The following is a 57,671-nucleotide window of genomic DNA, read 5'->3' as shown; positions in this document are numbered from 1 at the left end:
GTGCCCGGATCGATCCACGTCTTCGTCGTATCGAAGGACAATCCCTGTTCGCCGGCCCCCACCGAGATCGTTACTTCGTCTTGACCCCGAGCGTCCTGGTACGTTCCGTGATTGGCGTCCTCGACGCTGGAGGGCCAGACAGGCGCTTCCTGGGCAGCCCCGGTTCCGCTCGCGCCGGCCGCGACACCTGCCGCCGCGGTGGTTCCGCCCGCCGTCCGAAGAAACGCCCGTCGGGAAACGTCCTCTGTACTCATGCTCGCCGATTGGTGACGCCCCATAGTGAATACTTTGGTTCACGTTCGATCGATGAAGGGGAAACCCTCCCGCTTGGATCCGGATCGGCGTGGTCAATTCGATCTCAACGGGGTTTCACAACCCTTTTTGGCAGTCTACGGGTGGGTTGGGTATGACCGACGTCGAATCCGAGCTTCGCGCACAGTTCACGGAGGCGTTCGAGGACGCCGAGTTTCCCGTCGAGACGCAAATGGATCTGCTGCCGGCGCTACCGAACGGCCCCTCGACCACGTTCGAGGCCGATGACGTGCGTTTTTCGGCGATGGAGCTGGCCACTAAACTCGGCGGCAATCAGGACTTCCCGTATGAGTCACTCGAGGAGCTCGTCGACGACGTCATCGAGGCGCTCGAGGAGAACGGGATGATCTAGGAGAGCGGGCGAACGAAGAGAACGACACGATCACCACGAGAACAGCACGATCACCGCGAGAACGACACGACCTCGACGAAGAGGCACGCTCGCCCCCGCGAGTTCCTCGATCGTGGTCGCTCCCGTCCTCCCCCGGCGAGGGGTTCTTGAGGATCCACGTCCAACGTCTCACGTGGTCGCAGACGTCCTTCGACTCCTTCCCGTCTGGTTGCTTGCCGGGAGCCTTCTGGGGCTCGTCGCGACGGCGTTCGTCGTGGCGGCGTTCTATCTGGGTGACCGGTTTCTTCCCGCGACCGGCGCGACTGCCGTCGGCGGTGATTCCGGCGTCTCGCGCCGGCACGAGGAGATCCGCGAATACCTCGCCGCCATCGACGAGCGATTTCTCGAAAACCACCCGCTTGCGGGATCCACGGTCGCTTTCTACCTCCCCGACCGGGAGGTAGCCATCACCTTCGATGCCCACCTCCACTTCCGACTCAAGAACGCCGGCACGCAGTCGGTTCTCTGTGAACACGAGATGCCGGGTCGGGGCCTCGGCAGACGTCTACCCTTCGACGTCCCCAGGCCCACGTTCGACACCCGTCCGAACGACGATCCGATCGCGGCGGCGTTTGACGAACTCGGACTTTCCCGAACGGCCGGCGAGGAGGCCGTCAAGAATGCCTATCGCGACCGAATCAAGGAGGTGCACCCGGACCACGGCGGCGACGAGGAATCGTTCCGGCGAGTTCGGGAGGCGTACACGACCGTTCAAGAACATCGCGAGTCGGATGGCCGATTCGACGGCGAGCCATCGACCGTTCGCGATCGCAAGGCTGCGTGAGCCGACTGCGAGACGGACGAGCCTATCACGCAGTCGGGACGACGGATCACGAGCACCGATACACCCTTGAGCATGCGGACGTTTCATCGTCGTATGCAGAGTCGGACGGTATCATTCCCCACGGAGGCGTGCGATCGTGACTGATCCGCTCGCGGAGGCGGACGTTCGACGCGTCCTCGATGCCGACGGACGGGTCCTGCCCGATGCGGAGCCTCCTGATCTCTCGGATGATCGCCTCGTCGCTATCTACCGGGACATGCGTATCACCCGTCACTTCGACGAGCGCGCGGTCAGCCTCCAGCGGCAGGGACGGATCGGAACCTACGCTCCCTGCGCCGGCCAAGAGGGCTCCGCAGTCGGATCGACGCACGCGCTCGACGAGCGTGATCTGATAAGCTACCAGTACCGCGAACACGGCTCGATCGTCACCCGGGACCTGCTTGCCGAGTATCTTCCCTACTGGCTGGGCCACGAGTCCGGTACGGCAGCCATCCTTGAGGGCAACGTCTTCCCGTTACAGATCGACGTGGCTGCACATCTCCCGCACGCAGTCGGCGCCGCATGGGCCTTCGACTATCGCGACGACGACCGGATCGTCGCCTGCCACTTCGGCGACGGGGCCACCTCGGAGGGGGACTTCCACGAGGCGCTCAACGTCGCCGGCGTCTTCGATCTGCCGACGCTGTTTTGCTGTCACAACAACGGCTGGGCGATCTCCGTCCCCCGTTCGCGCCAGACGGCGAGCGACACCTTCGCCGAGAAGGCACAAGCGTACGGGTTCGACGGGATCCGCGTCGATGGCATGGATCCCCTCGCGAGCTATGCCGCCACGCGCGAGGCCGCGACGCGCGCTCGCGATCCGGACGCCTCCCCGAGTCCGACGCTGATCGAGTTCGTGGAGTACCGCTACGGCGCACACACGACGGCCGACGATCCGACCGTCTACCGCGACGAGGACGAACTCGAACGCTGGCGATCGATCGATCCGATCGACCGCATGGAGACATTCCTCCGTGAGACGGGGCGGATCGACGCGGAGGGGATCGAGGCGATCGGCGCGGAGGCTGAGGACGTCGTCGCTGAGGCGATCGAGGCGACTGCGGACCTCCAGGTCGATCCGGGCGAGATGTTCGATCACGTCTACGCGGAACGCCCCTCGACCCTCGACCGCCAGCGTGAGGAGCTGTTGGAACTCATCGAGAAACACGGTGCAGACGCGTTCGAACAGGGAGAGTGATCGAACACGAGTCCACCGGAACTACCGAACTACGGGGCTACCCAAGCTCACTGGAACTACCGAATTACCGGAACTACGGGATGAGATTCGCCCAGCTATGCACCCGATCACCGATCATCCACCTGTCGGCACCTCAGAGGTGTTCACGGACGATCGTATTCGCCCGTCGACCGCTTTCGACTGCACCTTGCAGGGAAGACCACCGCGTGTAATCGCCGGCGAGCACGATCGGTCCGGCCGGATCGTCCGGGTTGGGAAGCTCCTTTCTGAATCCGGGTGGCTGGGCAAACTGGGCGAACGGCGTTCTATCGATCGCGATCGGCCGTAATCCGTTCACCGCTCGCTCGGGATACCACGAGGCGAGCGCCTCGCGGGTTTCCTGGGCCAGGGCGTCCGCCTCACGTTCGAGCGCCTCGTCGTCAACGAAGGTCGCGGCGAACAGCGTCCGGTCCTCGGGAGCGTAGCTGGGTGCGACCTCCCCGATCGGAATCACCGCGTTGGGGCGCTCGGATCCCGCGTTCAACAGGATCCGCGTTCCGACCTCGAAGCTCCTCTCGGCCGGGAGCGTGTACCACTGGGTGACACAACCGACGCCCTCCGTCGGGATCGCCTCGATGCCGGTGAGCCGTCGCGCCTCGGGCGGCGACGTCGCGACGACAGCGGCGCTGGCCGAGAGGGACGTTCCGTCAGCACACGTGATGCGAACTCCCTCCGACGTTTCCGGCTGGTCGTGTCGGTCCGTAACGTCACCACCGTCAACGTCGGACCCGACGAGATCGATCCGTTCAACTGCCGTTCCGGTCCGTATCTCGCCGCCGCCCGCCTCCGCTCGGTCGGCCAACTGGCGAGGTATCGATCCCATGCCGTCGGCCGGCACGGCGATCCGACCACGACTCATCGCTCGAAACGTGTATTCGAAGACGTGGCTGGAACTCGAAAGCGATCGATCGAGGGTGATCCCGCCGTAAAACGGTTCGACGAACCGATCGATGTACCTCGCAGAAAACCCCCGTTCGCGGAGAAACGTCCGGATCGTTTCGTCGGGGCCCGTGAACGAGTCCGACTCCGATCGTCGCGTCAATTCACGTCTGAGCAGGAGCGTTCGAAACTTGTCACGAAACGGGATCGTCGGATCGAGGATCGATCCGATCGCGGCCACCGGATCTCGAAACGGGTCGGCAAGCGTCGACCGCGATCCGGGACGACAGATGACCGCGCCGGGAGCGAAAGGGCGGAGATCAAGCGCGTCGAGATCGAGTTCCGCGCGAAGTGCCGGATAGGCTTCGAAGAGTACCTGGAACCCGCGATCGATCGTGAATCCGTCCACGTCCCTGCTTTTCACGCGTCCACCGACCGTTTCCTCGCGTTCGACCACCGTGACGTCGACGCCGGCCTCCGCGAGCGTTGCAGCCGTGGTGAGCCCTGCAACGCCGCCACCGATGACGACTACTCCCTCGTTCGAGTCCATGCCCGGCGTTCGCGGCCGAGCCACAAAAGCGTCCCCAGCGCACCACGCGTCGAACGCCGAGCCAGAATCCGATCACCGCTTCCGATTCGTTGGCTCTCGGGGGAGATCCAGCGCCGCGAGCAGGTCGTGCTCCTCGCCCGTCAATACGTATAACACGTCCTCCAAGACGATCACGAGTTCGGGGATCTGTCGCGCCACGAGATAGGTGATCCCGATGAGTGCGACGATCGCGAGCAGTTGGCTGAAGATCCGATCGGAGATCAAAAACGAGACGCGGTACGGATCGCTCGCCCCGAACATCGCCAACACGAGGTCGGGCTGCCAGTGCATGTACTGGTTGCCCGTGACGATCGTGATGAACGTCGTGCGAGCGATATTCAACACGTAGATGAGCGGGATGGAGACCGCGAGTCCCCGAATCTTTCGTTCGAACGGCGCGTCGACGGCTGTGATAAGCCCGGCGAATATCGCCATGCTACCAATACCCGTACATGCGAGGACGACTGACACCAGAACGACGTGTCCCTCCGGACCATGGACCCACTGGAAGGTCGAGAGGTATCCCTGTGAGTTCTCGATCAACGCTGGTGAGTAGCCCAGAAGCGACATTGCCGCCGCGGTCTGGGCGGCCACTATCTCGATGAGTATGCGTTTTGGTTCGGGGATCGTGACTCCGCCGATCGACATCGAGGGGATCGTCTCGAACGGAAGATAGATGATCAACATCGCCGCCACGGCCCGAGTGAGCACGAACAGCGACTCGCGACCTCGATACAGGAGGTATCCGACGTACACGCAGGCGGGGACCGCGACCAGCGAGAGGAGACTCTCGACGTAACTCAAATGCTCGAGTGCGAAATACGGCACCATCGTCAGCCAGAACGCTCCGAAGAGGATCCACGTTCCGGTCGCCATCAGCCGCCCTTCCTCGCGTTCGAACCGGTCAAGTATCGCGGCGACGACGAACAGGACCGCCACGATCCACGCGAATGTGAACGTGTCCGGCAGGGAGGCGAGTATCGAAAGCGTTGGAGGCGTCGACTCGCCGATCATGCCGACCATATCCGAAGAATGGGTGCGCGATGTAAAGCGTTTGTCGTTGTCGGTGAGCCTCCTGAATCGGGGCGGAGAGCCTCTATCGAGACCGTCCGCGATACAGCCCGATCACGAAGAGGACCAGTATGAGGACGGACAGGAGCGTTTCCGGATCGATCCCATCAGGGATCGCTCCCGTCCCGACCGAGAGTGGTCCCGCCGAATCGGAACCCGAGTTCGGCGTGGTGTCGGAAGCGGACGCCGAACCTGACTCCCCTCGATCGTCGAGAGAGGGAGCCGCCGTCGTCTCCGGGTCTACGCCGACGATCGTTCCGTGGACGCTGGGCCGGTCATCGGTGATCTGGGTGCGTTTCACGTGTACCCGATAGCGATCGCCGACCGATCCCGAAGAGAGGTCGACCGTAGCCGACCAGGATCCGTCAGGGGAAACGATCACGGTCTCCTCGATCGCTTCGAAGGTCGCTTTCCTCTCCGATACCGGTTGTATGTCGACTGTCAAGGGAGTCCCTGGAGCGATCGAAGTCGTCCCCTCGAACACCTGTCCGGTCGCGGCCGGGGCGTGGTAGGGGTCCTCGCGGAATCCGACATCGCGTTCGACGACGCTGAAGGTCGTCGTCGCCTCGTCATCGATCACGGGAGCGACGCTCGCGCCGCTTCCGATCGGTCCGGACGGCCGTTCGAACCGATCATCCCCGCGGAACGTCCCGAGCCCCTCGACCGGCGGGCCCGTCCCTGAGAACCTCTCGGTCTCGTCGCTCGATGTCAGCTCATCCGATATCTGAACGTCGAGTCGGAACGTCGCGGAGTCGGACGGATCGATCGTGGTTCCATCCTCGAACGCCAATCGGGCCGTATCCACGAGGAGGTACACCCGATCGCGGTCGCCGCCCGTGGCGACCGAAATCCCGTCCGATCCGATATCGATGGTCCGTCGGTCACTCCGAGTGCTCACGCTGTTCGAGGTCTCCGCGATGTCGAGATCAACCGCTGGGGCCGGGTCGGCGCCGCGAGAGTCCGCCCGTGATACGCTGCCGGACCATTCGGGATCGGTGACCGTTCGGAATCGTTCGGTCGCGTTCGTCGTCCCTCGGTCGCGTCCCGCAAGCAGCAACATCCCGGAGAGTCCGGTCGCCTCCAGTTCGAGGACGGCGACGTCCCCGTGGGCGATCTCGTCGCTTCGGGTGACCGTTCCATTCCGGGTGGCCGCGGTCATCAGGGCACCCGGATCGGACGCCTCCCGTATCGCGTTCGCCGTCGACCGCGCAGTCGTCCACGTCGTGATCGCGGTCGTCTCCCGCTGTTCGATCACGAGTGCGCCGACATCGGTCGGGTGCGTTGCGGCCGTCTTCGGATGGGGTGCAGTCGAGGCGACGATCGGATACTCGCCCGCTCCGATCCCTCCCGACCGCACCGTCTGGTCCGTCTCGGGATCGAAGGCGATGGACGCTCCCGCCTCGCGGGAGGACGCGTCGAGTTCGACGACCGGTCCGGCGGTCGTCCCCGCCGTGTAGGTGTTGAACAGAACGGTAATCGACTCCGCCTCGCCGAACGTCTCGACGTGTATCGTCGCTCGATAGTCCGCCGTGGATTCGTTCCCGATCAGTAACGCGCCGCCCTCCGCCACGCTTCCGGCATCGAGCGTGATCGGGACCACGTCGCCGCGCCCGGCCGTCAGGATCGGTTCTTCGAGAGTGACGGTGCCGTCACCGACATATCCACGAATCGGAGCCGACGTCGTTTCGGTCGGCGTCGATCCCACCCCCGATCCGCCCCCCGAACTCGATCCCGAACTGGACGTCGATTCCGATCCCGATTCCCCGCCGTCATCGGTGTCGGTTTCAGTTTCGGAATCGTCGGTTTCGTTCGTCTCGGACTCGTTCGTCGTGATCGAAAGCGAACCGCTCGCGTCGTTCCCGGTGAACGACTCGGTGACGACGATCGGGTGGGAGCCAGGATCGAGTTCCGAGAGAGATCCCTCCTCAAGATCGAACGCGAAGGTCGTGGATTCGCCCGCATTGAGCCCCGCACGATCCGGTTTGTCAGTCACGATCGAACCGTTCGCGACGTCAAGAACTAGATCATACGATTCCGTCGCGTTCGCCCCGCCCTCATTGGTTACGGTTCCCGCGATCGTCGGGGTTTCCGAACTACCGGATTCATAGGAACTCGTCTCCGTCTCCAGTTCCACGCGATTGTCCGGGGGCTCAACGATCTCGACCGTGTTGCTGACGGAGTCGTGATCGCCCCGGAGCACGACCGAAAGCTCATCTCCCGCCGTCTCGTTGTCCAGTTCGTAGGCAAGCGTCACCGACTCCGTCTCACCCGGCTCGATCGTCGCCGAGCGCGTGTCGACGACGGTGCCGTTGACGACGAGTTCGAGCGTATCCGTGTAGGTGTTTCCTCCGGTGTTCGTTAGAGTGTTATTTAATATGACAGTCTGATTGGATATTTGTGTTTCATTTGGAATCTCTTGTTTGATAGTGCTTCCTTGTGATTTAATTTCAGCAACAACTTCAGAACTCGAAATTTGAGAACCATCTGATAGACCAGCATCACCAGATGCTCCTACAGGGTATGTCCCGAGAGATGTGTCAATTGTGATGTCTTCATCTCTCACACCGACAGTAAATTCTGTCTTATTGTTTTCAATAGTATCATTTATTACAGATTGATCAACTGAACCATCATTATTTTGATCTATTCCTAAAGACACCTCTGTTGCTGATTCTCCCGTTTGTACACCTATTTTCGCAGTTTCTTTAGAGGTTAGATCGACATTATTTTCTTCTATTGATTTAACTGTTCGATCCCGAATGTAGAGATTATTTATAATATTATCTTTACTAGTAAGATTTGTTGATAATTGTTTAGAACCTGTTTGTAGGTGTGTTTGGACATCGTAAGTACCTTCATTGGGATGATTAGTGATTTTATTCCCTACTCTATCCCTGTCCTCAAAATCGCCTCCATCATTTAGATAGACCGTTAGATCTGCACCATCTTGTATTTCTAAAGGTTGGCTAAAGTTTAGGAGTATTTTATCATTTTTCACATCTATATTTTCAAAATCAGATTCATCCGAATATTTCACATATGTTGTAAATCCTCCATCTACAGTTATATTATCATAGTATACAGTTATATCATCTGCAGAAATCGATTTGTTTATTTTCGGAATCTCCGATCCAACTGAATAATCGATTGCAATATCTTCTAATTCTTTGGTGTTTGTCGAGTTATTAAACTGAATTGTGATTTCATGTTGAGATTCTACCCCAACATCATTTGAATGTGCAGTAATACTGCTGTTATCCGAATCAACAGCTATCGCTTGTTGAACTATCCCACCCGGAAACGCACATGCAACGATGACGATCGACACCACAACGATCGTTCGAATCGAATGTCGGACTGAAAGTTCGTCTTTTCTCATGTGTCTATGAACCCTACCAGAGAAGTAGCAATACGCGCACACGGATCGTGATCCACCGTTCCGAGACCACCGCGACGACGTATCCCACATCACCGACTGAGTTCGATCGACTGTCGCCGACGGATGATAATATATTTGTTCTATTATCCAACTTTTATCAGTATTGATGTTTGTTATTCGAATTGAATGTCAATATTGAATATAATCTCGCAAACGTATCCATATCTGCATTCTCAGATCCGGGTGTGGAATGCGAGCACGATGGCCGCCGGCCTCCCCTCGTTGACTCCATTACCGTCCTGAAGGGGCCTGCGGACACGTGCTGGCTCGATGGGTCCCTTGATCCGGTGGTGACTGCCGCGTAGCGAAACGACTTAGGGACCTCCCGGAAAGGACGGATGTCTCCCGTGACCCGTTTCCCGAATCCGATCCGACTCGGCATTCTCTGGATCGGGCTGGGACTCGCGCGTGCGGGCCTGATCGATCGCGAGCGGGCAATCCGGACGACGGATCTCGCCTGGCCTCGCGTCGTCACGGGGATCGCCCGAATGTCGAAGAACGCGGTCGACGTCGCCATGGTCGGGATCGCGATCGGATCGGCGGCGATCGCGGGCGTCGGATTCGCCGGACCATTCTGGGGAGTTGCCTTCTCGGTCGGTGGCGGAATCGCGGGCGGGACGATCGCACTCGTCTCACAGCGGTACGGTGCGGATGCACACGGTCAACTGGGACTCGCAGTCAGATCGAGCACGCTCCTCGTGCTAGGTATCAGCCTGCCACTCGTCGTGCTGTTCTGGTCGCGTCCAACCGAGTTGATCTCGCTTCTGTCGAGCAACGAGCGCGCCATCTCCTACGGGGCTGCGTATCTCAAAGTCGTCGGTCTCGGGGTTCCCTTCGCCGGGCTCAACCTCGTCGGCAGCCGGGTGCTGGTGGGTGCCGACGATGCCTATTCCGCGATGCAACTGCGTGCAGGCGGTGCGGTCGCCAACGTCATTCTCAACGCGGTGCTCATCTTCGGTCTCGATCTCGGCGTCGTCGGTGCGGCGCTCGGGACGGTCATCTCGAACGTCGTCGTCACCGCGGCGTTCGCGGTCGGGATCGCGCGTGGATCGCTGCCGGTGGTCGGGAATATTCCGGTCCAGATCGACCCTTACGGACCCTACCTCGATCGGGAGACGATCGTAGACCTGCTCGAGATCGGCATTCCCGTCGGCGCGCGCAACCTCGTGTGGATCTCCGCCGAGTTCCCGATGTTGGCCATTCTCGACATCTTCGGTCAGGAGGTCGTCGCCGCGTTCGTCATCACCCGACGCATCTGGGGACTCATGAACGCGCCCGGCTGGGGGTTCGGACTCGCGTCCTCGAGCCTCGTCGGGCAGGAACTCGGAACCGGAGAGGAGGACGAAGCCGAGCGATACGGTCGTGAGATCGTGCGTTTCGCGGTCGCGACCTACCTCGTTTCGGCCACGATCGTGTTCGTGTTTGCCGAACCGATCGTCGGACTGTTCGTCAACGACCCCACGGATCCGGCGATCCCGATCGCCGTGCGGTTCGTCCATGCAGCCTCCATCGCCATCGTGTTGAAGGGAGTCGCAGGCGGTGCTGCCGGGGTGTTGGACGCCAGCGGTGATACGACGATCCCCTTCCTCAGCCAGTTCCTCGGGATGTTCTGTGTCGCCATTCCGCTTGCCTACCTCGGTGCGACCACTCCGCTCGGATTATGGGGCGTCTACCTGGCCTTCTTCGCCGAGACGACGATCCCCGCCGCGATCAACTACTGGCGGTTCGCGAGCGGGACGTGGAAGTCGGTGAGCCGAGGATATCGTCCGGAGACACCAGGATCCGGATGACGTCGCGGGGCTCGTCGCTTACTTTCCGAGAAGATCGCGTAGATCCGTGCCATAGATCGCGAACGCGACCACCCACGTGACGATCGCTCCGAGTGGGACGAACGTCGTCGGCGAGGTCCCGATCCCGCCGTACCGTGTCGTGATGCCGAACGCAACCGAAACCGATGCGAGTCCAGCAAGAACCAGGAGTCCGCCCGTGACGCGTCGGTCCTCCCGGCCGATCGTCGCACCGCTCGTTGCGCTCGCGAGCGCGAGAACGTGGAACCCGAATCCGACCGGCCACGCTCGGATCGAAGCGGGCAACGCCTCGAATCCGATCGGATGGTTCGAGAGGTATGCCCAAATGGGATAGACGTGGACTCCGTCCCCGAGCCCGGTCCATCCAGGATCGAGAAGTCCCCACATCATCACGAACGCGTATCCGCCGTCACCGGCAGCGATCGCGACGGGAACGGCGAGCAGTCCAGCGACGGCTGCGACCGCGATCCAGCCTCGTTTCGTCCTTCCGCGCGCCGTGGGCTGATCAGGGTCGCTTACGCGATCGGATTCGCTCACGCGGTCGGTACGCATCATTTCGACGGCGTCACCTCCGAGTGAGGATCCGAAGGACGTCCTCGTCGGCGAGTTCGTGGTCCCGTCCGACCTGCTGTTCGTCGTGTTTCGCGCTGGGGCCGGACACGCGTGCGAACTTAAAGCGCTCCTCGAAGTCCCCGCCCAGCTTTCGGCAGGCATCGCCGACCGTCTCACCCGAAAAGAGGATCAGGGGCTCCTCGTAGTCGACCCCGCGGCTGGGTTTGTCCATGTAGACGCGAATGAGTCCGAGCTCCTCCCAGAGGCGTTCTTTGAGCCCGTCGAGTCCACGCTCCTCCTCCGCGGAGATGAACGTCACCTCGTCGGGATCGAGATCGTGGTCACGAAGTTCGTCGCGCACCGTCGGCAGGTACTCCTTGTCGATGAGATCCGCCTTGTTTACCGTCACGATCGATGGGAGGTACTCGCGATTGTCCATGATCCCGTCGATGAGTTCGTCGATCGTCAGGTCGTGGGGGATCGTCACCGAGGCGTTCACGTAGCCGTGCTCCCGAAGGACGCTTTTGACCGTCGCCTCGTCCAAATCGACGCCGTCGCCGGTCGTTACCCGGATCCCGTCTTTGTGGGTCTTCCGGATGGAGATGTTCGGCGCTTCGGTATCGAGCCGGATCTTGTTGTTGTACAACTCGCGCCGTAACCGCTCGTACTGGTCGATCTCGAAGACGGACAGCATGAAACAGACGAGATCTGCGGTCCGGACGACCGACAGGACCTCCTTCCCGCCGCCGCGACCGCCCGCCGCCCCCTCGATCAGTCCCGGCACGTCGAGGATCTGAATGTTTGCGCCGCGGTATTGCAACATCCCGGGGTTCACGTCGAGCGTGGTGAAATCGTAGGAGCCGGTCTCGCTCTCGGCATTCGTGAGGGCATTGATGAGCGTCGATTTGCCGACGCTCGGGAAGCCGACGAGTGCGACGGTCGCATCGCCGTGCTTCTCGACGGCGTATCCCTGGCCGCCACCGGCGGAGGATTGATTCTCGAGTTTGTCCTTTTTCTCCGCCAGCTTGGCCTTGAGACGACCGATATGTGCCTCGGTCGATTTGTTATATGGTGTTTCGGCGATCTCCTCTCGGAGATCCTCGATCTCCTCTTCCAGTCCCATCACTAGTTACTCCGCCGTTCAGTTCGTTAAACCTGTTCTTTCACCCCCGACGGAACGTCATGTGACAGCGATTCTCGCCGAACGGAACGCCACGCGGCGGCGATCCTCGGACTTCGATCGCATTCCGTCACGATTATACACCCCCTCATTCACCGTCTGAGTGTTGAATGCCGGATCCGGCCCGCCTCCGAGACAGCACGCAGATCGTCGTTCCGTGTCGAGTTCTCGATGGGATCCAGGACCGGATCGAGGCCGAGTACACGGTTACCGTCTTCGAGACCGACGGACGATGTCGGATCATCGGTAGTCCGGTCGAGATCAAAGACGTCAGCGACTTTTTGACCCGTCACGGGATTCCCATCGAGTGATCCTCACGGGAGTCCCGTCGCTGCACAGGCTGCACACAGGCTGTAGTGGTATGCACACAGGCCGTAGTGGTATGGCGTCCGCATACGCGCGCCGTCGTGACTCCGACCGACAAAATCGGTGTTGACGGATCGACAAAAGTTGTGTTGAAGACGTCGATCGACCGAAACGGTGTCGAAGATCGAGGGAGATCGAGCCGTTCGGCACGGCCGAATTGGCGTCAGCCGACGATTCCGACGACGAGCTGGATCGCGATCACGAGCATGAGAACCATCCCGAGCGCGACCGAACCTGCGGCGACGCCCTGCGCGTTGCCGAGCCCGCGATCGCGAGTGGCCGTGTATGCCCCGATGAATACGAATCCCCCGATCAACAGGCCGACGAGCGCAAAGACCGCGTTGAGGAGCGTTCCCGAAAGGCCCTCGGGGAGGCCGAAGCTCCCGACCGAAAGGATCACGAGCACGCCGAGGCCGACCGCAACGACGAGGAACGTGATCGTCCAGACCACGGGGGTCCGCACGAGCGATCCGAGCGTTGCCGCGAGTCGATCGTATCGGTCCCCCTCCTTCGAGGTGAGGGACGTTCGTTTCCGTGCGAGCCGTCCCACCGCGATGAACATGGCGAGTACGAGCAGGCCCATCAGTGCGGTGCTTAAAAGCGTTGGCGAGACCATGGCTGTCTTAGTGTTCCTCGTTACTCGATGGTCCGGACGTAAATACAAATAGCCTTCGTATGCCGCTCGCTCGTCGTGAGGGAACGCGACTTCGGTCGACGACGTGCGGCACTCCGACGACCACGCTACAAAAGAGATAAGTGCAGCATCACCAACTACCTCACAAGGATCGACACAAGACATGATAGCGTCAGTGTTTATACTAACATCAGTACTATTACAGCGATCCGGCAGCATCCGGGGCCAGGCGGAGATATTCGACGAGATATTTCTCGTCTTCCTCGGGCTCGGCACGCTCGTCGGCATCGTCGTCGTCTCGTATACGCTTTTGAATGCGTACAAATTCCGGGACGATGGAAGTGAACCGAAAGAGAGCTTCGACCCGCCGGTACTCGGCGAGTTGCCCACCGGAAAGGGAGGTCCGAAGGCGAAGAAACTCTTCCTGTCGTTCGGACTCAGCGCGATCATCGTCATCAGCCTCGTCGTGTATGCATACGGGCTCCTTCTCGTCGTCGAGGAGGGCCCCGACAGCGCGGATATCGAATCCGACATGGAAGTCGAGGTCGTTGGCTACCAGTTCGGCTGGGAGTTCCAGTACCCGAACGGCGTCACAACCCAGGACCAACTCTACGTCCCCCAGGACTCGGCGATCGAGTTACGGGTGACCTCGCGGGACGTCTGGCACAACTTCGGCGTCCCCGAGTTGCGCATCAAGACCGACTCGATCCCGGGGGACTACTCCGAGACGTGGTTTACGACCGATGAGGCCGACCTCTCGCCCGGAGAGGAGCGCACCTACCAGATCGAGTGCTTCGAGCTCTGTGGGTCAGGACACTCCTACATGAACGGCGAGATCGTGGTCATGCACGAGGAGGATTTCAACGACTGGTACGACACGCAGGCCGCCGAAAACGAGAACGATTCGGAGGAGTCTCAAAACGCCATGAACGCTAACGACGCTGTCCAGGAGGCTACCGCGTAATGTCCGAACTACCACCGAAAACGTCCGTCCGTCGCTGGCTCGTCACAACGAACCACAAGGACGTCGGAATTCTGTATACGATCACGGCGATGTTCTTCCTGATCTTCGGCGGAATGCTTGCGCTTCTCATCCGCCTTCAGTTGTGGGAACCCGGCGCCCAGATCCTCTCCGGGCTCGCTTACAACGAGGCCGTGACTACCCACGGACTGGTGATGGTCTTCTGGTTCCTCTCTCCGCTCGGATTCGGGTTCGCGAACTACTTGGTCCCCCTCCAGATCGGAGCTGACGACCTCGCGTTCCCACGGCTGAACGCGCTCTCCTACTGGATGTACCTGCTCTCGGGACTCCTGATGGGGGTGAGCTACTTCCAGGGCGGTACCTTGAGTACCGGCTGGACGATGTACGCCCCGCTCAACGTCCCAATGTATACGCCGAGTCTCGGATCGACCGGGGCGATCCTCGCCCTGGCGATGTTCGTGATCGGAATTACCGCCTCGACGGTCAACTTCCTGACGACGATCCACCACTCCCGTGCGGAAGGAATGGGACTGATGGATATGCCGCTTTTCACCTGGTCGATCCTCGCGACCGTCTACATGATGCTGTTCGCGTTCGCGGCACTGCTTGCGGTCGCGCTGATCTTGCTTTCCGATCGTATTCTCGGGAGCATCTACTTCTCGGCCACTGAGGGCGGAGCGCTACTTTGGGGACACCTCTTTTGGTTCTTCGGTCACCCGGAGGTGTACATCGTCTTCTTCCCGGCACTCGGCGTGATGCTCGAACTCTTCCAATCGTTCTCCGGAAACCGCCTCGTCGGTCGGAAATGGGTGATCATCGCCATCTGTCTCATCTCCATTCAGTCGTTCCTTGTGTGGACCCACCACATGTTCCTCACGACGATCAACCTGGAGGTCAAGACGCTGATGATGGCGACGACGATCGGCATCTCGCTACCGTTCGATCTCCTCGTCTTCTCGCTCATCTACACGCTGATTAAGGGTCGCATCAAGTTCACGACGCCGTTCCTCTTCGCGTTCGGGTCGCTGTTGCTGTTCATCCTCGGCGGGATCACGGGGGTCTTCCTCGGCGCGATCGTCCTCGATTATGAGTTCCGAGGAACGTACTGGGTCGTCGCCCACTTCCATTACGTGATGTTCGGTGGTGCGACCGCGCTGTTTGGCGGCGCGTACTACTGGTTCCCGAAGATGACCGGGAAGATGTACGACGAATTCCTTGGCAAGGTGCACTTCGTCGCATTCTTCATCGGCTTCAACGCGGTGTACTTCTCGATGTTCCTCGCCTGGGAGACGCCGAGACGGGTGTTCGATTACGATCCCGCCTACCAGAGTATGCACCAGTTCGGGACGATCGGCGCGTTCCTCCTCGGGCTGTCCTTCTTTATCATGTTCTACAACTTCGCGAAATCCTACGTCGCCGGCCCCGACGCGCCGGAGAATCCCTGGGAGTACACGCGGACCGCAGAATGGGCCGTCCCCTCCCCACCGCCGCTTGAGAACTGGGGCGGGCGTCCATCCTACGCATCCGGCAAACTGGAGTTCGTCTCGGAGGCACTCACGACGACCGAGGAGGGTCACGACGGGCCGGCAGCCGCGACCGACGGTGGCCACGGCGCGGGCCATGGCGACGACCATATCGAGAGCTACCCCTACTGGGATAAACACCCGAGTCACGCCAGTATCTGGCCGTTCGCGCTCTCGCTTTCGGTCGCAATCCTCTTTTTCGGACTCTCGGGAGTCACCTCCTCAATGAACATCTCCGCCGGCGACACCCTATTTGCGACGGCCATCTCGGTCAGCAATCCGATCTATCCGATCTTCACCGCCATCGGCGGAATCGGTCTCATCTGGACCGCCGTGAAGTGGGGACTGGAGGACTTCCATGCGCCACCGATGAAGATCGCCGAGCGGTGGCCCTTCGAGGGCGTCGAGAAGGTGAAACTCGGCATGTGGTTCTTCCTCGCCTCCGACGTCATCGTCTTCGGCGCATTCCTCTCCGCGGCCGTCTTCATCCGCGTCGCTGCGGGCTGGTATACCTGGGAGCCGTTGACCAACTCCCTACCGGGACTCATCAACACGTTCGTGCTGTTGACCTCCTCGTTCACGGTCATCCTCGCGCTCGTCTACGCCCGCCGACAGAGCCGCGGCGGACTGATCGCCAGCCTCGGTACGACGATGCTGCTCGGAGTCACCTTCCTGGCCATCAAGCTGTGGGAGTGGCACCACGAGATCTACGACGTCGGCGTCACGCTGAGCCAGAACCCACACGGTGACCCCGTTCAGGCGACGATCTACTACGTCACGACCGGGCTTCACGGCCTCCACGTGGTCATCGGGCTGTTGATCGCCGGCTTCCTGCTCGTGCGCGCCTGGAACGGCGCCTACCAGGAGGACTCCCGACCGGTCGAGTACTTCGGCCTCTACTGGCATTTCGTCGACATCGTCTGGGTCTTCCTCTTCCCGCTGTTCTACCTCTTCTAGACGACCGGCAAGCGTTCGGCGGACCGGTCCTCCCTTATCGATGCATCGTGATGGCGGGATATCGGATCGATCGATACACGGATATTTACGTCCCGATCGACGACGGATCACATGGTCACGGACCTCCTCACCGACCCGCGGATGTTGAGCGGGATCATCTGGGCGATCGTCGGCGTGGGGTTCTGGATCGCCGGACCGATCGTCGGCTACCTCCTGTGGAAACGATGGCGAGGGCCGGACGACGCGGATGGGTAAACCTATAAGGACGCACACCCAGATTTCGCGTGAACAATGGCGACGGATTCGATCAAGTTCTACGCACTCATTTACCTCGCGCTCGCGGGGTTGGCGACCTTGAACTTCATCCTGTTCGAGTTCGGGGAGTTCTTCACCTACGAGCAGGCGTTCGCCGGGACGATGGGCGCCTCGGTGTTGAAGTCCGCCCTCATCGTCGGCTACTTCCAGCACCTCAAGTGGGAGAACCGGTCTTTGAGCTACCTGATGGTGATCGCGCTCGGGTTCGCGCTGCTCTTGATGGCGGCCGCGACCTACTCAATCACGTAAGTCGCTCCGTCCGCGGGGAGAGTTATTTATAAGCGGGGTGTGAACACATCCCACATGGAGCTCCGAGAGGCAACCCCGGACGATCTGGAGGCGATACGGGCGGTCGCACGCGCGTCGCTTTCGGCCTCGTACGGACACGTCGTCTCCGAGGAGGCGATCGCTGAATTGGTCGATCGGTGGTACGATCCCTCGGAGATGACCGCCGACGTCGCTTCCAGCCGGACGGTGTGTCCGGTCGCGATCGAATCGGAGGCGGTCGTCGGGTTTGCGGAGAGTTACGTCGTCGACCGCGGCGAACGTGTCGGCGAGATCGACTGGCTCCACGTCCATCCCGACCACCGCGGCTCGGGATTCGGGGGTCGCCTGCTCGCATACGTCGAGGATCAGCTCCGCGATCGCGAAGTCGACCGCATCGAGGGACGGGTCCTCGCCACGAACGAATCGGGAACCCGGTTCTACGAGGAGGAGGGGTACGATCGCACGGATGCAGAGACGATCACGGTCGAACGCGAGACGTTCGAAGAGTTAGTTTACACGAAGCGGACCGCCGAGGACGGTTCCGCAACCGAATCGCGCGTCTACACTGATGAGTCGGGCGATCGCGTCCACGTCGACCTCGAGGAAAGCGAGCGGGGATCGAAGGGGCCGTTCTATCCCGCCTACGTGGACTCGGACCACGAGGAGCGCTACGGATACCTCTGTGGGAACTGCGAGAGCCTGGAGATCGTCGTCGACACGATGGAACGTCTCAAGTGCGTTTCCTGTGGGAACCGTCGAAAGCCCACCCGATGGGACGCCGCGTATCTGTGACCCCGTCTCGGCCGTCGAGGTGGCGTCCGACGGGCGATCCGAGGTTCACTCCGTCTGTCGTAACGCCTAAGAACGAAACGACCGTGGGTTTGGGCAATGAAACACGGAATTCGCGGTCGTCGCGTCTATCGAGTGAGGGGGTGGGGCCGTGGGCGTTGAGATCAAAGGGTCCCGCGTGTCCGAGGAGGCGTTCGACGAGATGCGGTCGTTCGTTCACGATTACCTCGCTGCGAGCGTCGAAAGCGAGGACGACGGGGGGCGGATGCGGTGGTATCCGTGGCATTCGGCCGATTATCGATTCAACCACATCCGGAACGTCGCCGATATCGCGACGCGGATCGCCCGCGAGGAGGGCGCCGATCGGGATGTGGTGCGAGTCGCTGCCCTGTTCCACGACGTCGCTAAACTCGAGGTCGACCAGGACGCCCACGCCGAAGCGGGTGCCCGGATCGCCCGCGAGTACCTCGAAACGCAAGGTGAGTATCCCGATTCATTCATCGCCCAGGTCACCCAGGCCATCGAGGCCCACTCCTATCAGGGCGATCTCTCGAACGTCGACCTCGAAACCCGGTGTCTGATCGAGGCGGACCTCCTCGATAAGGTCGGCGCGAACGGGACGGCTCTGATGTTGTTGCGGATGGGCTATGAGGCGCGAACCCACATGGACGCGGCGAAGATGGTCGATCGCGTGCTCGAACGCAGCCGCGACCACGTCGACCGTATCCACTCGAAGACTGCCGAGTCGATCGCTCACCAGCGGATCAAACGCGTTCGGTGGTTCCGCGAGTGGCTCGAGGCGGAGGTTGCCGAGATGGATCGCGAGGGAGTCACCGACCGATAGGGATGCGACGGCGATCGCGCTTCGCGGGGCGTCTTCGGTCGGTTTAAGTCCCACACGCCGGATTCTGGATCCGATGACCGACGACGATCAGGAACTCGGAATTACCGAGTCCAAATCACACGACACCGGCGAGTGGTACGCCGAGGTGGTCCGGAAGGCCGGGATCGCCAACTACGGTCCGGAGGGAATGAGCGGGTTCATCGTCACCCGTCCGCGCGGATACGCGCTGTGGGAGGCCGTCCAGAGCGCGCTCGATGCGAAGTTCAAGGCGACGGGCGTCCAGAACGCCTACTTCCCGATGTTCATTCCGGAGTCGTACCTCGAACGCGAGAAGGACATCGTCGAAGGGTTCGATCCGGAGGTCGCCTGGGTCACGAAGGGCGGCCACGAGGAACTCGAGGAGCGACTGGCGGTTCGACCCACCTCCGAGTCGATAATCGCCCCCTACATGTCGAAGTGGATCCGGAGCCACCGGGATCTCCCGCTTCGGGTGAACCAGTGGTGTTCGGTGGTTCGCTGGGAGGCGACCGAGACGAAACCGTTCTTCCGGACGAAGGAGTTCCTCTGGCAGGAAGGCCACACCGCCCACGAGACCGACGAGGAGGCCTGGGAGGAGACGATGACTCGACTCGATCAGTACGAGTCGATCTATGAGGACGTCCTCGCGATACCCGTCCTCCGCGGGCAGAAGCCGGACCACGACACGTTCCCGGGCGCGAAGGTAACCACGACCGTCGAGGCGTTGATGCCCGACGGCAAGTCCGTTCAGGGCGGGACCTCCCACCATCTGGGACAGTCCTTCGCGGAGGCGTTCGAGATCACCTTTTCGGACACCGACGAGAAGGAGCGGACCGCTTACACCACCTCCTGGGGGCTCTCCTGGCGGTGTCTCGGCGCGCTCATCATGACGCACTCCGACGAGCAGGGACTCGTCCTTCCGCCGACGGTCGCTCCCGAACAGGTCGTCGTGGTCCCGATCTGGCAGTCCGACACGAAAGCGGACGTACTCGAATATGCCGAGGGTGTCACCGCGGACCTCGAGGAGGCGGGAGTCCGCGTCGAACTCGACGACCGGGACGAGCACAATCCCGGGTTCAAGTTCAACGAACACGAACTCCACGGCATCCCCCTTCGGATCGAGATCGGTCCCAACGAGGTCGACGACGACGAGTTGACGCTCGTCCACCGCCCGGACGGCGAAAGCACTGTGGCGGACCGCACGGACGTCGCCGAGACCGTCCGTTCGCACCTCGATGAGATCTACGCGAAGCTGTATACGGCCGCCGAGGAGAACCTCGACGGCGAGGTTCGAGAGGCCGACGACCGTGCGGAGATCCTCGGCACGATCGGGCGCCACGGCGGGTACGTCGAGACCCCCTGGTGTGGCGAGCAAGCGTGTGAAGCCGAGATCAAAGAGCAAATCGCCGCCGAGATCGTGATGGTCCCCTTCGAGGACGATGACGAACTCGTCGGCGACGACCACGACGAGACCTGCGGCGTCTGCGGCGAGGAAGCGGTCCGGACGGCGTACTTCGCGAAGTCGTACTGATCCGTCCTCGATCGGCCTCGATCGTGGCCGTCCTTCGAGCTCGGACACTCCCGATCGGCCGCGAACGGATTACTCTCGATCGATCGTGTACGTTAACATACGTTTTTGGTTGGTGCACATTTTCAAAAGATTCTTTCGCTAATCTCTCCTAAAATAGATTTACGATCAAAACTATACAAAATATATTCCGATACCGAATCCATGCCATACAGTCACAGACTCTTAACAATAATGACCTTATATTCCCTAATGGGTGAGTAAGGCACCCTAACTGTATCAGGGTTAGCCCTTTACCTGTCTACCCACTTTTGGATGGTATGACCAAGCCACATAGTACCACCCGCGAGCCGACCGCCGGCTCTTCGGGTTCGGACGAGGGGGTCGCCGAGGGGTTGGCGGCGCTCGACGACGACCGATCGAACTGCGGGGTCGGCGCCGTCGTAGACCTCGATGGCGCACCGACCCACGACACCGTCGCCGACGCCGTCCGACTCCTGGAGAACCTCGAACACCGCGGGACGACCGGTGCCGAAGAGAACACCGGCGACGGCGCCGGGATCATGATTCAACGCCCCGACCCGTTCTTCCGTGCAGTCACCGATATCGATCTCCCCGAGGAGTACGCCGTAGGATCCCTTTTTCTCCCGCCCGAGGAGCGCGCACGTGATCAGCTCCTCAAAATCGTCGAGCGGACGCTCGCGGAATACGACCTCGAAGTGCTCGCCCGACGAAACGTTCCCACTGACAATTCCAACCTCGGCGCGACCGCACTCGAGTCGGAGCCGGATCACTGGCAGGTGTTCGTCGCCCCTACCGAGGATGCGGATCTCGCGGAACGGTTCGTCGACGAGGAGGCTGACGCCGACGCGGACCGCGATCCGGACCTGCTCGGGTTCGATCGGAGTCTCTACGTGGCGCGCAAGGCGATCGAGTCGGCCGTCGCCGATATGGACGGTGGCGAGCGATTCTACGTCGTCTCCCTCGATCGGCGCCGCGTCGTCTACAAGGGCCTGTTGAAGGGCCAACAGCTCGCCGACTACTTCCCGGACCTCGAGGACGATCGGTTCGCCTCGCGAGCGGCGCTCGTTCACGCACGCTTCTCGACGAACACCCTCGGGGCGTGGCATCTCGCGCATCCGTACCGCAACATCGTCCACAACGGCGAGTTCAACACCATTCAGGGAAACATCAACTGGATGCGCGCACGCGAGACGGACGTCTCTCACCCCGGATTCGGGGCCGATCTGGAGACGGTCAAACCCATCATTGACGACCCGAACCAGTCGGATACGGCCTCCGTCGACAACGCGCTCGAACTGCTCGTCCAGACGGGCCGTGAGCTCCCTCACGTTCTCCGGATGTTGATCCCCGAGGCCTTCCGCGATGACCACCTCATGGAGGAGGACCGTCAGGACTGGTACGACTACCACGCATCGCTGGTCGAGCCGTGGGACGGGCCCGCGCTCGTACTCGGATTCGACGGCGATCAGGTTGCCGGCGTCCTCGATCGCAACGGGCTACGGCCCTGCCGGTATGAGGTCACGAACGATAACCGGCTGATCGTCGGCAGCGAAGTCGGCGCGCTCCCGACGGATCCCGCGGACGTCGAACGACGTGGCCGACTCCGGCCCGGCGAGATCTTCGTCGCCGATCTGGAAGCCGGCCGCGTCGTCCCGGACGAGGAGGTCTTCGAGAAACTCACCGACGACGCCTACGGGGAGTGGGTTGCCCAAGAGCAGATCGACCTCGACGCGCTCGTCGACGCCGACGACGGAACGAGCACCGGGATCGACGACGCCGTCGAACTCGAAGCGGACCCCGCAAACGACGACGGGACGACTGAAAACGAGACGGCCGACGCCGAATCCGAGGAGTCGCTATTGCGTGCCCACCAGGCGGCCTTCGGCTACACGACGGACTCGATGAACCACCTCGTCGAGCCGATGGCCAAGACCGGTAAGGACCCGGTCGGGTCGATGGGCGATGACACTCCCTTGACCGTGCTTTCGGACATCGACCGTCCGCTTTTCAGCTACTTCAAACAGCTGTTCGCGCAGGTGTCGAACCCGCCGATCGACTACATCCGCGAGGAGCTCGTCACTTCCCTCGAGTCGCGACTCGGCTTCCAGCGGAACCTTCTCGACGAGACGTCCGACCACGCTCGCCAGATCGTGTCAGAGTCCCCGATTCTCACCGACGAGGAGACGGCGACGATCAAGGAACTCGGCGAGGACGATCCCGACGATGGCGACGCCGGAGCAGCCGAGCGGTTCGACTCGCGCGTGCTCGATGCGACCTTCGATCCGGGAACGGATCTGGAGGACGCCCTCACTCGATTGCGCGAGGACGCCGGGACGGCGATCGAGGATGGCGCGGACGTGATCGTGATCTCCGATCGCGCCATCGGCCCCGAGCGGATCGCGATCCCAAGCCTGCTTGCGACCGGTGCGGTCCACCACCACCTCGTTCGCAACGGACTTCGAAATCACGCCGGGCTCGTCGTCGAGTCGGGCGAACCCCACGAGGTCCACCACATCGCGACGCTCGTCGGCTACGGTGCTGGGGCGGTCAATCCCTACCTCGCGTACGCTTCGATCGCCGACGTCGTCGCCGGACCCGACGGCGCCGATGAGTCCGAAGCCATCGCCGCCTACCGCGGCGCCTTGGAGGACGGGTTGTTGAAGACGATGGCGAAGATGGGCATCTCCACGATGGAGAGCTACCAGGGGGCGCAGATCTTCGAGGCAGTCGGGCTCGATTCGAGTCTCGTCGCCGAGTATTTCGAGGGAACGGAGATCCGCACCGAGGGGATCGGCCTCGACGTGATCGACGGTGATCTCCGCACGCGCCACGCGATGGGATTCGGCGCCGACCCCCACCTCGAAACGACCGGCGAGTACGAACACCGCTCTTCGGGCGTTACCCACGCCTGGAACCCCCAGACGGTCGGAACGCTCCAGCAGGCCGTTCGAGCCGGCGATTACGACCAGTACCTGGAGTTCGCGGAGCTCGTCAACGACCAGACGGACGCGATCCAGACCCTCCGTGGACTCCTCGAGTTCGATTCCGATCGGGACCCCGTTCCGATCGAGGAAGTCGAACCGGCCTCCGAGATCGTTGAACGTTTCTCGACGGCAGCGATGTCGTTGGGCAGCATCTCGCCGGAGGCCCACGAGAACAACTCGATCGCGATGAACCGGATCGGTGCGAAATCCAACACCGGCGAGGGCGGCGAGCCGCCCGAGCGGTTCGGCACCGAACGCGAGTGCAACGTCAAACAGGTCGCTTCCGGTCGATTCGGGGTCACCGCCGAGTACCTCACCTCCGCCGACGAACTGCAGATCAAGATGGCGCAGGGCTCGAAACCGGGCGAGGGAGGACACCTCCCCGGCAAGAAAGTCAACGAGATGATCGCCCACGTCCGGTGTTCGACGCCGGGCGTCGGACTCATCTCGCCGCCGCCACAACACGACATCTACTCGATCGAGGACCTCAAACAGCTCATCTATGACCTGAAGTCGGCGAATCCCGACGCGGACATCAACGTCAAGCTGGTCTCGGAGGCCGGCATTGGCACGATTGCCGCCGGCGTCGCGAAGGCGAACGCGGACGTGGTCCACGTCTCCGGGCACTCCGGCGGTACGGGTGCCTCCCCGAAGACCTCGATCAAGAACGCCGGGCTCCCGTGGGAGCTCGGACTCGCCGAGACCAACCAGATGCTTCGAGCCACCGGGCTTCGCGACCGCATCCGCGTCTCCACCGACGGCGGGATGCGAACCGGACGCGACGTCGCCGTCGCGGCGCTCCTCGGCGCCGAGGAGTACGTCTTCGGGACGGCCTCGCTCGTCACCTCCGGGTGCGTGATGGCCCGCCAATGCCACGAGAACACCTGTCCAGTCGGGGTCGCGACCCAGCGTGAGGACCTCCGCAAGCGGTTCCCCGGCGAGCCGGATCACGTCGTGAACTACATGACGTTCATCGCGGAGGAACTCCGGGAGATCATGGCCGATCTCGGCTTCCGGACGGTCGAGGAGATGATCGGCCGTCCGGCTCACCTCCGCCAACGCGAGACCGACCACGAGAAGGCGAAACACCTCGACCTCTCCTCGGTCATCGCCGAGCCCGCTGGATCCGTCCGAACCAAGGTGCGCTCACAGACCCACGAGATCGAAGAGCGACTCGACTGGGATCTGATCGACATCGCGGAACCGGCGATCGACGACGAGGCTCCGGTGGCGATCGCAAAGGACATCACGAACGTCGACCGAGCCGTCGGCGCAACGCTCTCGAACCGGATCGTCTCCGAACACGGCGGCGACGGACTCGAGGACGACACGATCGCCGTTGACTTCGACGGCTACGCAGGCCAGAGCTTCGGCGCGTTCCTCGCGAACGGCGTTACCTTCCGGCTGACCGGCGCCGCAAACGACTACGTCGGGAAAGGCCTCTCGGGCGGCCGGATCGTCGTCAACACCCCGGATGACGCGGGGTATTCGGCCACCGACAACGTCGTGACCGGCAACGTCTGTCTCTACGGCGCCACCGACGGCGAGATGTACGTAAACGGCGTCGCCGGGGAGCGCTTCGGCGTCCGAAACTCCGGCGTAAAGGCGGTCGTCGAGGGCGTCGGCGACCACGGCTGTGAATACATGACCGGGGGCGTCGTCGCAGTGCTTGGCGAGACGGGCCGGAACTTCGCCGCCGGGATGTCCGGCGGCGTCGCCTACGTCTACGATCCGACCGCTCGCTTCGAGAAGCGGGTCAACGACGGCATGGTCTCGATCACCGACGAACTCTCCGATCGTGACGAGTCAATGCTGCGGCGGCTCGTCGAGAACCATGCGACCTACACGGAAAGCGAGCGTGCACACGAGCTTCTCGACGACTGGGACGCAGCCCTTGATTCGTTCGTGCGGGTCTTCCCCGATGCCTACGCCGAGGTCATCGCCGAGGGCCGTGGCGCGGACGTCCGGGATTCACGTCCCCCGGCGGCAAATGCCGACGCGGACACCAACGTGGATGCGAACGTGGTCTCGGGCGACGACTGATCCTGGTGACGACTGATCCCGGGCGACGACCGTTGTTTTCGGATGGTGACTGATATCGATCAGACCCCGAACGGGTCGTCCTCGCACCACTCCCAGCCGGGAAGACGGGTCTGGAAGCCGGCAGCCAGGGCCGCATCCAGGTCGTCGGCGCCGGCGACCTCCGTTTTGCCGCCGTGCGTGTGGGTATCCGTGAAGTGGAACGTCGCCTCCGCGAGCAGCGCGAGTGGCTGTTTGCCAGCGATCGTCGACGCGAGTTGACGACCGAGAACTTCGTCGACGACGAATCCCGGGTAATCTCCCTCGACGTCGAGGGTTCTGAGGATTCCGACATAGCCAGCAACGTTGACCGCAACCTTGCCGTCCGCGAAGACGACGTCCACCTCCTCGCGGTATCGCTCCCGTGAAACCGGATCGACGTCGGTTCCGAACAGATCTCCGAGGGAATTCCGCGTCTCGTTGATGATCGGAACGACGACCTCGCCACGCTCGCGCACCCAGTCACGTTCGGCTGCAACGACTTCCGGGGTGAGGTCCATGGTGGCATCTCACGTCGGAGCGGCTTGCCCGTTGTGGCCTCCCCACGTATTTGCCTGGTCTTCAGCAGCCACCTCCGTGCTTGCCCACTTTTTGCCTCTCCACGTGCTTACCTGCTCTTGGACCCTCCACGCGCCTCGCCCGCTCTTCGGCCTCTTCACGGCCGATCCGACGTCGGGCCGTGGTCGATCGTTTGCGAAGGCTTTTATAACGAGAGGGGCTTATTCCGATATAAGCGGGTTTTCGCTGTCTCTTCCCGCGGATAAGAGCTACGGACAGTACTAGCCACTATGCCTCCTTCGTTCACACCGACGGCGTTTCCGCCGTCGAATTTCGATCCCGGACGCGTTCGCCAGAGCGAGCGTGGACGGCTATCGTGGACTGGACGAGGACCTCTCTACACATGAGCCAAGTTGATACGCAACTCGAGGACATCAGATCGCAGATAGAACGGGAGATCCCGAACGACGTCTCGGTTACTGACGTCAAATACGAGGGACCGGAACTGGTCGTCTACACCCACGATCCCAAGCGGTTCGCGGGCGATGGCGATCTCATTCGCCGGCTCGCATCGAAGCTTCGAAAACGAATTACGGTCAGACCCGACCCAAGCACGCTCTCGTCTCCCGAGACCGCCAAAACGCAGATCGAAAACGTGATCCCCGACGAGGCTGGCATCACCGACCTCGATTTCCACACGGATACTGGGGAGGTCGTCATCGAGGCGCAAAAGCCGGGGATGGTCATCGGCCGGCGCGGATCGACGCTTCGGGAGATCACTCAGGAAGTCGGCTGGACGCCCGAGGTCGTTCGGACGCCGCCGATCGAGTCGTCGACCGTCTCGAACGTCCGCAACTTCCTCAAACAGGAACGAGACGAGCGGCGTGAGATCCTCGAGCGCGTCGGGCGACAGATCCATCGTGAGGAACTGTCCGACGACGAGTGGGTTCGGATCACCACTCTCGGATGCTGTCGAGAAGTCGGCCGTGCGGCCTTTATCCTCTCGACGCCCGAGACCCGGATCCTGATCGACTGCGGCGACAAGCCCGGCGCGGAGGGCGAGGTACCGTATCTCCAGATTCCCGAGGCGCTCGGAGCCGGTGCGACGAACATCGACGCCGTCGTGTTGACCCACGCCCACCTCGACCACTCGGCACTCATCCCGATCCTGTTCAAATACGGCTACGACGGTCCCATCTACACGACCGAGCCCTCACGCGATCTGATGGGGCTGCTTCAGCTCGATTATCTCGACGTCGCGGCAAAGGAAGGTCGCACGCCGCCCTATGAGTCCGCGCAGGTTCGTGAGGCGATCAAACACACGATCCCGCTCGAATACGGCGACGTCACCGATATCGCGCCGGACGTGAAGATCACCTTCCACAACGCGGGACACATCCTCGGGTCCGGCGTCGTCCACTTCCATATCGGCGATGGACTGTACAACGTCGCCTTCTCCGGGGACATCCACTACGACGACACCCGGCTTTTCAACGGCGCAGTAAACGACTTCCCGCGCGTGGAAACGCTCGTCATGGAGTCGACGTACGGCGGGCGAAACGACTATCAGACCGACCAGGCGGACTCCGAACGCAAACTGAAGGAGGTCATAAACGAGGCGTACGACCGGGGCGGAAACATCGTCATCCCGGCCTTCGCAGTCGGGCGTTCACAGGAGATCATGCTCGTGTTAGAGGAGGCCATGCGCGAGGGGGACATCCCGGAGATGCCGGTCCACCTCGACGGGATGATCTGGGAGGCAACGGCGATCCACACCACCTATCCCGAATACCTCCGGGACGAGCTCCGCGATCGGATCTTCCACGAGGACGAGAATCCGTTCCTGGCCGATCAGTTCAACCACATCGACGGCGGTGAGGACGAACGCCAGGAGGTCGCCGACGGCGAACAGTGCGTGATCCTCTCGACTTCCGGGATGATCGAGGGCGGCCCGATCATGTCCTGGCTGCGTCACCTCGGTCCGGACCCGGACTCGACGTTGCTTTTCGTCGGCTATCAGGCACAGGGGACGCTGGGCCGGCGCATCCAGAACGGCTGGGACGAGATCCCCGTCTCGGGCTGGGGCAACGATGGCGGTCGGAACGGCACGCTCTCGTTGAACATGGAGGTTGAGACCGTGGACGGCTTCTCCGGACACGCCGACAGACAGGGCCTCGAAAACTTCGTGAAGACGATGAATCCCCGTCCGGAAAAGGTGCTTTGTGTCCACGGCGACGAGCGGTCGGTACAGGACCTCTCGTCGGCGCTGTATCACGAGTACAACATTCGAACGTTCGCGCCGAAGAACCTCGAAACCTTCCGGTTCAAGTGAGCGACCCGGATCGAGCCCTCTCGAGGGACCTCCAGCGTCGGTTCGCCCCGCCGTTCCGGTCCATCGTGTCAGTAGGTCACACGGGCGTCTGACACAGATTTATACGTCTCCCACGACCCAACACACACATGAGTAACCGTGTCGAGGAACTCGAACGGCAAGTCGGCGAGCTACAGGCGGCCGTCAACGGGCTGACCGAGGAGCTCGTCGAGATGAAAGAGCGGGTTCGTCAGTTAGAGGACGGCGACCGCCCGACCGCCGACGACTCCACGGTTGCGGAGACCGCGACCGGAACCGATCAGCCGAGCGCGGGCCCGACGCCGGAGGGGGCCGTAAGCGAACGGACGACGAAAAGCGACGACCACGTCGACGTGGTCGAACAAGCCGTCGCCGACTCCGCAGCCGGGGACGCAACTGAGGACGCGGACGCCGGCTCCGAGCCGGCTGGTGACGCCTCCGAATCCGAACCGCAGGAAAGCGCCGACGACGGGGAGTCCGAGGAAAGCGACATCATCGTCGCGTAAGCTCGCCTCCCACCCGCGAGCACATCATGCACATTACAGAAGTCGTTTTGGACGATTTCAAGAGCTTCGGACGGAAGACGCGGATCCCCTTTTATGAGGACTTCACCGTCATCACGGGCCCGAACGGCTCGGGCAAATCGAACATCATCGACGGGATCCTTTTCGCGCTCGGGCTCGCCCGAACACGCGGGATCCGCGCGGAGAAGCTCACCGACCTGATCTACAATCCCGGACACGACGGCGAGGCGGACGGGGGCGGCCCCGACGAGGCGGCCGTCACCGTCGTGCTCGACAACTCCGAGGGGACCCTCGATCGCAGTCAGGTCGTTTCGGCGGCCGGCTCCGAGAACATCGGCGACGTCGATGAGATCACCGTCAAACGCCGCGTGAAACGCACCGAGGACAACTACTACTCGTATTATTACCTCAACGGTCGGTCGGTCAACCTCTCGGACATCCAGGATCTGCTCGCGCAAGCCGGCGTCACGCCCGAGGGATACAACGTCGTGATGCAAGGCGACGTCACGGAGATCATCAACATGACGCCGTATCAGCGACGCGGCATCATCGACGAGATCGCGGGCGTCGCCGAATTCGACGACAAAAAGGAAGCAGCCTTCCAGGAACTCGAGGCCGTCGAGGACCGGATCGGCGAGGCCGACCTGCGGATCGAGGAGAAACGCGACCGCCTCGACCGTCTCGAGGACGAACGCGAGACCGCCCTCGAATACGAATCCCATCGCGAGGAACGCGAGGAGTATCGGGGATACCTCAAGGCGGCCGAACTCGAGGAGAAACGCGAGACGTACGCGTCGGTGACCGCGGAGATCGACGAGACGGAATCGGAACTCGACGAGTTACAAACGGAGTTGGACGCCCGTCAGGGGCGAGTCACTCGCCTGGAGTCGGAACTGTCCGAACTCAACGACGAGATCGAACGGAAGGGCGAGGATGAACAGCTCGCGATCAAATCCGAGATCGAGGAGATCAAAGGCGACATCTCGCGGATCGAGGGAAAAATCGAGAACGCCGAGGAACGACGCGAGGAGGCGGAGGCCGACAGACGCGACGCGTTCGTCCAGATCGACCGCAAACAGGAGACGATCGACGACCTCGAGGCGGACGAAAAGACGATCAAAGTCGAGAAGGCGTCGGTCAAATCGGAGATCGCGGAGCGGCGCTCGGAGCTCACGAACATCCGGACGGAGATCGAGGGAATCGACACCCAATACGACGAACTCAAGGAGGAACTCGCCGACGAGAAGGAGACGTTGGAGTCACTAAAGGCCGATCGCAACGAACTCCAACGGGAGAAGGACCGACTACTCGACGAAGCTCGACGACGATCGAACGAGGAAAGCGAGACCCAGGCGGATCTTGAGGCGGCTCACGAGCGAATTCCCGAACTCAAGGCACGAATATCGGAACTTCACGGGGAACTGGACAAGGCCGAGCGAAACCGCGAGTCGATCGAGGAGACGATCGCCGACCTGTTCGCCGAGAAGGCCGAACTCCAGGAGCGACTCGACGATATCGAAGACACCCTCCGGGAGAAGCAAAGCGAGTACGCGAAACTGGAGGCGGAGGCACGCGATCGTGGGGACACGTCGTGGCCCCGGGCGGTGACGACGGTCCGAAACGCCGGGATGGACGGGGTCCACGGGCCGGTCGGTGAACTCGCGTCGGTCGATCCCTCCTATGCGGAGGCCTGTGAGACCGCCGCAGGGGGGCGACTCGCAAACGTCGTCGTCGCCGACGACGGAGTCGGCGAGGCGTGCATCGAGCACCTCAAGAGTCGCAATGCGGGGCGAGCGACCTTCCTGCCGATCACGGAACTCGACGACCGCGGACTGCCCCGAAAGCCGACCATGCCCGGCGTCGTCGACTTCGCGCGAAACCTCGTGGAGTATGACGCCCGCTACGAATCGGTCTTTTCGTACGTGCTCGGGTCGACGCTCGTCGTCGAGGACATGCAGACCGCCCGCGAGCTGATGGGCGACTACCGGATGGTGACGCTGGATGGCGATCTCGTCGAGAAGTCCGGCGCGATGACTGGCGGCTCCGGTGGGGGCTCGCGGTTCTCATTTAGCACCTCCGGCGGCGGCAAGCTCGAACGCCTGGGCGAGGAGATATCGGATCTCGAGGACGATCGGCAGTCGATCGAGTCGTCGATCGACGAGTTGGACGCGGAGATCGATGACGCGAGGGGCCGCAAAGCCGACGCCGAAGAGCGGGTCCGTTCGGTCGAAACCGACATCGACCGCGCCGAGACGGACCTCCAGGAGCAACGCGACCGGATCGACGACCTCGAGGAAAGACTTGAGACGCTCCGTGAGGACCGTGAGTCGGTCGACGAACGGATGGCCGAACTCGACGCGGAACTCGAGGACCACGATGAAAAGCAGTCCGCGATCGAAGTCCGGATCGAGGAGATCGAGACGGAACTCGCGGACTCGCGGATTCCCGAGTTGACGAGCCGGGCCGACGACGTCCGCGAGGAGATCGACGAACTGGAGTCGCGGATGGACGATCTGGACGGCCGACTCAACGAGATCCAACTCGAGAAGGGATACGCCGAAGAGGCCGTCGAGGAGCTTCACGACCGCATCGAGGAAGCACAAAACAAGAAGGCGGACGCCGAGGAGATGATCGCCGACTACGAGGACGTCATCGCCGAGAAACGTGAACTTCTCGAGGAGAAACACGAGGCTATCGAGGAGTTGGAGGTGGAGATCGTCGACCTCAAGGAGGAACGAACCGATCTCCGGGAGACGCTCTCGACGGCCACCGAGGAACGCGACGAACAGCGTCGGCGTGTGAACGACGTCGAATCGACGCTCTCGGAGCTTCGCGATCGAGCCGAGCGGCTGGAGTGGGAGATCGACGAACTCGAATCGCAGGTCGGAGAGTACGACTCCGAGAACATCCCCGACCACGACGAGGTCGAGGCGCGCATCGACGAGCTGGAAGCGAAGATGGCGGCACTTGAGCCGGTCAACATGCGGGCGATCGACGAATACGACGAGGTCGAGGCGGCACTCGACCGGCTCCAGGAGCGACGGGACGTGCTCGTCGAGGAGCGCGACGGGATCGAAGACCGAATCGAGCAGTACGAGTCCCAAAAGAAACGAACCTTCATGGACGCCTTCGAGTCGATCAACGAGCACTTCGAGGATATCTTCGGACGGCTTTCGGCAGGGACCGGTGAGCTCGTTCTGGAGAACCCGACAGACCCCTTCGAAGAGGGTCTCACGATGAAAGCACAGCCCGCGGACAAGCCGGTCCAACGGCTCGATGCGATGTCCGGCGGGGAAAAATCCCTGACGGCGCTCGCGTTCATCTTCGCCATTCAGCGACACAACCCGGCACCGTTCTACGCACTCGACGAGATCGACGCCTTCCTCGATGCCGTCAATGCCGAGCGCGTCGGCGAGATGGTCCACGACCTGGCCGGCAAGGCGCAGTTCGTCGTCGTCTCACACCGCTCCGCGCTGCTTGAACGCTCCGAGCGGGCGATCGGCGTCACGATGCAGGAGGACAACGTCTCCGCGGTAACCGGGATGCAGTTCGGCGGCGAGGGTGGCGACATCGATGAGGAGGTGCTTGCCGATGACTGAGGACGCGACCGAGGATGTCGGTCCTATCGATGAGATCACGGTCGAGCCCGGCCCGGAGCCCGACGACGAGGAGGTCGAACCGGTCGAATTGCTCGTTCAACTCGCCGAGGAGGGTGAGATCGAGCCGTGGGACATCGACATCGTTCGAGTCACCGATGCGTTCCTCGAGGAGCTGGACGCACGCGACCTCCGAACGACAGGGAGGGCGCTGTTTTATGCGAGCGTACTCCTCCGGATGAAAAGCGACGCGATGTTATCGGACGACGATGACGAGCCCGAAGAACCCGAACTAGAGCCCTGGGAGGCCGCCATGCAGGGCGGAGAACTCGCCATGGAGTCCGGAGACGATCCGGGCCCGGATTCGACTCCCGGATCCGGATTCGATCCCGTCGACCAACTTGAAGCCGAGATGGATCGACGGCTGGAGCGAAAGAACACCCGCGGATCCCCCGAAACCCTCGATGAACTCGTCCGTGAGCTTCGCGAGGCCGAACGCGGCACGTGGTGGAAGCGCTCGCGGGAATACGACACGTCCGGGTCGCCGCGAGGATACGATCGCGGGACCCAGACCGTCGATTATCGTGACGCCGACGAGTTTCGCCGCGACGGGGAGCCGACGGAGGACGACGTCACCGGCGGGACCCACGATGAGGACATCGAGGAGGTCATCGACGACGTCCGGTCGGCCCTTCGACCGCACTACGAGAAGGGCCGTAACGAGGTGCTGTTCGAGGAGATCGAGACCGCCGGCGGGCGACCGTTCATGACGTTTCTCGCGCTGTTGTTCATGTCACACCGCGGCGGCGTTCGTCTCCAGCAGGACGACCTCTTCGGCGATCTCTGGATCCGCGACCCCACAGTCGTCGGGGTGGAGTCGGAAGCCATCGCGGACTGAGGGCTCGCTGATCGAGGCTCCTCGATCGAGACGTTCCGGAAACGTGGAACCCCGTCAAATGACGATTCCGGACTGTAAAAGCGCGATCAGAAGCGTGAGATAGGGGACCGACACGATCGTCGTCACGAGCACGCTCGTCGAAATGAGTTCCGGCGCGGTGACCCCCTCGTCCCGTGAGCCGGCGAATTCGACGACGAGGATGAGCGGCGTGATCGCGGCCGGCATCCCCGTCTCCAGGACGAACACGCGCGCGACCGTCTGATTCTGGAAGCCGAGCACCGTGACGATGACGAGACCCATGATCGGTGCGATCCCGAGCCGTAGTGCGGTCGGAACGACCGTGTTCGTGAGGGCGGCCTCGTAGTCGGTACGTGAGAGTTCGATGCCGAGAATGAGAAGCATCAGGGGAATCGACGAGTCGCCGACGAGCCCGACCGCCTCCATCGTCGCCGATCCCGGGGGCGGGACGATCCCGATCGCACGAGCCAGAAGGGCGGCGCCGACGGCGTAGACGAGCGGGACGTAGAACACCTTCTTAACGCCCGAAAGCCCCGATGATCCCCCCGACCTGGAGGCCAGATAGACACCGACGGTGTACATCAACACCGACTGGACCGAAAGAAAGAGCACGGCTGTCTGCCGGCCGACATCGCCGAAGGCGAAATCGGACACGGGGATCCCGAGATTCCCGCTGTTCGAGAAGATCGCCACGAGCAACAGCGCGCTCAAGAGCGGTTCCACAGTACCGAGGGCGCGACCGAGCAACTCGCCGACGGCGACCATCGAGAGCGTGAAGACGACGACCCCGACAGCGATCCGGACGAGGGTGCCGGCTGCCAGTTCGGTGAGCGCGAGGCTGTGAAAGACGAGCGCCGGTGCCAGCACGTAGAGGACCGCCGTGTTGAGGGGACCCGGGTCGACGCCCTTCCTCCGTCCGAGTATCACGCCGACGCCTGCGATCGCGACGATCGGAAGGACCGCCGAGGTGAAAATACCGACCAACTCGGTCATCCGCGATCGGCCCTGCAACCCGACTCGAATTCACTCGCCCGTCCCCGCCCGAGTGCGCTCGATGCCGTCGTCCCCTCGTCCTCGCATCTCATTGGTGTCTCCCCTCGCTTTCTCGTCATCCCGTCGTCATCTCGTCCGTCGTCATCTCGCCCCGTCGTCGTCTCATCTTTCATCGTCTCATTGCCATCCCGTCATCCGGATCGATCCACCATCGAGGCGGCTACCGATACGTTCGGATCACTCGGTGCTGTCGCGTGCGTCGACATACCGTTTCCGGATCCGGTCGAAATACCGGCGACCGGTCGCCGTCTGCAGCCGGGACCGCGCCGTCTCGAAGAACTCATCGAGCGCGTCGTACGCCTCGAAGGCGTCCGGATCACTCGGTCCGGTTTCCGCCGGATCATAGCGGTCGCCTCGCTCGTAATACCACGCTTGCAGACACATCTCTATCAGATCGAGTTCCTTGACGAGCACGGCCTCGGGCGACTCGCGCCGTTCGTACCGTTCCCAGTCGTCCGCGACCGATCCCGGAAGCGGTCCCGCCAACTCGACCATCGCCTGCCGTTCCTCGACCTCCAACTCCGCCGCGTCGGGCAACTCGGCGGCCGCAGATGGATCCGCACGCGTCGGGACGTCGCCCGTTCGCGCCTCCGCCACGTCGTGAACGACCGCGAGCCGAAGCGCTGCGTCGAGGTCGACTGCCGGCAGGTCCGATTCGAACGTCTCGCCGATCGAGACGACCAGATACGCGACGCCCCACGAGTGGGCGGCGACCGACTCCGGGTCCTCGACGCCACGCAGCTCCCAGCCGGTGCGAGTCTCGTCTTTCAACGCCAGCGTCTCACGGAGTGATTCGATGATCTCGTCCATTCTCCCGTTCGGATCGGAATCGTCCGGATCGGAGCCGGTCGGATCGCTCACTCGCGATCACTCAGTCGCCATCGGTCCTGTCCCATCGTCTCGATCACGCCGCGCCGTTCCATCTCCGTGAGCACCTCGTCCAGCCGGTTCGGCTGGGCGATCTCCATCTCGATGCGACTCACGTCGTGGTGCCGGGCAAAGAGCCGCCGAACGTCCGCACGTGAGACCGCCTCCACGTCGGCCCGCTCCATGATCCCCGAGATCAAGTCGATCATGTCCTCGATGAAGTTCCACGGATAGACGACCCAGACCCACTCCTCGAGAGTCTCGCCGACGAAGTCGGGCTCGAACTCCGAGGTCTCGAGCAACTGCAGAGTCGCCGTCTTCACCCGTCCGGGATCGCGATCGGTGACGTACTCATGGGCTCGACGGATCGACCCGCCGGTGTCGGCGATGTCGTCGATGACGAGAACGTCTTTCCCCTCGACGCTACCCGCCGGCATGGGATAGCGGACTCGTGGTTCGGCCGCCTTCTCGGCGGTTCCGACGTAATGTTCCATCTTCAGGCTGGTGAGATCGTCCAGCCCGAGGAAATCACAGAGACACCGTCCGGCGAACCAGCCGCCACGTGCGAGCGCGACCACGACGTCCGGCTCGAAGTCGGCGCGTTTTACCTGGTTCGCGACGGTCCGGCACAGGCCGTAGATGTACTCCCAGTTAGTGATGGTGCAGTTGAAATCGTCCGGGAGGTCACTCATCTCGCCCGGAGATGGTGTCCGCGACCCAATAAGGATTTTCCGAGTGTGCCCGTTTCGTCGTGGCCGGTTGCGTCCCGACGGTCGTTCACACGAGATCGGCGGCGAACTCAGCGAGGTGCTGAACGAGACGGGGTGAGCCAGTCACGACGAGTACGAGTGGGACGATTCGCGGACTGACACGTAACGGTATCCATCGGATGAATCACGCAGAACAGTTCCGCCCGAAAACGGGGAGCTACTCGATGTGGCCTTCGCGCCGAAGCTGGTTGGCTGCGGACTCGTCGTAGCGCCACTCGACGTTTGCCTTCTCGTCCTGGAAGCTCCAGGGTTCCGCCAGTACGACGTCGTCTCGGTTGATCCAGTTTCGGTACTTCATTCGACCCGGAATCCGACCCATTCGTTCGACGCCGTCGGCACACCGAAGCGTTACACGGCTGTGCCCAAGCATTTCGGTTACGACAGCAAACACCTGATCATCGTTGGGCATTCGGAGGTCCCGACGCCCGCTTTCCTCAGTCACACGATATGTACGCCGTCACGACTGATAAGGAGTCGGATCCACGATCCCTCGGACGGGAGGATCGGATGGCCCGTGATCGAACGGCAACGATCGAACCGAACGAACGTGGTATCGACGATCAAAACCGAAAACGGCGAGAATAACGGCACACAACGAGACGCGAACTATAGCGGGAAGTGGATTTGAACCACCGATCTCCGGGTTATGAGCCCGGCGGAATCTCCTGGCTATCCCATCCCGCTATCAGATCGAACACCTGTCCAACGGTTAAGGGTTGTGATTCGGGTGCCGTATGCGAGTTCACGGCGTGGAAACGGCGTCGATCCGCTTATAAGCGATCACGGTCTGAACGGCGGTCACAACTCACCGATCCGTGGTCACTCGCCAGGTGAACAGGCTCTCCGCGACGTAGTTGACGAGCACCGACACGCCGATCGCGATCGGCATCGTCACCACCGGCCAAACGTCCATTCCGGCGAAGCCGATCTCCACGTCGAGACCGGTCAGCATCCACACGACCGCGAACTGGATGAGGAGCCCGCCCGATCGCACGACGTTCGAACGAACGAGTCGGCGAAGCTTCGCGCGGCGTCCCGTCGCGCCGTGGGCCTCGAAGGTCCAGGAATCGTTGATCAGGAACATCACGATGATCGCACACTCCGTGCCGACGACCTTCGCCCACTGTGGCTCGAGGACGCCGCCAAGCGCGAGGGCGGTACTGATCGGCAGATCCACGAGCGCGCCGAGGGCACCAACCGAGAGGAACCTGCCGAATCGTGCACCGCGAGCCAGTTCTCCGAGCACGTCCTGGAGCGTCCTCATACGACCACCCCCGCTCGGTGACCACCGTTCACGTCGGATCTCCCGCGTTCTCGTGAAGTTGTTCGGGAAGCGACGGGCCGGGATCGGAGGCGACGGCCCGATGCAGTCGACTCCCGGCGGCGATCCGTTCGCGATGTCTCGCGGTCACCAGTCCACGAAACATCCCGAGCGTGTCGTGGATCGGATCGACGGTCGATCCCGGTCTGTCCTCCCAGCGGATCGGCACCTCGAGAATACGCGCGCCATGTGCCCCCGCGAGCGCGACGAGTTCGATGTCCCAGGCGAATCCGGACTCATAGACGTCACCACGCAGCCGATTCCAGACGTCCGCGCTGATCGCCTTTGCGCCACACTGGTAGTCGTAAAGCGGCGTCTCGAGTAGCCGTCGAGCGAGCCACGCGAAGCCGTCGCCGAGCGCGCGCCGAAAGATGGTCTGATGGGATCGCACGTCCGAATCCGGATGGCGTCGAGAACCGACCGCGAGGTCCGCGTTCCCCGACAGCACGGGCTCGATCACGCGTGCGGCGGCATCGGCTGGCGTCGCTCCGTCGGCGTCGAGAAACACGAACACGTCCGTCGAGAGCGCCTCGAAGCCAGCCGTGATCGCCGCACCCTTCCCACGACGCCGACCGGCGACCGAAACGGTCGTCTCCGCGACACGCGTGGTAGTGGCCTCGGCGATCCGCTCTTCGACGCCGGGTTCGGGATCGTCGATCTCGATCCGGATCGTCTCGGGAGAAAGGCGGTCATCGATCGCCTCCACGTATGCCGTAAGCCGGTCGACGTCCGGCCTGAAGGCGGGTATCACGACCCCGAGACTCGCGTCCATGTCTATCGCTTCCGGGTCACTGATAAAAAAGCCGTGTGGCTTGCGTCCGGACCGGGAGTCGGGGACGATTGCGACCCGTCACCGATCTCGACCGTCGGACCGTCCGATAGCATCGACTGATCGATACGGACCCGAAGACGTTTCAGCGTTCGCGCCTCTCCCGGTGGACATGGAGTATCTCCTCGTCGTCCGGTGGCTCCTCGCGTTCGTCGCGCTCGGGGCGCTTGCGTTCCCCGTTTCAGCGCGGCTCTTCAGGGGATTTCCAGCACGCGGAATCGGATTCGCGCCCGTGGTCGGGCTCGCCATCCTGACGACGGTCGCCTACTGGACCGGACGGGTGAACTACGGACCTCGAACGGCCTGGCTCGGCGTCGGCGTTCTTCTCCTCGTCTCGCTCGTCTCGCTCGTCACCGATATCGATCGGGAGGCGGTGTTCGATCGTCGGATCGATGGACGCGACCTCGTGGATGGGATCGATCGGCAGGCGGTCGCGTTCTCGGCGGTCGTCTTCGTGGCAGCGTTCCTGTTCGTCGTTGCGATCCGCGCTGCCGACCCGGCCATCACGCCTGCCGGCGGGGAGAAGTTCCTCGATTACGGGATCCTCAGGTCGCTTTTGCGGGCGGAGACGCTCCCGCCATTCGACGTCTGGTTCGCCGGCGAGACGCTGAACTACTACTACGGCGGCCATCTCACGGTCGCCCTCCTTGCGACCCTCACGGGGACTCCGGCCGCCTACGCGTACAATCTCGGGCTCGCCGGAATCTACGCCTGTCTCATCGTGGGGGCTTTCGATCTCGCGCGCGCGATCGCTTCTGATCGACTGGAAGAACGAGCCGCCACCCGTGCCGGCGTCCTCGCTGCCGTCTTCGTTGGTCTCGCGAGCAACCTCGTTCCGGTCATCGGGATCGCGTTGCGGGCGCTCCCCGAGTCGGCCGCCCGAACGCTTGTGGGGATCGTCACGACCGGCGGACCGGAAGCGGCCGAGGACCTGTTCACGGGAACTGCGCGGTTCAGCTACTGGACGGCGAGCCGGGTCGTCGACGGGACGATAAACGAGTTCCCGCTCTTCGCGTTCCTCAACGGCGACCTCCACGCCCACATGCTCGGCGCACCGTTTCTTTTCGCCGGGACCGCGATCGCCTACGCCTACTGGCGCACGCCCGAAGAGTCGCGAGGACGGCGTCGTGGGCTCGCCTTCGGGATCGTCATTCCGCTTGTCGGCATTCTCGCCGTGATCCACACGTGGGACGTTGCGACGCTGCTCGGAGTGTGTTGGCTCGCGCTTGCGTTCGCACCCGCGTCCCCGATCACTCTCCTTCCCGGAGGGGACCGTCTCCGTTCGACCCTCCGATCGCGACTCGACGAGGGACCGCTTCGGGTCGAGATCGAACGGACTCTCGGTGCGCTCGCGGTCACGGCGGGGATCGGCGCGTTCGGGTTCCTTCTCGCCGCGCCGTTTTTGCTCTCGGCGAGCAGCGAGCAGACTCTCGCCCTCGTGGACCCGACAGATCGGTCCGCGCTCGGCGCGCTGGTACGTGTTCACGGCGCGTTCCTTGCTGCCTTCTTCTGTTACCTTCTCGGTCGGTTCTCGACTCGCCGAGTCCCGATCGTGGGAAGCGTTCTCGCCGTCGCCGCCGTCGGCGTTCTCCTCGACGTTCCCGCCGTCTCGCTCCTGGGACCGATCCTGGTGCTCGGGTGGGTCGCGGCACGAACCGATCGGGACGTCGGCTTCGAGACGGTTCTGATCCTCGCAGGTGCCGGGCTCGTCGGCCTCGTCGAGATCATTCACCTCGCCGAACTGGCCGGCCCTGGACGACTCAACACCGTCTTCAAGACCTATTTCCACGTCTGGGTCCTGTGGGGGGTCGCGATCGGCGTCGTCCTCTCGGAGGCGTACGCGCGCGGGTTCGCCGTTCCCGCCACCGATTCGGATGTATTCGGCGTCCGTCGGAGCCTCCGTACCCGGCTCCCTTCCGAACACACGATCGCACGCGTCATCGTGGCTCTGCTCGTCGTCTCCGTCCTCCCGTACGCGGCCCTCGCACTCGGGGGACACTTCGCGGCCAACGACGCCGGGACGCTCGATTCGACCGCCTACCTGGAGGAGACGCGCCCGGCCGAGGCGGCTGCGATCCGATGGCTCGACACGCACGCCACCCACGAGGACGTTCTGCTTGAGGCCCCGGGTACGAGCCGGTCGCCGGAGGGGCTTGCGGAGAATCCCGGGGAACCGGGCACGTACTCCTGGGAGTCGAACCCTGCCTCCTCGTTCACGGGCATCCCGACCGTCGTCGGCTGGAGCCACCAGATCGGCTATCGAGGAGTCGAATCCTACTACGGGCGCGTTTCGGATGCCGATCGTGCGTACGCCGGCTCCGATGCCGAGCGCGTTGCGGTCCTTCGAGAACACGACGTTCGATACGTCTGGGTCGGTCCGGCCGAACGTGCCCGCTACGGCGAGGACGTCTCGATCGGACACCTTCAGGGCGTCGAGGTCGCCTTCGAGACCGACGGCGTCCGGATCTACCGCGTCGACCACGATCGGCTCGCGGCGTGAGCTCACGGATTCGGGGCTGTCTGAGACGGTCGGTTCGGACCCCAGTGACACGGATAGAGTTCGAACGGTTCAACTCGGAGAGCCGTGACGTGTCGGTATGGGAACGCCGCTCGAGACCAGAGAGGAACAGGCCGCCGAGGTGCTCGATCGACTCGCCGAGGAGTATCCGGACTCCAGCATCTCGTTGCGCTATTCGAACCGCCTCGAGTTGCTCATTGCCGTGATCCTCTCGGCCCAGTGTACCGACGAGCGCGTCAACGACGTCTGTGAGGATCTCTTCGAGAAGTACGAGACGGCCAGCGACTACGCTAACGCCGACCAGGAGGAGTTGGCCCAGGACATCTCCTCTATCACCTACTACAACAACAAGGCGAGCTACATCCGGTCGACAGCACAGGACATCGTCGAAAACCACGACGGTGAGGTCCCCGATACGATGTCCGAGCTCAGGGATCTGGCTGGCGTCGGCCGAAAGACCGCAAACGTGGTGTTACAACACGGCCACGACGTGGTCGAAGGGATCGTCGTCGACACACACGTCCAGCGGATCTCGCGACGTCTCGGGCTCACGACGGAGCAGACGCCGGAGCGGATCGAAGAGGACCTGATGGAGATCGTTCCTCGGGACCGCTGGCAGGCGTTCACGCATCTGTTCATCGATCACGGGCGGGCACAATGTACCGCGCGCAATCCCGACTGTGACGGCTGCGTGCTGGAGGACATCTGTCCGTCCTCGAAACTCGATTCGGAGGTCGACCTCGCAAGCGGGGACCCGTGGTCGTGATCGGAACGCCGTCCCGTTCGGATAGGGACCAGATGGCGAGAACGAGAACCCGGACAGATGTCGATGATCCATCCAAATATCGATGACGTGTCCAGACGTCGACGACCAGCCCGCTAAAGCACGTGGATGGTCGCGAATCGGTAGAGCCCAGTGAGCCACGCACAGATCCAGAGGATCGTGTAGCCGAAAACGCCCACACGAAGCCGAGTGCGCCAGTGGCTCATGTTCTCGTGGAGGTCGTCGAGATCGACGTCCTGGTCAGGATCGTGATAGAGATCCGCATTGCGTTTTGCCCCGTAGATCCGGACGATTCCAGTGAGAGAAAACGTCAAGAGGGCGTACGCCTGGATCCCGAAGAACGCATGGATGACGGCCGCGCCGGTGAGCTGATCGAACAGTCGCGGGATCATCCAGGTGACCATCGGCACCGTGGTCAACACGAGTCCGGTCACGACGAATCGGAGGTGATACACGAGGAGATCCCAGGTGACGACGTCCGCATCGATCATCACCCAGGCACCATAGAGGAAAAACGGCAGGCTTGCAGTCACGCAGATCGCGACCGCGGCCGCCACGTACCCGGACTCGAGCATGCGTCGGAATTCGGCCCGCGGCGCTAAAGGCTCTCGATCGGGCGGGCCGTTCCCATCGGCCGGGAAAACGCGATCGCTTCGAGTGGCTTCGCTCCCGGTCCGTCCCGTCGATCCGGGTCGGACTCCGAAGGACTACGGGACGAAAGTCTAACACCCTCGGCGATCCTACATCCGGCCAATGACCGATTCCGCCGGCACGTCCGAGGACCGTCGTTCCTCGGCGTCCGCCGAGCCGTCCGATCGTGTTTCCGGATCCGGGGATCGGGACGACTCGGACCTGGAGGCCCTCCGACGGGAGGTCGAGGAAAAGTACGACTTCGATGAGTTCGGTCCGGCCGATATGGCACGGATGAACGCCGACGAGTGGGACGTCGCCTTCGATCCCGACACGTGGATCACCGGCGATCGCCTTCTCGATCGGCTGGAGGCCGAACTCAAGACTCGGATCGCCCGACGCGAGATCTTCGGGACCTTCGACCGGGTGACGGACGACGACGGCGATCGGCTCGTCGTCTACTCCGACGAGGGATACGCCGTCGTTCACGCGAACGGTGACGTCCGCGGGCGGGGAACGATCCTCCGTGACGTAGAGCCCCTCGTCGCGCTCTGTTCGATGGACTCCTATGAGGTTTCAGATCCCCCGACGAACTGGTCGCTTCCGGATCCCGAGGACGTCTCCGGCGGATCGAGCGAACTCGGCAACCTGATGATGCAGATCGTCGCCGGCGTCCAGTTGATCGCTGCCGTCCTTCTCGTTGGCGCGTGGTTGGTCTCGGATCTCGACACGCTCGTCGCTCCGGCGATGGGGATCGTCTTCTTTTTCGGGGCGCTTTTTCTGTTCTCGACGGTCGCGAACGCCCGGCTCTCCGATCGGTTTCGTTCGGAGGAATACCGGAATCGACTTCGTGCGCTTCGGGAGGCGAAACGACGTCCGGATCTTCCGGAGATCGAACCCGAGGACGACCCATCGAAATCCTCGAGTGACGACCGATCGGAACGGGTGGACGATCGGGATGATCGGCCGCAGTGACCGTTCTACCTCACAATGTCGAGAGGGGGCGATCGGTCCCGCCGATCGACCATAGTCGGTGGGTTTAAGCGCGCGCCGTTCCCAGTTCGATTCGTATGAAACGGCGGGAGTTTATGCGTACGGCCGGCGGCTCGACGGCCGCGGTCGCCGCGACGACCGCGGCGACTGGCTCGGCCGCCGCCCAGGAGGACGGCGAGGGCGGGGGCGGCGAAGTACGTCCCGTGTGGCCCTCCAGCGTCGAGGACGCCAATCTCGGAACGTACCAGGACGCTCGGGGACAAGACGAAGTAACGATCTCGGTGGGGGCCGGCGAACAGGGGTTGTCCTTTGATCCGACGAAGACATGGGTCGATCCGGGGGCGACTGTGACCTGGGAATGGACGGGCGACGGCGGTGCCCACAACACCGAGAGCGTTGAGGGCCCCGCCGAGTGGCAAAGTGAAATCACCGCCGAGGAGGGGTTTACCTTCGAATACGAGACCTCCGAGGACGACGTTGGGATTACCCACTACCGGTGTGCTCCCCACGCGCAGGTCGGCATGCACGGCGGTCTCGCCGTTGGTGAAGACATCGAAACCGAGGAGGCCGGTGGCGGTGGCAGTCCCGACACCGGCTGGCCCGAGAGCGTTCACGATCTCGGCGTTCCGCTTCACGCCCACTGGGTCGGGCTCGTCTCGGGCGTCGCGATCACGTTGACGCTCGGATTCACCTTTTACGTGCTCAAATACGGCGAATCCGCACACACGGGACATGGTGGTAGCCGATGAGCTCAAGTGAGTCCTCCTACGGCGACATCCACCGATATGAACCGGCACGCGAGAGCACGCCCGCCGCGATCGCGATCGTCCTGTTGACGATCATCGAAGTCGTCTTCGTGTTCCTGTTCGTCTACGGACTCATGTTCGGCTGGGCGACCACGGAGTTCGGCAACATGTTCCTCGGCGGACTGCTCGCGTTGGTCTTCATCGACCTCGCGTTCGTCCTCGCGCTGTACCGAAAGGAGTTCCTTCCCGACGTGATGGTCGTCAAGAAGCGTCGGCGCAAGTGGGAGGACCTCTACGTCCGCGAGGAGGACGTCGAAGGCGAGTCGTTCGCCGACCCCGAGGACGCATGGGAGACGATCAAACGCGCAGTCTACCCCTACTACAAGCGGTAACGAAAACGACCAATGAGCCTCGAAAAAAAGGACGAATTCGACCACGACGCCTGGCTCGAACGCAAGGATCTCACGGTCCTCGAGTCGACGTTCCTGACCACGCTGATCTGGATGGACAGACGGCTCCGGATCGTTGATTACCTGGAGCTGCTCGAGACGCTTTATTACCGCGTCAACCTCCAGATGCCCAAGAGTCACACTGAACAGTACGATCTGGACAACAAGTTCTGGTACTGGTACCCGCTTTACTCGCTCGGGTCCCTCTCCATCATCGCCTATCTCGTCGCGGCGGTCTCCGGCGCGCTGTTAGGCTTTTATTACTCGCCGTCGACGGCAGGCGCGGTGGCGACCGGCGATCCGACCGCGGCATGGCTGTCGATCGAGGCGATCATGAAGGATCTACAGTTCGGGCTGATGCTGCGGTCCATCCACCGCTGGTCGGCCCAGTTCATGGTCGCTGCGGTCTTCCTCCACATGCTCCGGGTGTATTTCACCGGCGCCTACAAGGAGCCGCGCGAGGTCAACTGGGTTCTCGGGGTCGTCCTCATCATGTTGACCCTGCTTTTCGGCTACACCGGCTACCTGCTCCCCTGGAAGCAGCTATCCTTCTGGGCGGGGCAGATCGGCGTCGAGATGGCGCTTGCGACCCCGATCGTCGGCGAGTGGGCCGCACAGCTACTGTTCGGGGGGTTCACGCTCGGACAGGCAACGCTTGTACGAATGTACATCCTGCACGTATTCTTGTTGCCGTTCATCGTGACCGCGCTCATCGCGCTTCACGTCGGCATCGTCTGGGTGCAGGGGATCGCGGAGCCGCACTGATACAATGACGAGAAATACGCCACCGACCGATCACGACGACCACGGACCGGCGATGGCCGACGGCGGCAGCGACGGAGAGCCGCGTACCGACGGCGGGCCGCCGGCGACCGTTCCGCCGGACGACGAAACGCCGACCTGGAGCGAACGAAAGGAACGAAGTCAGGGCCTCTCGCGGCTCACCTACGAGTACTTCGAGCGATCGCGCCGTGAAGATCAAGACCTCAGACAGGAATCCACCTACGTCGAACGTGACGTGTTGGGCTTTCCCACCTGGCCACACGAGACGATCCGCAACCTGGCGATCACGAGTTTCTTCGTCGGAATCATGATCTTGGTTGCCGCGACCATGCCGGCCCACTTCGGGGAGCCCGCCAATCCGAGTTCGACGCCGTCGATCATTCTGCCCGACTGGTACCTCTACTGGTCGTTCGGGCTGTTGAAGCTCAACCCGATCAATCCCGAGCTGGCGGTCCTTGGCGGTCGCAAAGTGGTGTCCCACGAGTTCTTCGGGATCATCGCCCACGGGATCATCATTGGCGCCGTCGCGCTCGTTCCCTTCCTCAACAAGGGGAACGCTCGTCGTCCCGTCGAACAGCCGTTCTGGTCGGCCGTGGGCGTCACCGGCGCTGTTCTGTCGGTCACGCTCGCCGCGCTCGCCATCCAGAACTTCTTCCCCATCGAGCTGGAACTCCTGTTCACGCTCAGCTTCGTGGGGCCGGCTCTCGCCGGCGTGATAACCTACGCCGTCCTGAAGACCATGCGCGAGGGGTACATGTACGACCTCAACAAGCGGTACTACCGGCTCCGCCCGCCGAAGTGACCGCCGCCCCCTCAGAGCCTCGATCCCACTGCATGGATTCTAACGATTCGTCCGCCTCCGATCCTCGTGCTCTCGACGACGAGCCCGGTGTCTCACAGAAGGCGGACGCGACGGGGGATCCACTCCCGAAATCCGAACGCGACAGCAGTACTCGAGATCCCGAACCCACCGGTCCCAACGTGGGGCCCGGCGGCAGGGAGATCGTCGTCCCCCTTCGACTCTACAAGACGATCACGGTCTTTTCGACGCTCATCGCAGTCGTGACCTTCGTCTTCGGCTTCATGTTGATCGATGCCGCGACGTTGCAGGTGAGCCTCCTGCGGACGGCGATCGCCACTCTCCTCAGCGTGGGTGGGTTCTCGCTGTCCGCCGATCTTCTCACCGCCGGGCTCGCGCTTGCCGGCGTGTCGTCGATCGTGTTCGGGTCGGCGGTGTATATACTCGGAACCCGGTTTCGGGCCCAGGGAATGGGAAAGCCTCAAGAGGGCTCCGACGAAGGATAGATCGATGGCCGACGAGTTCATGAAAGGTCTGGTCCTGTCGATGGTCGGGGCCTTCGGGTGGTTCGTCTTCGCCGGGTGGTATCGCACGCCGGAATACTACGCCATCCAGCAGCTGACCGTCGAGGCACCTGAACCGAGCAATATCTATCAGACGGTGGGGATCTTCGCCAGCGACGCGTTCTTATGGTTGATGATCCTCGGTCCGGTCACCTACTGGATCCTGATCCCGATCTTCCGCGAGATTCGCCGGAACATGGTCGAGGAGACGTCGAGTTAACTCGATCGTCCACGTCCACGTTCCCGTCAACGCACGCCGGACGTCCTCATCCGCAAACGGTTGAGGACCGTTCCGGCATTCGCGCTTGGAAACGAATAGTTCCCCGTTCGTTCCGAATTCATTCGTTCTTCGCGGAGTCGCTTGTCCGCTTCGCGTGGCTATCTTCTTTCGAGGAGAGAATCCCGCCGTTTACGGCGTTGACGAGACGCGACGCGTCTCGTTCGTACACCAGAACTCAGAGACATTAAGCAAAACGGGGAACAAGAAGTTGCACTCGTGGACGTTCGACCGCATCTACCAGTATCTCGACTCCAAAGGCGAAGAACGCGGTGTCGAGGTACTGAAAGAGAACGAGTGGGACACGTCGAAGACGTGTTCACGGTGCGGTGATGACACGAAATCGAACCGGGGTGAGCGTGGATTGTCCGTCTGCTCGTCGTGCGAGTTGGTCGGGACTGCCGGATTGCAACGGGACAGAGAATATACGTCAGAAGATAACTCCGAGTCCCCACGGCGAGGATAGAAGTAACGGCTGTGTGGCACAGCCCTCGGTACACCTGTTCGGCCGCGAGATCGGGACGTTCCGCACGGGAGAACAGGTCGTATCGTAGACCAGCAACTATCCCAACCTGCGGTACGGGAAGCCCCGGCGGTCACGTCGGGGGGGATGTCACGCGAAAAGCCCCGACCAGAACGTCGCCTCGATCGTGACGAGCACGTAATAAAGCGCGTAGATCACCACGAGCGAGGAGGCCGCGATCGCACTCTTTGGCTTTTCGATGTCCATCTCGTTGCGCGCCTCCACGTTGCGCGCCTCGAACTCGAAGAGGTCCGCAACCAGGATCGTGACCGCGATCACGGAGATGATCGCGCCGCCCGTGGGCTGGACCAGCGTGAACAGGAAGCTGACGAGCACCAGTCCGACGGTGCTGAAGACGTGGGGGAAATACTGCTCGACGCTATCGGAATCGGCTGCCTGCTCGACGTGTTTCGCGTGCGCTCGATGGCGCGTCGCGATGTTCACCACGGCCAGCGTGAGGATGGCGAACGGAAGCGCCGGCCCGACGATCTCGAGCCAGCCGAGCGGGACGAGGAACTGCAATGGGTCCATACTGGTACCTGGGACTACGACTCTTTAGAGTTTTTCCAATCCCGCCCGAAATGTGCGACCGTCCGTCTCACGACGACGGGTCTGCAGAGCCCCTCTCGAGATCCGATGAGACGATCCGAAGGCGACCGTCCACGGAGACCGAAACCGGATCATCAGTTCCCACCGTCCGGCAGACTTCGTCGTCGATCACGAGCGAAACGGGCTCCTCCTCGCGTTCGACCGAAATCGTCGCCGAGTCGTTGACGACCCAGGTGTCAGTCCGCGTCGAGAAGGGCGCGACCGGAACGACGACCAGCCCGGTACCCGGGGACAACACCGGCGCACCTGCACATCGCGCGTAGCCGGTCGTGCCGATCGGCGTCGCCACCGTGACGGCGTCCGCACGAAACGACTGACGATACTCCGCACCGCTTTCGACGGCGTATTCGGAGATCCGTGCCGGCTCGCTCGTCACAAGCGTCACGTCGAAGAGGGCCGTTGCGACCTCCACTCCCCCGACCGACACAGCCAAGAGGGGATGATCGACGGTCTCGATCGGTGATCCGTCCCCATCGAACCGGTCGAGCACGTCGGGGACGCGCCCGACATCGATCGCATACCGCAAGCCCCCGTCGGGGAACCCGGTCACTCGAGACTCGTCGTGACCATCGGGGACGTCCGAATCCCCTGCCCACCCGGCGTCGACGGCGATGATCGGTGCCTCCAGGGACTCGCGAGCGGCCATCAGGAGTCCCCGTTCCCCGACTGCAAGCACGACATCCACACGAACAGGCTCTTGACACGTCGTCGCGCCGGCTTCGGAGACGGCCGTTTCGAGGGCAGTCGCCTCAAGCGCGCTCTCCTCGCCGACGATCGCCACACGCGTTCGCGAGCCTCCCATAGGCGTTCTGGATCGGGCTGGCGGAAAAACCTCCCGACACGACGGCTTCTCCTCGTTGGTGCCGTCATGGAACACGATCGTCTTTATCCCTCGCGACGATGGGTGGATGAACGAGAATGCGTTATTACGAGGACATCGAGGTCGATTCGATCCAGGATCTCGGGAGTTACACGGTTCCGAAATCGGAGATGATCGAGTTCGCCGAACGATACGATCCACAGCCGATCCACGTCGATGAGGACGTGGCTCGTGAGACGATCCACGAGGGGCTCATCGCCAGCGGTTGGTACACCGCCAGCGTTTGTATGCGGCTACTGGTCGACGGCTTCCTCGCGGGGACCGCAAGCGTCGGTGCCTTCGGGCTCGATGAGCTTCGGTGGCGAACGCCGGTCCGGGCAGAGGATAGGATTCGGGCCGAACACCGAATCCTGGAGGCAACGAAGTCGACGACGCGCGACGATCGCGGATACGTCACAGGGGAGCTGACTGCACACAATCAGAACGACGAGGAGGTCATCGAATGGCGGGCGACGAGTATCTTCCTGCGCCGCCCGTGAAAGACGGGCGAGTTCGAACGGCTCAGTAAGTGAACGAGTAGACGTGATTCAAAAGTAGGTAGGTCACGACGCCGAGCGTGAGCGAGAGCAGCCAAGAGCCCGCGGCGATCCGGCCGATCTTCGCGTGAGGCGTTTCGCTTCGTAACTCGCGTTCGGTATGGGTGAGTCCGAGGACGATGGCGTAGATGACGATCGGGACGGCGAGGATCGACAACAGAATGTGGATCGCGAGCATCGCCAGATAGGCGATCGTGACGAGTTCGGGGCCCTCGAAGTGCTTCGTGCCGCCGCCGGCGACGCGGGGAACGTAGATCCCGAGGAAAGCCACGATCAGAACGAACGAGACGCTCATCGCCCTCCGGTGTCGTTTCACGTTCCCGTTCCGGATCCAGTACCAGCCGAGCGCGAGAGTGAGGATCGTCATCGAGTTCACGACGGCGATCGCGTGGGTGAGGAGTTCGACGGTTGCACGTGAAAGGTCCGGAAACAGCGCCTGAAACCGTGGTACGAGGAACACGCCGAGGACGGTTCCGTATCCAATAACGGTGAGCAGTGCGGTGACGGCTTTCGGGTGCTCTTTCGCTCGACTCCGGAGAGCGGCTGCCATGCTGATCGGTCGGGGCGGGGCGGTAATGCGTCTTTGGTTCGCCGAGCGAACCAGCCGGCTCGCCGATCAAATGATCCCGGTTTCGGTCGCCACCTGGACGGCGGCCTCCTCGTTCACGCCGCCGGAGAGGATCGTGTATCGGTCCCGGATCTCGTGAGCGGTGGTCAACGCCTCGATGAACTCCGCGTCAGTAACGCCGAGTTCCTCCGCGGTCGTCGGTGCGTCGATGCTTGCGAGTGCATCGCGTATCGACCGCCACTCGCCATCCTCGCCACCATGAAGGTACTCCGTCACGATCGAGGCCACGCCGGCCTGGTGGCCGTGTAGCGCCTTTCCGGGCGCGATGCGGTCGAGTTGGTGAGAGACGAGGTGTTCGGCCCCTGAGGCCGGACGCGACGATCCGGCGATCGACATCGCGACGCCCGAGGAGACGAGCGCCTTCGCGACGATCCACGACGACTCCTCGAGTCCCGGCTTTATCGAGTCGGCGTTGGCGACGAGCAACTCCGCAGTCATTTGTGAGAGTGCGCCGGCGTACTCCGAGTACTCGACGTTCCGCAACCGTCTCGCGAGCCGCCAGTCCTTCACTGCGGTGTGATTGGAGATGATGTCCGCACAGCCGGCGGTCGTAAGTTCCCAGGGCGCATCCGCGAGAAGTTCCGTGTCCGCAACGACCGCGAGCGGCGGATCCGCGGCCACTGAGTGTCGAGTGTCGCCCTCCGGGATCGACGACCGTCCGGAGACGATGCCGTCGTGGGAGGCGGCCGTCGGGACCGAGACGAACCCGACCCCCAGGTGGTCTGCAGCCATCTTCGCCGTGTCGATCGGCTTGCCTCCGCCAACTGCGAGCAGGAACTCCGGATCGACGGCTTCGGCCGTTTCGATGACGTCCTCGACGGCCCCGAAGGAGGCCTCCTCGACGATGGCCGTCGCCGGGTCGTCGAACTGTTCCCGGACGCGATCGCCGGCCAGATCGTTCGGCGTCGGACTCGTCACGACGAGCGGCCGACCGGAGAGATACAGGTCATCGACGGCCGCCCCGAGATCGTCGAGGACGCCGTGGCCAAGCAGCACGCTCCGCGGCAGCTTGATCCACGTCGACTTCTCGAACATGCACGTGGGTTTCCGGAGGATACTGATAGGTGTTGCCCAACGGTTATGAAGGATGTTCTCCGGCCCCTGACGTGGTTTCAGCGACACCACCACAACATATTTATGCATTTTGTGCATATCTATAGGTATATTCGATGCGCAGAAAGCATCGACAATCCTCCGGGCCGTCGGTCGGGTCGGTGCGAAGGCTTACGTACCCATTTACAGATGAGGTTCGGTGTCGACTCCCAATTCGATAGCGGGGAGCGGCCACCGATTTCGGACACGATTCGGCCTCTTCGCGGTGGGTGCGGATTCGGAAGCGGACGAACTTTCCGCCTGCTTCGATCAGGTCCTCACGGACGTTCTCTCGATCAAGTGCACTGACGTTCTCTCGATCACGCGCTGTCAGGAAATCGCGGGCGGACTCTCACGGGGAGACATCGAGCAGGAACGACCCGGCGTCATACAGGAAGTAGACGCCGAACCCGGCAAGCACGACCGCGGACACCAGCGCGACCACCGGCGCCAGCCGCTCGATCCGTCGTTCGGCAAGCACGATCGCTGCCGGGAATCCCGTGATCCAGACGCCGATTCCCGCGAAGAGGCCGCCGACGAGCGCCGGCGAGCCGGTGGCGACCACGAACGTCCCGGTTAGCTCCTCGCCGACGACCGGAACCCACGAAAGGACGTCCAGGGTACCCGGACGAAGCAGCCCGACGCCGACGGTGAGCCAAAAGAGGATCTGATAGGGATTGGTCAACGCAAGCACGAACGCCTTTCGGAACCCCTTGCCGCCCGTTTTTTCGACGATCGCCTCGCCGGTGCCGCCAGGGCGAAACGACGCGCGGACCCCGTTTGCCGCGCCGTAGGCGAAATACATCATCAGGAATCCGCCGATGCCAACCATGATAGCCCGCACCGTCGGACGTGATTCGACTATCGAGACGACGCCGAGGTACGCGAGAACGAAGAAGACCGCATCGGCGCTTGCCGCCCCCAGTCCCGCCTTGAACCCCGCGCTCCACCCGCGCCAGGCCGATTCCTCGGCGATGATCGCGTTCATCGGACCGGGCGGCGCGGCCAGCGCCAATCCGAAGACCACGCCGGCCAGGAGACTGATCGGAGCGTTCACGCTCTCCGTCACTCCTGCGGTCGACAAAAATGCGACGATGGCGGTGAGCCACCGATGGACTCCATCCGGGCCGGATCGGTACCCCTTATTGGCGCGCTTCCCTTTTTCCGACGATGACCGTCCCCTGCGTCGCCGTCGACCGCGAGCGTGGTGAGGAGGTCCGCCGCCGACTGGCTGAGGCGGGGGCGCTCGCGGGCGAATACGAGATCACCGTCGAGAACGGCACGATCTACCTTCCCGTCACCGCCCGCGAGGACGTCCCCCCGCCGCTCCGGAGATCGATCATCGAGCGCGATCCCGACCGACGCGAGACCCCGACCACGCCCGCGGACCTGCTCGGCTATGAGCCTTCCATCGAGCGACTCGGCGACATCGTCATCATCGACGAGGACGATGACGAACGGGCATCGGCGATCGCGAAGGCCGTGATGGACTCCGATATTCCGTGTGAGACGGTCGTGAACCGCGCTTCACCGATCGAAGGTGAGCTTCGCGTTCGTCAGTGGGACGTCCTCACCGGGGACGACACCGAGACGATCCACCGGGAGTACGGCCACGAGTTCGCGCTCGACATCACCGAGGTGTATTTCTCACCACGGCTCGCGACCGAACGCCACCGCGTTGTGAAACAGGTCGAGACCGGCGAACACGCCTTCGACATGTTCGCGGGCGTTGGCCCCTACGCGATTCCGATGGCCGCTCGTGGTGCCGAGGTGGTCGCCTGCGATCTCAACGAGCAGGCGATCGAGTATCTGCACGAGAACGCCGAACGAAACGACGTCGCGGACCGGATAACCCCGCTTCAGGGGGACGTCCGCGAGGTCGCGGCCGACTGGACGGGGTGGGCCGACCGAATCGTGATGAACCTCCCCCACTCAGCCGACGAATTCCTGGAAGCCGCAGTCATGATCGCCGGCGACGACTGTCTGATCCATTACTACGACATCCAACACGAGGACGACCCGTTCGGTCCCGGCCGCACCGCGATCGAGGACGCCGCCGGCGACGCCTACACGGTCTCGGTCGAGACCGAACGCGTCGTTCGATCGTACGCGCCCCACGAACACAACGTCTGTCTCGACGTCCGGTTGACGCGTCAGTGATCGACCGAGGCGCCGATCGCCTCTCGAACGCGTGTCGATCGGTTCCGAACGGGGAACAGGAGCTATCGACGCCGAATCATGAGACGTGGTGGCTCGTGGCGACGTGTCGCGGTTTCGGAAGGCTTATTTTGCTTATCCGGGTAGTCGAAACCGGACGCGCCGGGGTAGCTCAGCTGGCAGAGCGATTCCTTCGTAAGGAATAGGTCAGGGGTTCAAATCCCTTCTCCGGCTTGATAACTTACGTTCATATTCTGGTAGCAAACCGCTAGCGTAAGGTGTGGCGACATGAGTAGCGTACCCGATGCCGCGGACTGTGTCGGCTGCACATGGGCCTGCTCGACGAGTGGGACAGACTTCCGGTCGGAGAAGTGAAGGCACTCGCATTCGAGTTTTAGACGGAGCCAGGTGGGGGAGAAGTCTCTGTGTTCTCTCCGATCCTATCGATGTGCACGATCCCCCGTTGAGCGGTGGATTCTCCGTCTCCAGGAACCCGGGCGAAATCTGGATCGGGATAACATGAACGAGAGAGATATCGGGATGATTTTATTGGAATCCGTAACGCCAGATAGCTGCGATCGGCCGTATTGAATGGCGTACGCGAATCGGCCAATACAGTAGCCAAACCAAACAGGAAAATGATTCTGGATTTACCCATCATTTAACACCCAGAGCTATGATTTTGAGGTATGACATCCGAGGACGCAGGTCGAGAACTATTCGGGATGGATGTTTCTGAAGCCGAGGCAAGAACATATCTGGGGGATGCCGAGTTCGGCGTGTTGGGTCTCACAAAGGAGGGAGAAGCGTATACAGTCCCCCTTTCGTTCGGCTACGATACGGACCTAACCACGCTTTATTTTCTTTTTGCTTTCGAGGGAGAAAGCAAGAAACGCGAGTTCCTCGAAACGACTGAAACGGCGAGTTTCACTGTAGTTGAATCGGAACTGCCCGATGCGTGGACAAGCGTCATTCTCACGGGTACCCTTACCCACCTTTCTGACGAGGAATCGACAGCCTATGCTGCACTTGCGGATACGGCTACCTTCCCCGCTCTGTATACGTTCGAAGACTACGTAGACATGGAATCAGTTGAGCAATCCTTCTATCAATTTGAGGTCGAAACAATAACGGCTCGTCGCTCTCCAAAACAGCTGAATAACACCGCAAGCGAGGCCATCGAAGCAGAGTCAACGAGATGAGATTCCTCACTCGATCTCCAGCAACTTCCTCAGAGGTCAACGCAAGGCATACAAGAAACGGATAATAGAAAGATCTCTCAGTCAGTACAGTGGGGTGGGAGGCCCCTCCGTTCCAAGAACGACCCAAACGAGGGGTAGTCGATTAACCGATACCTGACCGTTCGGTATAGTGGCAAACGAAACCCGGCACTAACCGTGTTCTGAACAGTTCGGCGGCATCGTGCCGAGACGCATCGGGAGCAATTACTCGATGTCGACGCCGGTGATTTCAAACCGTGCCCCACCCGTCACGCTCTCGTTCACGCTAATGTGCCAGTCGTGTGCATCAGCGATCACCTCGACGATCATAAGTCCGAACCCAGTCCCCTCCGGCGACGTTGAGTATCCCTTTTCGAAGATCTGGTCGCTTTCGCCATCAGGAATTCCAGGTCCATCGTCTTCCACGTAGAAGCCGTCGGAGAGTGCACCGATCGTTACCGTCACTGCTTGTCCCCCATGTTCGATAGCGTTTCTGATCAGATTCTCTATGAGTTGTCGTAGTCGGCCTTCGTCGGCATGAATGACCTGATCGGTGTCGATAACCAAATCCGCGTTCGCTGTGTCAATGTTTTTCCAACACTCCTCGCCAAGCGTCTTCAGACTAATGAATTCTAGTTCATCAATAGCCTCGCCCAGTCGTGCTAATGTGAGGAGGTCCTCGATCAATTGTTCCATTCGGTTGAGAGCGCTCGCCGCGATATCGAGGTGTTCGTTACGGCTCTGTTCGCGTGCGATATCCAGTCGCCCTTCGGCCACGTTCAGTGGATTCCGCAGGTCGTGGGAGACGACGCTGGCAAATTCATCAAGGCGTTCGTTTTGTCGCCGTAGTTTCTCTTCTTGTTGGTTGCGCTCGATAGCATACCGAAGGGATCGGGCGAGCGTGTCGGCATCCAGATCGTCTTTTAGGAGGTAGTCTTGAGCACCACGCTGAATTGCTGTGACAGCCGTCTTACGGTCATTGAGGCCGGTAAGCACGACAAGCGGTATTCTCAGGTCTTCTTCCAGCACGCGATCCAGCGTCTGTCGCCCGGTACTCTCGGGCAACCCGAGATCAAGAAACAAAATATCATGAGAATTCGCTTCCAGAGCGTTCAGGCCGTCTGAAAGGGTTTCTTCGTGGTGTAGTGTGACGTCGCCGACGATATCGGCCACATGCGTTGCGTTTAGATGATGCTTCACGAGTCGAGCGTCTCCAGGATTGTCCTCTACCAGCAGCACGTCCGGTTGGAGATCTGAACCGGGCATGGTTACTTGGGAGGCATTTTGACGACCGATAACCAGAAATCCTCGAATCGCTGGATGATATCCATAAATCCGGAGTAATCAACGGGCTTCGTCAGATACGCGTTCGCTTGCAACTCATAGGACCTCACGATATCCGATTCGGCTTCGGAGCTTGTGAGAACGATAACGGGGAACCCTCGAAGGTCCGGATCCTCATCGATCTCTTCAAGCACCTCCCAGCCATCCTTCCTGGGCATATTGAGGTCCAACAACACAAGGTCCGGCCTCGGATTATCTTCGAATTCGCCTTCCTGTCGGAGGAATTTCATCGCCTCAACGCCATTTTCGACGATATACAAGTTGTTGAGGATATTCCCTTGTTCAAATGCCTTCTCCGTGAGCTTTGCGTCACCTGGGTTGTCCTCCGCGAGCAGGATTTCAACCGGCTCACCCGTATTTGTCATGGTTGTTCCTCCTCCTCCTGCATGGCGATTGGTGAGACCTTCGGAATAGTGAATTTGAATGTTGCACCGGAGTCGTGTTCCGATTCGACCCAAATCGTCCCGCCATGACGCTGAACAATACGTTGTGTAATCGCCAACCCGATTCCGGAATTGGCAGTGTTCGACGCGGATGCGCCTTGCTGGAAGATCTTGAAGATCTCTTCTTGCTCGTTGATCGGAACGCCAGGACCGTTGTCCGAAACGGCGAATTCATATGCATCATCGCGTTCCGTCGCCGTCACCTCGATTTTCGGAATCCCATTTTCGGTGGCGTGTTCGATGGCGTTCTTTATCAGATTCTGAAACACCTGTCCCAGCTGTTCACGGTCGGCTCTGACGATCGGGAGATCGCCAACCGATATCTCGGCATCGTGATCGTCGATCAGGAGTTCTAAGTCCTGGCGACTGGTTTGGAATACCTCGTTCACATCCGTTTCGTCGAACTCCTTGGCATCGGTATGGACACGAGAGTACTCCAACAGTGAATTTATCATCTGCTTCATCCGCTGAGCGCCGTTGACCGCAAACTGCATGTATTCTTCTGCCTCGTCATCGAACTGTTCACCGTATTCCTGATCGAGTAATTCGACGTAGCTCGATACCATCCGGAGCGGCTCCTGGAGGTCGTGTGAGGCGATGTATGCGAACTCCCGGAGACTCTCATTGGATTGCTCAAGCTCCTCCCGATGTTGCTCTAGTTTCTGCTGGTAGTCCTTCCGCTCGCTAATGTCCCGCGTATATCCGGCAACATATTCCACCTCGCCTGTTTCAGTATGCACTGGCTCTCCTTGCACCCAGACCCACGTCTCATAGTCGACTTCCGGGTTGACCCGAAACTCTAAATCAATCGGGTTGCCGTTCGAAAGCTCCGCCATCTGGCCCATGACTGTTTGGCGATCGTTTGGATGAATGGCTTCAACGAAGTTCTCCGGGTCTTCTTTGAGTTCCGTCACCGACCGTCCGAAGATGTCTTCATATGCTGAATTGGCAAATATTAGCTCCTCCCAGTCAGGGGTGAACATCCAGAGGCAATCGTTCGTGGACTCCATGAGCTGTAGGAGCAAATCCGGGTCATCAGGCGCTACTCGACTTTTATCCATTTTGTCATTTTTCATGTGTATGTAATGTATTCCCATGGGGATACTTGAAGTATTTGGGTACTGAATCGACAGAAGGCGTTTGATTTCACTTTGTCATGGTTCGCGTACTGTTGTCGATCATACATCAAGACGAGTTCACAAAATTTGCAGACCACGCTTGAGCACGCACCGCCTGGCCGAGATCGTCCGCTCGATCGTCGAGAAGACGGTCTCAGACAGTTCTCTTTGACCTGCACCAGTGGGATCTGGCGCGATAATCCAAATGGATGTTAGCGGAGTCCAATCCGAACGTCGAGTGTTCGCTCGGTGGAATCGTTCGCT

52 protein-coding genes, 2 tRNA genes and 1 pseudogene (1 of these 55 running past the window's edge) are annotated in these 57,671 nt (G+C 61.8%); 31 read left to right on the top strand and 24 right to left on the bottom strand.

Annotated features, from left to right (window positions below; genetic code table 11):
* Positions 1-254 carry the 5' end (the start) of a halocyanin domain-containing protein gene (locus ACERIT_RS10830; RefSeq protein WP_373674868.1) on the bottom strand. 376 nt of this gene lie to the left of the window's left edge, so 254 of the gene's 630 nt are visible here — the first part of the coding sequence; the start codon lies at positions 252-254; its stop codon lies off the left edge, out of view.
* A 152-nt stretch (positions 255-406) separates the two neighbouring features.
* Here ACERIT_RS10830 and ACERIT_RS10825 point away from each other — a divergent pair, with 152 nt between their 5' ends.
* The 3 genes from ACERIT_RS10825 (at position 407) to ACERIT_RS10815 (ending at position 2,724) form a co-directional block, all read left to right on the top strand.
* Positions 407-664: an MTH865 family protein gene (locus ACERIT_RS10825; protein ID WP_373674867.1), complete on the top strand. Its 258-nt coding sequence runs from the start codon at positions 407-409 to the stop codon at positions 662-664.
* Positions 665-836: 172 nt separating this feature from the next.
* On the top strand, positions 837-1,487 hold the full coding sequence (locus tag ACERIT_RS10820; protein ID WP_373674866.1) for a J domain-containing protein: 651 nt from the start codon (positions 837-839) through the stop codon (positions 1,485-1,487).
* Positions 1,488-1,623: 136 nt separating this feature from the next.
* A complete protein-coding gene (locus tag ACERIT_RS10815) occupies positions 1,624-2,724 on the top strand; it encodes a thiamine pyrophosphate-dependent enzyme (protein ID WP_373674865.1) in 1,101 nt (366 codons plus the stop codon).
* A gap of 133 nt (positions 2,725-2,857) precedes the next feature.
* On the opposite strand, the gene ACERIT_RS10810 is transcribed toward ACERIT_RS10815, so the two are convergent.
* The 3 genes from ACERIT_RS10810 to ACERIT_RS10800 all read right to left on the bottom strand — a co-directional run bounded on the left by ACERIT_RS10810 (position 2,858) and on the right by ACERIT_RS10800 (position 7,556).
* Positions 2,858-4,192, bottom strand: a complete 1,335-nt coding sequence (locus tag ACERIT_RS10810; RefSeq protein ID WP_373674864.1) for an NAD(P)/FAD-dependent oxidoreductase — start codon at positions 4,190-4,192, stop codon at positions 2,858-2,860.
* 72 nt (positions 4,193-4,264) lie between these two features.
* A complete protein-coding gene (artA, locus tag ACERIT_RS10805; protein WP_373674896.1) occupies positions 4,265-5,245 on the bottom strand; it encodes an archaeosortase A in 981 nt (326 codons plus the stop codon).
* An 82-nt stretch (positions 5,246-5,327) separates the two neighbouring features.
* Positions 5,328-7,556, bottom strand: coding sequence for a BGTF surface domain-containing protein (locus ACERIT_RS10800; protein WP_373674863.1), 2,229 nt, complete (start codon positions 7,554-7,556; stop codon positions 5,328-5,330).
* Positions 7,557-9,079: 1,523 nt separating this feature from the next.
* Between ACERIT_RS10800 and ACERIT_RS10795 the strand changes: the two genes are divergently transcribed.
* Positions 9,080-10,531, top strand: coding sequence for an MATE family efflux transporter (locus ACERIT_RS10795; RefSeq protein ID WP_373674862.1), 1,452 nt, complete (start codon positions 9,080-9,082; stop codon positions 10,529-10,531).
* Positions 10,532-10,549: 18 nt separating this feature from the next.
* Here ACERIT_RS10795 and ACERIT_RS10790 read toward each other — a convergent pair whose 3' ends face one another.
* Together ACERIT_RS10790 and ACERIT_RS10785 are read right to left on the bottom strand one after the other, a co-directional pair.
* The gene (locus tag ACERIT_RS10790; RefSeq protein ID WP_373674861.1) at positions 10,550-11,104 is read right to left on the bottom strand and encodes a TIGR04206 family protein; all 555 of its coding nucleotides are present in this window, start codon (positions 11,102-11,104) and stop codon (positions 10,550-10,552) included.
* Between the two features lie 10 nt (positions 11,105-11,114).
* Positions 11,115-12,224 (bottom strand): OBG GTPase family GTP-binding protein, encoded by a 1,110-nt coding sequence (locus tag ACERIT_RS10785; RefSeq protein WP_373674860.1) that lies wholly within the window; start codon positions 12,222-12,224, stop codon positions 11,115-11,117.
* A gap of 167 nt (positions 12,225-12,391) precedes the next feature.
* Here ACERIT_RS10785 and ACERIT_RS10780 point away from each other — a divergent pair, with 167 nt between their 5' ends.
* Complete coding sequence (locus ACERIT_RS10780) at positions 12,392-12,592, top strand: hypothetical protein (RefSeq protein WP_373674859.1); 201 nt, start codon at positions 12,392-12,394, stop codon at positions 12,590-12,592.
* 218 nt (positions 12,593-12,810) lie between these two features.
* Here ACERIT_RS10780 and ACERIT_RS10775 read toward each other — a convergent pair whose 3' ends face one another.
* Complete coding sequence (locus tag ACERIT_RS10775; RefSeq protein WP_373674858.1) at positions 12,811-13,263, bottom strand: hypothetical protein; 453 nt, start codon at positions 13,261-13,263, stop codon at positions 12,811-12,813.
* Positions 13,264-13,462: 199 nt separating this feature from the next.
* On the opposite strand from ACERIT_RS10775, the gene coxB reads away from it, so the two are divergent.
* The 8 genes from coxB (at position 13,463) to gltB (ending at position 25,555) form a co-directional block, all read left to right on the top strand.
* Entirely contained in the window at positions 13,463-14,245 is a 783-nt protein-coding gene (gene coxB / locus ACERIT_RS10770) for a cytochrome c oxidase subunit II (RefSeq protein WP_373674895.1), read from the top strand.
* Positions 14,245-16,743, top strand: coding sequence for a cbb3-type cytochrome c oxidase subunit I (locus ACERIT_RS10765; protein ID WP_373674857.1), 2,499 nt, complete (start codon positions 14,245-14,247; stop codon positions 16,741-16,743). The genes coxB and ACERIT_RS10765 overlap by 1 nt, the downstream gene beginning before the upstream one ends.
* Positions 16,744-16,854: 111 nt before the next feature.
* Positions 16,855-16,998 carry a hypothetical protein gene (locus tag ACERIT_RS10760; RefSeq protein ID WP_373674856.1) on the top strand — a complete coding sequence of 48 codons (144 nt, stop codon included), beginning with the start codon at positions 16,855-16,857 and terminating at the stop codon, positions 16,996-16,998.
* Positions 16,999-17,034: 36 nt separating this feature from the next.
* On the top strand, positions 17,035-17,307 hold the full coding sequence (locus tag ACERIT_RS10755) for a cytochrome C oxidase subunit IV family protein (protein ID WP_373674855.1): 273 nt from the start codon (positions 17,035-17,037) through the stop codon (positions 17,305-17,307).
* A gap of 54 nt (positions 17,308-17,361) precedes the next feature.
* Entirely contained in the window at positions 17,362-18,117 is a 756-nt protein-coding gene (locus tag ACERIT_RS10750) for a GNAT family N-acetyltransferase (protein WP_373674854.1), read from the top strand.
* Between the two features lie 148 nt (positions 18,118-18,265).
* Positions 18,266-18,958 carry an HD domain-containing protein gene (locus ACERIT_RS10745; protein WP_373674853.1) on the top strand — a complete coding sequence of 231 codons (693 nt, stop codon included), beginning with the start codon at positions 18,266-18,268 and terminating at the stop codon, positions 18,956-18,958.
* A 73-nt stretch (positions 18,959-19,031) separates the two neighbouring features.
* Positions 19,032-20,507 (top strand): proline--tRNA ligase, encoded by a 1,476-nt coding sequence (proS, locus tag ACERIT_RS10740; RefSeq protein ID WP_373674852.1) that lies wholly within the window; start codon positions 19,032-19,034, stop codon positions 20,505-20,507.
* Positions 20,508-20,824: 317 nt separating this feature from the next.
* Positions 20,825-25,555: a glutamate synthase large subunit gene (gltB, locus tag ACERIT_RS10735; RefSeq protein ID WP_373674851.1), complete on the top strand. Its 4,731-nt coding sequence runs from the start codon at positions 20,825-20,827 to the stop codon at positions 25,553-25,555.
* A gap of 59 nt (positions 25,556-25,614) precedes the next feature.
* Here the strand turns inward: gltB and ACERIT_RS10730 are convergent, their stop codons facing one another.
* Entirely contained in the window at positions 25,615-26,091 is a 477-nt protein-coding gene (locus ACERIT_RS10730; RefSeq protein WP_373674850.1) for a hypothetical protein, read from the bottom strand.
* 401 nt (positions 26,092-26,492) lie between these two features.
* Here ACERIT_RS10730 and ACERIT_RS10725 point away from each other — a divergent pair, with 401 nt between their 5' ends.
* From ACERIT_RS10725 to ACERIT_RS10710, 4 genes are all read left to right on the top strand, one after another.
* On the top strand, positions 26,493-28,421 hold the full coding sequence (locus ACERIT_RS10725) for a beta-CASP ribonuclease aCPSF1 (RefSeq protein WP_373674849.1): 1,929 nt from the start codon (positions 26,493-26,495) through the stop codon (positions 28,419-28,421).
* Positions 28,422-28,549: 128 nt separating this feature from the next.
* On the top strand, positions 28,550-28,945 hold the full coding sequence (locus ACERIT_RS10720; protein ID WP_373674848.1) for a bZIP transcription factor: 396 nt from the start codon (positions 28,550-28,552) through the stop codon (positions 28,943-28,945).
* Between the two features lie 26 nt (positions 28,946-28,971).
* On the top strand, positions 28,972-32,562 hold the full coding sequence (smc, locus tag ACERIT_RS10715; protein WP_373674847.1) for a chromosome segregation protein SMC: 3,591 nt from the start codon (positions 28,972-28,974) through the stop codon (positions 32,560-32,562).
* A complete protein-coding gene (locus ACERIT_RS10710; protein ID WP_373674846.1) occupies positions 32,555-33,457 on the top strand; it encodes a segregation/condensation protein A in 903 nt (300 codons plus the stop codon). Before smc ends, ACERIT_RS10710 begins: the two co-directional genes overlap by 8 nt.
* Positions 33,458-33,511: 54 nt before the next feature.
* Here the strand turns inward: ACERIT_RS10710 and ACERIT_RS10705 are convergent, their stop codons facing one another.
* The 7 genes from ACERIT_RS10705 to ACERIT_RS10675 all read right to left on the bottom strand — a co-directional run bounded on the left by ACERIT_RS10705 (position 33,512) and on the right by ACERIT_RS10675 (position 38,258).
* Complete coding sequence (locus tag ACERIT_RS10705; RefSeq protein ID WP_373674845.1) at positions 33,512-34,468, bottom strand: AEC family transporter; 957 nt, start codon at positions 34,466-34,468, stop codon at positions 33,512-33,514.
* A gap of 237 nt (positions 34,469-34,705) precedes the next feature.
* Entirely contained in the window at positions 34,706-35,338 is a 633-nt protein-coding gene (locus ACERIT_RS10700) for an HD domain-containing protein (RefSeq protein WP_373674894.1), read from the bottom strand.
* A gap of 47 nt (positions 35,339-35,385) precedes the next feature.
* A complete protein-coding gene (locus tag ACERIT_RS10695) occupies positions 35,386-36,087 on the bottom strand; it encodes a phosphoribosyltransferase (RefSeq protein ID WP_373674844.1) in 702 nt (233 codons plus the stop codon).
* A 235-nt stretch (positions 36,088-36,322) separates the two neighbouring features.
* A complete protein-coding gene (gene eif1A / locus ACERIT_RS10690; RefSeq protein WP_373674843.1) occupies positions 36,323-36,607 on the bottom strand; it encodes a translation initiation factor eIF-1A in 285 nt (94 codons plus the stop codon).
* Between the two features lie 167 nt (positions 36,608-36,774).
* Positions 36,775-36,849, bottom strand: a tRNA-Met gene (locus ACERIT_RS10685).
* Positions 36,850-36,970: 121 nt separating this feature from the next.
* On the bottom strand, positions 36,971-37,429 hold the full coding sequence (locus ACERIT_RS10680) for a GtrA family protein (protein WP_373674842.1): 459 nt from the start codon (positions 37,427-37,429) through the stop codon (positions 36,971-36,973).
* A 28-nt stretch (positions 37,430-37,457) separates the two neighbouring features.
* Positions 37,458-38,258 carry a glycosyltransferase gene (locus tag ACERIT_RS10675; RefSeq protein ID WP_373674841.1) on the bottom strand — a complete coding sequence of 267 codons (801 nt, stop codon included), beginning with the start codon at positions 38,256-38,258 and terminating at the stop codon, positions 37,458-37,460.
* A gap of 169 nt (positions 38,259-38,427) precedes the next feature.
* Here ACERIT_RS10675 and ACERIT_RS10670 point away from each other — a divergent pair, with 169 nt between their 5' ends.
* Entirely contained in the window at positions 38,428-40,815 is a 2,388-nt protein-coding gene (locus tag ACERIT_RS10670; RefSeq protein WP_373674840.1) for a DUF2298 domain-containing protein, read from the top strand.
* Between the two features lie 97 nt (positions 40,816-40,912).
* A complete protein-coding gene (nth, locus tag ACERIT_RS10665; protein WP_373674839.1) occupies positions 40,913-41,599 on the top strand; it encodes an endonuclease III in 687 nt (228 codons plus the stop codon).
* Between the two features lie 113 nt (positions 41,600-41,712).
* Here nth and ACERIT_RS10660 read toward each other — a convergent pair whose 3' ends face one another.
* Positions 41,713-42,192, bottom strand: coding sequence for a hypothetical protein (locus ACERIT_RS10660; protein ID WP_373674838.1), 480 nt, complete (start codon positions 42,190-42,192; stop codon positions 41,713-41,715).
* A gap of 178 nt (positions 42,193-42,370) precedes the next feature.
* Between ACERIT_RS10660 and ACERIT_RS10655 the strand changes: the two genes are divergently transcribed.
* The 8 genes and pseudogenes from ACERIT_RS10655 to ACERIT_RS10620 form a co-directional block, all read left to right on the top strand.
* Positions 42,371-43,222: a hypothetical protein gene (locus ACERIT_RS10655; RefSeq protein ID WP_373674837.1), complete on the top strand. Its 852-nt coding sequence runs from the start codon at positions 42,371-42,373 to the stop codon at positions 43,220-43,222.
* Between the two features lie 95 nt (positions 43,223-43,317).
* Positions 43,318-43,989 (top strand): plastocyanin/azurin family copper-binding protein, encoded by a 672-nt coding sequence (locus ACERIT_RS10650; protein WP_373674836.1) that lies wholly within the window; start codon positions 43,318-43,320, stop codon positions 43,987-43,989.
* Positions 43,986-44,378, top strand: coding sequence for a hypothetical protein (locus tag ACERIT_RS10645; RefSeq protein WP_373674835.1), 393 nt, complete (start codon positions 43,986-43,988; stop codon positions 44,376-44,378). Before ACERIT_RS10650 ends, ACERIT_RS10645 begins: the two co-directional genes overlap by 4 nt.
* Before the next feature lie 12 nt (positions 44,379-44,390).
* The gene (locus ACERIT_RS10640; protein ID WP_373674834.1) at positions 44,391-45,200 is read left to right on the top strand and encodes a cytochrome bc complex cytochrome b subunit; all 810 of its coding nucleotides are present in this window, start codon (positions 44,391-44,393) and stop codon (positions 45,198-45,200) included.
* Between the two features lie 52 nt (positions 45,201-45,252).
* Positions 45,253-46,020, top strand: a complete 768-nt coding sequence (locus ACERIT_RS10635) for a cytochrome bc complex cytochrome b subunit (RefSeq protein ID WP_373674893.1) — start codon at positions 45,253-45,255, stop codon at positions 46,018-46,020.
* A 32-nt stretch (positions 46,021-46,052) separates the two neighbouring features.
* Positions 46,053-46,523, top strand: coding sequence for a hypothetical protein (locus ACERIT_RS10630; protein ID WP_373674833.1), 471 nt, complete (start codon positions 46,053-46,055; stop codon positions 46,521-46,523).
* Between the two features lie 4 nt (positions 46,524-46,527).
* Complete coding sequence (locus ACERIT_RS10625) at positions 46,528-46,800, top strand: hypothetical protein (RefSeq protein ID WP_373674832.1); 273 nt, start codon at positions 46,528-46,530, stop codon at positions 46,798-46,800.
* Positions 46,801-47,050: 250 nt separating this feature from the next.
* A pseudogene (locus ACERIT_RS10620) lies at positions 47,051-47,411 on the top strand (zinc ribbon domain-containing protein); the annotation flags it as partial.
* A 59-nt stretch (positions 47,412-47,470) separates the two neighbouring features.
* Here ACERIT_RS10620 and ACERIT_RS10615 read toward each other — a convergent pair.
* Complete coding sequence (locus tag ACERIT_RS10615) at positions 47,471-47,911, bottom strand: hypothetical protein (protein WP_373674831.1); 441 nt, start codon at positions 47,909-47,911, stop codon at positions 47,471-47,473.
* 67 nt (positions 47,912-47,978) lie between these two features.
* The gene (locus ACERIT_RS10610) at positions 47,979-48,791 is read right to left on the bottom strand and encodes a hypothetical protein (RefSeq protein ID WP_373674830.1); all 813 of its coding nucleotides are present in this window, start codon (positions 48,789-48,791) and stop codon (positions 47,979-47,981) included.
* Positions 48,792-48,907: 116 nt separating this feature from the next.
* Here ACERIT_RS10610 and ACERIT_RS10605 point away from each other — a divergent pair, with 116 nt between their 5' ends.
* On the top strand, positions 48,908-49,348 hold the full coding sequence (locus tag ACERIT_RS10605; protein WP_373674829.1) for a MaoC family dehydratase: 441 nt from the start codon (positions 48,908-48,910) through the stop codon (positions 49,346-49,348).
* Positions 49,349-49,370: 22 nt separating this feature from the next.
* Here ACERIT_RS10605 and ACERIT_RS10600 read toward each other — a convergent pair whose 3' ends face one another.
* The 3 genes from ACERIT_RS10600 to ACERIT_RS10590 form a co-directional block, all read right to left on the bottom strand.
* The gene (locus ACERIT_RS10600) at positions 49,371-49,955 is read right to left on the bottom strand and encodes a DUF420 domain-containing protein (RefSeq protein WP_373674828.1); all 585 of its coding nucleotides are present in this window, start codon (positions 49,953-49,955) and stop codon (positions 49,371-49,373) included.
* Between the two features lie 66 nt (positions 49,956-50,021).
* On the bottom strand, positions 50,022-51,068 hold the full coding sequence (locus ACERIT_RS10595) for an NAD(P)-dependent glycerol-1-phosphate dehydrogenase (protein WP_373674827.1): 1,047 nt from the start codon (positions 51,066-51,068) through the stop codon (positions 50,022-50,024).
* A 409-nt stretch (positions 51,069-51,477) separates the two neighbouring features.
* Entirely contained in the window at positions 51,478-52,182 is a 705-nt protein-coding gene (locus ACERIT_RS10590) for a LysE family translocator (RefSeq protein ID WP_373674826.1), read from the bottom strand.
* Between the two features lie 113 nt (positions 52,183-52,295).
* On the opposite strand from ACERIT_RS10590, the gene ACERIT_RS10585 reads away from it, so the two are divergent.
* The 3 genes from ACERIT_RS10585 to ACERIT_RS10575 all read left to right on the top strand — a co-directional run bounded on the left by ACERIT_RS10585 (position 52,296) and on the right by ACERIT_RS10575 (position 54,484).
* Positions 52,296-53,285 carry a class I SAM-dependent methyltransferase family protein gene (locus ACERIT_RS10585; RefSeq protein WP_373674825.1) on the top strand — a complete coding sequence of 330 codons (990 nt, stop codon included), beginning with the start codon at positions 52,296-52,298 and terminating at the stop codon, positions 53,283-53,285.
* 158 nt (positions 53,286-53,443) lie between these two features.
* Positions 53,444-53,516, top strand: a tRNA-Thr gene (locus ACERIT_RS10580).
* 455 nt (positions 53,517-53,971) lie between these two features.
* Positions 53,972-54,484, top strand: a complete 513-nt coding sequence (locus ACERIT_RS10575; RefSeq protein ID WP_373674824.1) for a pyridoxamine 5'-phosphate oxidase family protein — start codon at positions 53,972-53,974, stop codon at positions 54,482-54,484.
* Between the two features lie 243 nt (positions 54,485-54,727).
* Here the strand turns inward: ACERIT_RS10575 and ACERIT_RS10570 are convergent, their stop codons facing one another.
* Genes ACERIT_RS10570 through ACERIT_RS10560 form a run of 3 tightly spaced genes read right to left on the bottom strand, consistent with a single transcriptional unit; the run spans position 54,728 to position 57,365 of the window.
* A complete protein-coding gene (locus ACERIT_RS10570; protein ID WP_373674823.1) occupies positions 54,728-55,768 on the bottom strand; it encodes a sensor histidine kinase in 1,041 nt (346 codons plus the stop codon).
* A gap of 2 nt (positions 55,769-55,770) precedes the next feature.
* Positions 55,771-56,211, bottom strand: coding sequence for a response regulator (locus tag ACERIT_RS10565; protein ID WP_373674822.1), 441 nt, complete (start codon positions 56,209-56,211; stop codon positions 55,771-55,773).
* On the bottom strand, positions 56,208-57,365 hold the full coding sequence (locus ACERIT_RS10560; RefSeq protein ID WP_373674821.1) for an ATP-binding protein: 1,158 nt from the start codon (positions 57,363-57,365) through the stop codon (positions 56,208-56,210). Before ACERIT_RS10560 ends, ACERIT_RS10565 begins: the two co-directional genes overlap by 4 nt.
* Positions 57,366-57,671: the final 306 nt, after the last annotated feature.

Origin of the sequence: Halopenitus sp. H-Gu1, assembly GCF_041821145.1 — an archaeon.
Lineage (GTDB): Archaea > Halobacteriota > Halobacteria > Halobacteriales > Haloferacaceae > Halopenitus.
The sequence above is the reverse complement of the archived record's forward strand: the minus strand, read 5'-3'. Positions and strand labels throughout refer to the sequence as shown.

Bases quoted from the DNA above. Each gene is read 5' to 3' on its own strand.
- ACERIT_RS10825 (WP_373674867.1), top strand. From the start codon at position 407: ATGACCGACGTCGAATCCGAGCTTCGCGCACAGTTCACGGAGGCGTTC.
- ACERIT_RS10810 (WP_373674864.1), bottom strand. From the start codon at position 4,192: ATGGACTCGAACGAGGGAGTAGTCGTCATCGGTGGCGGCGTTGCAGGG.
- artA (WP_373674896.1), bottom strand. From the start codon at position 5,245: ATGATCGGCGAGTCGACGCCTCCAACGCTTTCGATACTCGCCTCCCTG.
- ACERIT_RS10795 (WP_373674862.1), top strand. From the start codon at position 9,080: ATGTCTCCCGTGACCCGTTTCCCGAATCCGATCCGACTCGGCATTCTC.
- ACERIT_RS10790 (WP_373674861.1), bottom strand. From the start codon at position 11,104: ATGATGCGTACCGACCGCGTGAGCGAATCCGATCGCGTAAGCGACCCT.
- ACERIT_RS10785 (WP_373674860.1), bottom strand. From the start codon at position 12,224: ATGGGACTGGAAGAGGAGATCGAGGATCTCCGAGAGGAGATCGCCGAA.
- ACERIT_RS10780 (WP_373674859.1), top strand. From the start codon at position 12,392: ATGCCGGATCCGGCCCGCCTCCGAGACAGCACGCAGATCGTCGTTCCG.
- ACERIT_RS10775 (WP_373674858.1), bottom strand. From the start codon at position 13,263: ATGGTCTCGCCAACGCTTTTAAGCACCGCACTGATGGGCCTGCTCGTA.
- ACERIT_RS10765 (WP_373674857.1), top strand. From the start codon at position 14,245: ATGTCCGAACTACCACCGAAAACGTCCGTCCGTCGCTGGCTCGTCACA.
- ACERIT_RS10760 (WP_373674856.1), top strand. From the start codon at position 16,855: ATGGTCACGGACCTCCTCACCGACCCGCGGATGTTGAGCGGGATCATC.
- ACERIT_RS10755 (WP_373674855.1), top strand. From the start codon at position 17,035: ATGGCGACGGATTCGATCAAGTTCTACGCACTCATTTACCTCGCGCTC.
- ACERIT_RS10750 (WP_373674854.1), top strand. From the start codon at position 17,362: ATGGAGCTCCGAGAGGCAACCCCGGACGATCTGGAGGCGATACGGGCG.
- proS (WP_373674852.1), top strand. From the start codon at position 19,032: ATGACCGACGACGATCAGGAACTCGGAATTACCGAGTCCAAATCACAC.
- gltB (WP_373674851.1), top strand. From the start codon at position 20,825: ATGACCAAGCCACATAGTACCACCCGCGAGCCGACCGCCGGCTCTTCG.
- ACERIT_RS10730 (WP_373674850.1), bottom strand. From the start codon at position 26,091: ATGGACCTCACCCCGGAAGTCGTTGCAGCCGAACGTGACTGGGTGCGC.
- ACERIT_RS10725 (WP_373674849.1), top strand. From the start codon at position 26,493: ATGAGCCAAGTTGATACGCAACTCGAGGACATCAGATCGCAGATAGAA.
- ACERIT_RS10720 (WP_373674848.1), top strand. From the start codon at position 28,550: ATGAGTAACCGTGTCGAGGAACTCGAACGGCAAGTCGGCGAGCTACAG.
- smc (WP_373674847.1), top strand. From the start codon at position 28,972: ATGCACATTACAGAAGTCGTTTTGGACGATTTCAAGAGCTTCGGACGG.
- ACERIT_RS10710 (WP_373674846.1), top strand. From the start codon at position 32,555: ATGACTGAGGACGCGACCGAGGATGTCGGTCCTATCGATGAGATCACG.
- ACERIT_RS10705 (WP_373674845.1), bottom strand. From the start codon at position 34,468: ATGACCGAGTTGGTCGGTATTTTCACCTCGGCGGTCCTTCCGATCGTC.
- ACERIT_RS10700 (WP_373674894.1), bottom strand. From the start codon at position 35,338: ATGGACGAGATCATCGAATCACTCCGTGAGACGCTGGCGTTGAAAGAC.
- ACERIT_RS10695 (WP_373674844.1), bottom strand. From the start codon at position 36,087: ATGAGTGACCTCCCGGACGATTTCAACTGCACCATCACTAACTGGGAG.
- ACERIT_RS10680 (WP_373674842.1), bottom strand. From the start codon at position 37,429: ATGAGGACGCTCCAGGACGTGCTCGGAGAACTGGCTCGCGGTGCACGA.
- ACERIT_RS10675 (WP_373674841.1), bottom strand. From the start codon at position 38,258: ATGGACGCGAGTCTCGGGGTCGTGATACCCGCCTTCAGGCCGGACGTC.
- ACERIT_RS10670 (WP_373674840.1), top strand. From the start codon at position 38,428: ATGGAGTATCTCCTCGTCGTCCGGTGGCTCCTCGCGTTCGTCGCGCTC.
- nth (WP_373674839.1), top strand. From the start codon at position 40,913: ATGGGAACGCCGCTCGAGACCAGAGAGGAACAGGCCGCCGAGGTGCTC.
- ACERIT_RS10660 (WP_373674838.1), bottom strand. From the start codon at position 42,192: ATGCTCGAGTCCGGGTACGTGGCGGCCGCGGTCGCGATCTGCGTGACT.
- ACERIT_RS10655 (WP_373674837.1), top strand. From the start codon at position 42,371: ATGACCGATTCCGCCGGCACGTCCGAGGACCGTCGTTCCTCGGCGTCC.
- ACERIT_RS10650 (WP_373674836.1), top strand. From the start codon at position 43,318: ATGAAACGGCGGGAGTTTATGCGTACGGCCGGCGGCTCGACGGCCGCG.
- ACERIT_RS10645 (WP_373674835.1), top strand. From the start codon at position 43,986: ATGAGCTCAAGTGAGTCCTCCTACGGCGACATCCACCGATATGAACCG.
- ACERIT_RS10640 (WP_373674834.1), top strand. From the start codon at position 44,391: ATGAGCCTCGAAAAAAAGGACGAATTCGACCACGACGCCTGGCTCGAA.
- ACERIT_RS10635 (WP_373674893.1), top strand. From the start codon at position 45,253: ATGGCCGACGGCGGCAGCGACGGAGAGCCGCGTACCGACGGCGGGCCG.
- ACERIT_RS10630 (WP_373674833.1), top strand. From the start codon at position 46,053: ATGGATTCTAACGATTCGTCCGCCTCCGATCCTCGTGCTCTCGACGAC.
- ACERIT_RS10625 (WP_373674832.1), top strand. From the start codon at position 46,528: ATGGCCGACGAGTTCATGAAAGGTCTGGTCCTGTCGATGGTCGGGGCC.
- ACERIT_RS10615 (WP_373674831.1), bottom strand. From the start codon at position 47,911: ATGGACCCATTGCAGTTCCTCGTCCCGCTCGGCTGGCTCGAGATCGTC.
- ACERIT_RS10610 (WP_373674830.1), bottom strand. From the start codon at position 48,791: ATGGGAGGCTCGCGAACGCGTGTGGCGATCGTCGGCGAGGAGAGCGCG.
- ACERIT_RS10605 (WP_373674829.1), top strand. From the start codon at position 48,908: ATGCGTTATTACGAGGACATCGAGGTCGATTCGATCCAGGATCTCGGG.
- ACERIT_RS10600 (WP_373674828.1), bottom strand. From the start codon at position 49,955: ATGGCAGCCGCTCTCCGGAGTCGAGCGAAAGAGCACCCGAAAGCCGTC.
- ACERIT_RS10595 (WP_373674827.1), bottom strand. From the start codon at position 51,068: ATGTTCGAGAAGTCGACGTGGATCAAGCTGCCGCGGAGCGTGCTGCTT.
- ACERIT_RS10585 (WP_373674825.1), top strand. From the start codon at position 52,296: ATGACCGTCCCCTGCGTCGCCGTCGACCGCGAGCGTGGTGAGGAGGTC.
- ACERIT_RS10575 (WP_373674824.1), top strand. From the start codon at position 53,972: ATGACATCCGAGGACGCAGGTCGAGAACTATTCGGGATGGATGTTTCT.
- ACERIT_RS10570 (WP_373674823.1), bottom strand. From the start codon at position 55,768: ATGCCCGGTTCAGATCTCCAACCGGACGTGCTGCTGGTAGAGGACAAT.
- ACERIT_RS10565 (WP_373674822.1), bottom strand. From the start codon at position 56,211: ATGACAAATACGGGTGAGCCGGTTGAAATCCTGCTCGCGGAGGACAAC.
- ACERIT_RS10560 (WP_373674821.1), bottom strand. From the start codon at position 57,365: ATGAAAAATGACAAAATGGATAAAAGTCGAGTAGCGCCTGATGACCCG.